This is a genomic window from Nonomuraea mangrovi (assembly GCF_042681425.1).
In the GTDB taxonomy this organism is placed as follows: domain Bacteria; phylum Actinomycetota; class Actinomycetes; order Streptosporangiales; family Streptosporangiaceae; genus Nonomuraea; species Nonomuraea mangrovi.
Window position 1 is genome coordinate 1 of sequence record NZ_JBHUFV010000058.1, and the last position, 42,812, is coordinate 42,812.

Sequence of the window (42,812 nt, forward strand, 5' to 3'; positions counted from 1 at the left end):
CCTCGACTATGCTGCCGCGTAGTCGCAAGCCCTGATGTGTCTACTGAACCGGGGCAACTCCAAACCTCCGCCACGCCGAGCTGTTCAGACGACGCAACCGCGGTGTGAGTCAACGAGGTTCAGTCTGACGTACGGGCTGATTGCGACGGCCGCCATCCCGGCCAGAATGCTCCGTGGTTTCTCGGCCATTTATCGCCGGAACTTACAACCACAGCCGCCTCCAGCTACAAGGCGGCCAGCGAACGGCTACCGCGACCCCACGTCCTGAACTGGTGCACCGGGGGCTCCGGCTCGGTCCCGTCGGTCAGTCGAGCTCGCCGCGGCCGGCCAGTGACCTCGGGCCCGGGCGGCCGCGACCGAAGTCCACGCCGACCCCTGGATGGATCTTCGGATCAGGGGTGCGCGGTCATCGCGCTCTTCCAGCAGGCTTGAACCGCACGGATCGGGGTAGATGCCATGGCTGCGCGGCCTTCACTGCGTCCACCTTGGCCTGGGCATCGTCGGATCCCCACCACAGGTGGAATCACCTTGAGAAGGCCGCGTCGATGCATGCCGTAGCCGAAGCTGCAGGCAGCCCGGGGCGGCGCCGAGGCTCGAGGTGCAGGAGAGCCTGCGGCCGGTCGGTCCAAGGAGAGGTGATCACCTCTCCTTGACGATGGCCTCGGCGAACGGCAGACGGTAGGCCTCGGGGTCGAACACGCTCTCGTCGTCCATGGAGAACGTCTCGTACCGGTCCGAGCTCATGATGCGCGGGGTGGCTCCGGTGCCGGCTATTGAGCAGTGCAGAGCTGGGCGATCTCCAGGGACGTGTCCGCCCAGCGGGCGCTCCGCCGTACCGGAGTTCATCCGGAGTTCATCGCGGCAGGATGAGGGGCACGGTGCCCAGATCGGCGTGCAACCAGGCGGCCTGCTCGGTTTCGCCCAGCGCTTCGAGCGATCTGGCCTCGTCGAAGACGATCCCGAACCGGCGAGCGGCGGCCAGCGCCCGAGTGGCGGTTCGTCTCGCCGCTGGACGCCGACCGGTGAGGTCGAGCAGCAGCGCCGCGGCCCAGCCCATCCTGGCGGCGGCCGAAGGGGTCCGCCTGGCCAACTCGCCCATGTGGCGCAGCAGTCTCGGAATCGTCGCATCAGCCATCCGCAGCGTCCACAGCACCTCCGCCACCCCCGCCCACGCCTCAAGGGTTCCCCGCAGCGGCATGTCCGGTCGGTCCGCGGCCCTCAACGCGTCATGTACGGCCAGCCGTCCGGCGGTCACGTCACCGTCGAGCAGGCAGAGCCGGGCCTGTATCGTGCCGAGCCGCAGCCGCTGGATCGCCTGTATCTTGCCGCCGGCCCGCGCGAAGTGGTCCTCGTCGAGCGTGGGCAGCGCGAGGGTCGCCTCCTGCGCGGCCTTCAGTACCGTGGCCACCTCGGCCGGCTCACGGTCGGCCAGCCGTAACATCGCCTCGACCTGACCGGTCAGGCACCAGTAGCCGGACAGCTCATCGCCCATCCGCGCCACCGAGATCTCGGCCACCGCCGCCAGCATCGGCGCGGCGTCCGCGTAGCGGCCACGCTGGACCTCCAGCTCGGCGAGCAGTCCCTGGCAGTGCTCGGCGAGGCGAGGATCGGCGGGATGCCCGCAGGCCAGCGTCAGGGTCCGCTCGGCCGCGCCGAACCGGCCCTCTGCGACGAGCCGCAGCCCCCGGGCCAGGCGGGCGCGGGAGACGGCGACGGGGTCGGGCACCGCCGCGACGGCCTCGTCGGCGAGGCGGCCGTAGTGGCGCGAGACCCTCTCGAACCCGGCGAGGCCGGCGACGACCGCGAAGTTCGCGTAGGCTTCCGCGCGTTCGGCGGCCCCGCCCGCCCGCTCCGCCGCGTCCAGGTGACGCAGGACCGCAAGCAACATGGTGCTCTGGTCCTGCCGGTGGTAGCCGAGTTCGGCGAGAATCGACAGCGTCCGCGCGGCCTCGGCGGCAAGCGCGCGTTCAGGTGCCCTCCAGGCCGCTCCGTCAAGGGGCGTCATGCGGTAGGCCACCTGGCGGGTCACCGTCCCGGCCAGCGCCCCGAGCCTACCGAGCCGGGTCGCCGGCAGCGGCCGATCGGCCACGGCCAACGCATCGGTCAACGACACCAGACTGTCGCCGCCTCGCTCGAACTGGAAGTGAGCGATCCCCGCCAGCCGGTGCCACAGCGCCGACTCCATCCGCCCCGCCCCTGCACCCGCAACCTGCCCGCTCGCGATCATGTCGGATGCGATCGACAGCGCCTCGGCGTAATAGTGCCTGCGCAGGCACAGCGTCCAGTAGTTCTCCGCGAACGCCGCCCGACCGAGGCCGATGTGCCGCCAGGCCAGACGGATGTCGTCCATTTCCGGGTCGATCTCGTCGAGCACGGCCCGATCGGCGTGGTCGCCCAGCCGGGCGGCCCGTTCGCTGAGGAAGCGCGCGTACCAGGCGGCATGCCGGGCCCGCGGGGCGTCGTCGGCGAGCCGGGCGACCGCGCACTGCCGTACGAGCTCGTGCACCCGGTGGCGGCCGTCGCGGTCGCGGCGCACCAGGGAATGATCCGCGAGTCTGGCGATGACCACGGCGGTGGTGGCCGCGACCTCCAGCGCGGCGGCGAGCGTGAACCCGCCGGCGAACACCGAGACGCCCGCCAGGACCTGCTGCTCCGGCACGGTGAGAAGTCGCCATGAAGCGTCGAAGACCTGCTTCATGCTCGCGTGCCTGCCCACCGCGGGCACCGGATGTTCCAGCAGGTCCGCGGGCGATGACTGCCTGCAGGGATCGCCGGGTGGCGCCAGCCGATCCGCGATCTCCTCGCACGTCAGCGCACGCGTCAGGGACGCGGCCAGTTCGACCGCCAGGGGCAGCCCGCCAACGGCCGAGCAGATGCGGGCCAGCGCGTGAGGTTCGGGGTCGAAGTTCGGATCGAGCCGTCTGGACCGTTCCACGAACAGTGCTCGCGCCGAGGTGCCGGGCAGAGCCGGCACCTCGTGGACGTGTTCCGCGCAGATGCCCAGCCTGCGCCGCGAGGTGGCCAGGATCCGCACGTCGGGCGCCGCCGCCAGGATCGCCTCGGCGAGGCTCGCCATGGTGGGCAGATGCTCCAGGTTGTCCAGGATGAGGAGCATGCGCCGGTGGCGTACGGCGGCGAGCAGCAGGTCGCGCGGGGGCCTTGGCGGCGTGAGGTCGACACCGATCCCCTTGGCCAGCGTGATCACGACAGCGTCCGCCTCAGCCGCGGGCGTCTCCGTCGCGGTGGCGCGGTCTTCGGGTGGGCGCAAACCGGCGAACGAGACGAAGAGCGCATCGGTGTCGAAGCGCTCGCTGATGGCGATGGCCAGCCTGGTCTTGCCTACACCGCCCGGACCGGTCAGTGTCAGCAGCCGGACCCGGTGATCGCGCAGTCGCGCCACCGCAAGCTCGATCTCGTCGGCACGGCCGATCAACCCGGTCAGCGGGCAGGGCAGGCGACGCCTCGCGGGCGCACCCGCCTTTGCCACCGGCACGCGCACTCCAGACCCGGCGGGCGCATCCGCCTTTGCCACCGGCACGCGCACTCCAGACCCGGCGGGCGCATCCGCCTTTGCCACCGGCACGCGCACTCCAGACCCGGCGGGCGCATCCGCCTTTGCCACCACGCGCGCTCCGGACCCCGCGGGCGCGATCCGCCGCAGCAGCGCCTGCGTGCTCTGGTCGGGTGGCACGCCGAGCTCCTGGTCCAGCACCCGGCGGCACGTCTCGTAGTGGGCGAGCGCGCCCGCGCGGTCGCCCATCGCGGACAGGGCCTCGATGACCAGCCGATGGGCGCACTCGTCCAGCGGGTCGATCTCCAGCAGACTGCGCGCCAGTCGTACCGCGTCCTCACAGTCGCCCCGCTCGCGCGCAGCGCGCGCCCGCTCACGCAGCACTCGCGCCGCCGCGTGCGCCGCCTGCCGGCGGCGCTGGGCCATCCAGTCGTCGAACCGGGGCACATCGGGGATCGTCAAGTCGTCGAGGAAGCCGCCTCGGTAGGCTTCCGGCACCGAGCCGCCCCCGACCAGGTCGTCCCAGTCGAGGGAGTACGGACGGCCGCGATCGAAGGCGACCTGGGCAGGGGTGATCGCCAGGTGATCGCCCACGGCCCGGCGCAGCTCCATCAGAGCGAGCCGCAGGCTCCCACGCGCTTTCGCCTCTGCGCGCTCACCCCACAGCAGGCAGGCCAGGGCCGACCTGGTGTGCGGCGTGCCCTCGACCATCAGGTAGAACAGCACCGCCCGTGCCTTGGCCGACCTCACCGGCACGACGTGACCGTCTCCCCTGGCTATCGAGGACATCCCCAGTACGCGCACGCGCAACTCGTCCATCCGGCGCCCCCTGTCGGCACGGCCCCCGTGACAACGCCACGATCGTAAGCTTCCGCAGGGGTTACGAAGAGGTAATTGTCCGCATATAGGGAGTCCGGTCGGGGCCGGGCTCCGCGGGTCAACCCAGCAGCTGGGGGTTCAGGCCGGTGGAACATTCGCAGGCGAGGGCTTGCGCCGGGGTAGACGATCTGGATGCCGACGGGGACGGCCGTCCCGTCGCCGGGGCTGACTCGTGCTCGGCTGGCTCGGCACCGCCGGCTCGCCGTGGGGGCACGGTTGGCGCGTGTTGTTCGGCGGCCAGGTGAGCGTGGCCGCCGAAGGCCCCGCCGATTCCTTCGGCGGGGCCTTCGGCCGGGTCGACTACAGCCCGGTCAGCTTGAGCTTGACCTTGTAGGAGTAAAAGGTTCCGTTCATTCCTTCGATGAAGTCCTCCTCGTAGCCGACAGCGCCGACGCCGAGCGGGGCGCACGTGGAGCCGTGGGCGATCACGGAGCCGAGGCTGTCACCAGAGTTGACCCACGGCGGGGTGACCTCGCGCAGGTTGAAGGACGCGGTCCCGGTGCTCGTGACGACCGTGGACGGGTGCCCGAAGTCGGCGGGGTCTCCGTCGTCTCCGGTATCCATGGTGAACCAACCGTTGTTGGGGAACAGGTTCCCGCCGACCAGGAAGCGGAGCTCGTCATGCCCGTCCCGTTCTCCCACGTTGAGTGCGTCGATGTCGTACAGCTCCACGCGGCACGACCCGGCCGTCGCGGCGGCTGGGCTCGCGGCCAGTGCCACCGGTGCGACCAGGCCCGCGGCCAGGGCCAGTGCGGTGATCAGTTTGTGAGAGTGCATGTGTCCTTCTTGGTGTCGGAACGCTCTGCGGCCTTCGCCGAACGTGGCCTCAGAATGGGGCGGGCACCGTGAGCGCACCGTGAGCGCACCGTGAGAGCCCAGGTCAGCGACGGTGCTACGCCGTCAGGTCGCACAGCCACCCGACCTGGTCGCCCGCCGGCGCACCGAACGACCGGCGAGCCGGTGTCGCGGATGGCTGCGGCGGGGCCTCACTACACCCGAGCCCCTGCCCCCGGTGCGTTCCACCTCATCGAGCAGCGCGTCCCCATCCCGCTGTCAACGTCTCCGCACTCAACACCATGTCAGTCCACCCGGCCCCAGATGCCCAGCAGGTCCTTGCCCGGGCGGAAGCCGTGCGCCTCCGCCATGTGCGCCGCTTCCTCGAACCCGTGGGCCACAGCCGACGGCAGGTGCGCGTCGCTCCCGAACGTCACCGCCTGCCCGCCCTCCTCGCGCCACCAGCGCAGGATGGTCGAGTGCAGCGGCAGGCGCGTGTTGATCTCCAGAGCCCTGCCCGACTCCGCCGTCACCCGCAGCGCGTGCCGGAACTCCTCCTCGAACTCCAGCAGATCGAACGCCCCCGCTTGCTGCGTCGGCCAGTAGCGGATCGGATAGTCGATGTGCGCCAGTACGGTGAACACCTCGCTCTGCGCGATCAGTCGGGGAATCTCCGCCAGGTAGTCACGCATGACCGCCGCCGCCGGCCGCCGCGCGAACTGCCCTGGAGGCTCGGTGAACCTGTCCCCGATCGGGAGGCAGTGCAGCGACCCGATCAGCCGATCGAACGGCCCTACCGAGAGCAGCTTCGCGATCTCCTCGGCATGCCGGTGCGGCTCGCCCAGTTCCATGCCACTCAGGATCCGCAACTCCGGGAAGCGCTCTCGGCACCTCTCGATCGCCTCCAGGTATCCGGCCGCGTCGAACCTCGGCGGAGTCAGTTCACCATCAGGTGAGCACACGGTCGCCAGGTGGTCATCCGGGGGCAACCCGTCGAGGTTGACCATCCACACGGTGTGGTCGACATGCTCCGTGAAGGCGATCGCGGGCAGGCCGAGCTCCACCGCCTTTTCGCAGGTGCGCTCCATCGATCCCAGCGGCGCGTCCCAGGACCATTCGCTGTGCACATGACTGTCCGCGGGCAACATCACGACCCTCACCTCTCACCGATCGGAAGATCACCGCACAGCGTACCGAGCGGTCACGAGGGCGAGGTGCCGGACGACGTCGAACCCCTCTGTGGTCCCGACATGGAAGCCCGATCCGCCTAGCCCCCAGTTCGACCAGCGGGGCCCCTACCGCCGAGGCGCCAGAACGTCGGGCGGCTGCGAAAGCGACCGTCGGATCGGGAACGTCATTCTCACGGTTGCATCAGCGCCACAGGCTGGGCAATCAGCAAGCGCTCGGGCCTGGCCGTCAGCGGCGCCGGGCCCGGCGCAGCTCCTGCACGCCGGTGACGATGCCGAAGGCGATCAACCCGGCGAGGTAGGCGATGACGCCGAAGACCACGCCGTTGCCGTCGACGTGCTCCCACTGGGTGATCAGCAGCACACCGATGCCAACGCCGAGCACCGGCTGCAATGGCAGCAGCGTCACGGCCAGCAGGAGGCGGTGCCGCGCCAGGAAGGTGCGGCCCCGCACGGCGATGATCCGGGCGGTGACGGCCACCGCTGCGGCGGCGAAGAGGACGGCGAGCATCGAGGGGAAGTCCATGCTCAGCTCCGTCTCGCCAGCAGGTGCAGCACCAGCGCGATCGCGCCGCCCGCGGCCAGGCCGGTCAGGGTCACGGGCCAGAACGACAGGCCGTCCGTTCCGGGAACGGGGATGTCCGGCCACTGCCGGGAGTCAAGCTCCGCGGCGATCAGGAAGACCACCGCGGCGGCGAGGGTCGTGACGATCTGCGCCGCGAAGGCCAGGCCCCAGGGCCGCTCGCCGGCCGGGTCGGGCTCCTGGACCCGGGTCACGGCCTGCGATCTGGGCGGCGCGGCCTCCTCGCCGACGATGAGCCGCACCAGCCCGCTCGCGTCCGGCCGGTGGTGCGGCTCCTTGGCCAGGCACGCGTCCAGCAGGCCGCGTAACTCCGGCGGGACGCCGGCAAGGTCGGGCTCGTGGTTGAGGATGCGGTTGAACACCGCCGGGATGCTGTCCTGGCCGAACGCCGGCCGCCCGGTCGCGGCGAACACCATGGTGACCGCCCAGGAGAACACGTCCGACTCCGGCCCCACGGCCGCGCCGCGCAGTTGCTCGGGCGACATGTACGGCGGCGTGCCGACCACGGCGCTGGACTGCATGGTCGTGCCCTCCAGCGCGCGGGAGATCCCGAAGTCGATGACGCGCGGCCCGTCCGGCCCGAGCAGTACGTTGCTCGGCTTGAAGTCGCGGTGCACGATCCCGGCCTCGTGGATGGCCTTCAGCGCCGCCGCGGTGGCGAGCATGAGGCGGCGTGTGCCGCCGGCGGCGCGCGGCCCCTCGCGGGCGATCAGCTGCTGGAGCGATTCGCCGGGGATGTATTCGCTGACGATGTAGGGCTGGTTGCCCTGGACGTCGACGTCCAGGATCTGGGCGGTGCCGAAGGGCCCGACCCGGCGGGCCGCCTCCACCTCGCGCAGGAAGCGGCGGCGGTTGCCGGCGTCGTGGGCCAGCCTGGCGTGCAGGAGCTTGATCGCCACCCGGCCGCCTGAAGGGTCGACGCCGAGGTAGACCGCGCCCTGCCCGCCTTCGCCCAGCAGCCCCTCCAAACGGTAGGGGCCGACGTGGGAGGGTTCGGCGATCATGCACCTTCTTATATCAGGCGCTGGTAGTCCGGGGTTGAGGAACATCGGTACCAGCCGTTGGCGCCGGGAATGATCTTGACGAAAGTGGGCTACCGACCGGTCACGCCCGCCACCATGGCCAGGCGGCGGGCCGGCTCTCTCTCACGGCGTGGTCGGCATCGACCGGGCGCCAGGGCCCGCCTGTGCCGCCGGCGGGCCCCGGCGGGGGCTGGGAGGGTCAGCTGGGCTGGCGAGTGGGCATGATCGTGACCTGCTGCAGGTTCGCGCGCGGCGGCAGCGTGGCGATGAAGCCGACGGTCTCGGCGATGTCCTGCGGCGTGAGCCACTCCATCGTCTCCTTGGAGCCCTCCAGCCACTGAAGCGCGCCGTCGTCGGTGACGTGGCTCTGCAGCTCAGTACCGACGATGCCCGGCTCGAGCGCCGACACCCTCACGTTCTTGGCGCCCAGCTCGGCACGCAGATGACGCGATAGGTGGGTGACGTACGCCTTGGTGCCGGAGTAGACGGCGAAGTTCGGGAAGATGTTCTGCGCCGCGATCGACGAGGTGTTGATCAAGTCGGCCACGCCACGCTCGCCGGCGGTCTCGACCAGCTGCGGGATGAACGCGCCGATGACGTTCATCAGCCCGGTGATGTTGAGGTCGATCTGACGCTGCCACTGATCGGCGGCCAGCTCCTCGATCGGGGCGGGCAGCATGACGCCCGCGTTGTTGAGCAGCAGGTCTGCGCCGCCCAGTTCGGCCGCCACCCGGCCGGCAGCCGATCGCACCGCCGCGGCATCGGTCACGTCGACGCCGATCGCCAGGGCGGTGCCACCGTGCTTCTCGATCCGGGAGACCAGCTCGTCCAGCCGGTCCGCGCGCCGGGCCAGGACGGCGACGCGCGCGCCCAGCCCCGCCAGGTGTTCGGCTGCGGCCTCGCCGATGCCACTGGAGGCGCCGGTGACGACTGCCACGCGGCCGGTCAGGGGCTTGGTAAGGGTTTGCGTGGACATGGGTGCACACCTTCCGAAGGGTGAGGAATCACGGGGTGGGACCGTGGCCGACAGTCGTCGGCCGCATCTCCAGCACACCACCCCTGAGCTCCGGTTACGGGGCTTGAGCAGGCCCTGAGCAGGCAGGTACCGGAAAGGCAGGTACTGGCAGGGCCACCCCGGAAGGAGTGCGCCATACATGGCCGCGCCACACTGGGAGCATGGACCGTAGTAGCGAGCTCGCCGACTTTCTGCGCTCCCGTCGCGCCCGGATCACCCCCGATCGCGCGGGGCTGGCCGAGGACGGCCGCGCCCGGCGGGTGCCCGGACTGCGCCGCGACGAGGTCGCCCGCCTCGCAGGCGTGAGCACCGAGTACTACACCCGTCTCGAACAGGGCCGCGCAGGAAACCCCTCCCCGGAGGTCGTCGAGGCCCTCGCACGCACCCTCCAGCTCGATCTCGCGGAGCGGGAGCACCTCACCGACCTGCTGGCACGGCCCACACCCGCCCGCCGTGCCCCTGCCGATCCGCAGCGGGTCCGCCCAGGCCTGCACCTCATGCTCCAGACCTTGGAGAACGTCCCCGCCTTCATCCTCGGCCGGCGCACTGACGTGCTGGCCACCAACCGCCTGGCGCGCGCGGTGCTGACCGACTTCGACGCCCTCCCCGTCCCGCAGCGCAACCTCGCCCGCTACTACCTCCTGGACCCGGAGGCCCGTGACCGCGTTGGAGACTGGGCACAGATCGCCGCCGAGACCGTCGCCATCCTCCGCCTCGAGGCGGGCCGCCACCCGCACGACCGGCGGCTCGCCGACCTCGTGGGCGAGCTCATCCTGCGGTCACCCGAATTCACCGTCTGGTGGAACGACCACCGCGTCCTGCGCCGCACCCACGGCACCAAGCACTACCACCATCCCGTCGTGGGCGATCTCCACTTCGCCTACGAGTCCTTCCAGCCTCCTGGCGACCCCGACCAGACCCTGTGCGTCTACAACCCCGAACCCGGCTCCGCCACCGCCGAGGCCCTGCGGCTGCTGAGCAGCTGGACCACCCCCAGCCCCCAGGCGCACACCCCGTCCGCGGACGCGCGGTGAGCGCCGAAAGCCCCTGCAGAGTCCGCGAGCACCGGGCAACGGCGCGACGTGAACTACCGCGCGCTCGGTTTGTCCGGGGGAGGGCCCCAGCGTTCCGAGTGACCGCAGGCCCTCCAACAGGCGGTCCCGGTCGTGCCGTCCTGGTGGCTGTCTCCGGCCGCCGGTAGGAGGGCGACGGAGGAGAGTGCGCATCCCGCCGTTCACGGCGTCAGCTTGAGCCTTTTCCTCGACGCACCCGGGAACACGGCGACCAGGTGCTGTTCTTCCCCTGCATCGTCGACTCGCACGTAGACACGGAGCCGGTAGCGGCCCTTGCCCGCGATCGCCAGGTTCGGCATCGGGGCACCCGCGCCGACCTCTCCGCCCTCGCCCATCTCCGGCACGGTAAGCCGGCCGCTGCGGCTGACGATCGGCACCTCGTTGACCTGATCCCACCCGGCCGGCCGCCGTGGCGGCGCGGTGCGGAAGGACTTCACGGTAAGGCACAGATCAACGACGTCTTCGATGTGCCCGATGAGCACCGCGCTGCCGGCCACCCCGATGAGGGCGCTGTCGTCGTAGACCTTGTCCATCGCCTGCTCCGCCGCCTCCTCAGCCGCTTCGTCTCCGGGGTCGTGGACCAGATAGCCGGGATCGCCATCGACGAACAGGAAGTATGTGGCCGTGGCCTGGACGACACCCTTCGTCCGGGGCCACGGGTCGCGGCACTTGGCGTTCTCCTCAGCGATGTGGGCGGTGTTCGCCGCTTCCTCCTCCGTCGTCGACCGCAGCAGCTCGGGATGGGCTGCGCCGACGATCTCCGGGCAGACGTAGACGAGGTCCCTCGGGTCCGCGCCCCACGCGGGCCGCGCGCTCCCGGCCCGCGTCAGGATCGCCTCCTGCTCGTCGCCGTCCTTCGTACGGCAGAGCGCCCGCCCGTACGCGAGGATCTCCTGGTCCGACAGGCTGTCCGGGAACATGGGCGGGGCTCCGCCCTCTGTGCTCCGCGCCAGGCACAGGAACGCGGCGTCGCGTTCCGCAGGCTTCAGGTCACCGAAGTTGGGCCGGTCGTAGCAGTCCGTCGACCAGCCGGTGTAGGCGAGGCGCGGGGTCTGCTCCGGGTGGATCAGTGCGATGATCGGCAATACGGCCACGGCCGCCACCGCGACGCGGATCACGCGCCGCCGCGCGGGCGGAAGGTCCGCCGGGCGGCCCTCGGCGGGCAGTTCACGGGCGGTCGCCGCGATCCACACGGTGTTGACGAGCCCCACCGCGTCCATCATGACCAGCATCGCCAGATTGCCGCTGGAGAACCTTCCGAAGAGAACGTTGAACGGGATCACCAGCGCGTAGACGCCCACCGACAACCACCCTACGGTCTGCGTTCCGCGGCTCCACCGGCCGTCGCGCCGCTGCCCGACGACCGTGATGACGGTCGCCGCCACTCCGCCCAGCACCAAGCCCGGTCCGACGATGCCGCCCGATCCGAGCTCTGGGAGGTCGAGTTCGTCGAGCAGTTCGTCGGCCATCCCGGCCAGCTCGACCGCGAACATCGCTCCGGCCGCCGCGCGCAGCATGCGGGACCGCCAGCGGATAACGAGCAGGTAGAGGACATCGATCGCGGTCCACAGCGCGAGCCCGAGTGCCGAGTCGACCGCGTCGGAGAGCAGCGCGATCGGGTACCACAGCACGAGGGTGTACGCCACCGCCAGATACAGCAGTCGGCGCAGCGCCCTCGCCCGGCGGTCCAGCGGTCCAGGCGCGGGGGCACGCAGGATCAGCCACAGGAACGCGGCCTTCACCAGGGCGGCCACGAGCAGCGTCACAGTCGTCAGGGCGTCAAACCCGCCGCGTGCGTAGTCCTCCGCATAGTCCGGCGGCGACCATTCGACGGCCACCCAGAGCCAGGCGTCGCCGAGCATCAGGCCCGCGACCGCCGCCGCAAGAACCAGACCTACTAATCCAGTCCTGATAATCCGCCAGAAACCATCCGATAGCACGGGACGCGATCTTAACGCTGCGAGGTCGGCGCCGGCATGCCGCTCGACTCGGGCCGGCACGGCGCCCACAGCTGACCATTCCAGCTGATCGTGAAGGGGCAAGCGCCATCCCTCGCACGCGGCTCTGGCTGGAGCCCGCAGGGGGATCAGCCAGAGCCTGACAGCAGCCGCCATCGATCAAGGCGGGAATCGGGAGGAAGGGCACGGCGCCCCGCATCCCGGCGGTCATCGTCGTCCCGGCCGGGCCGGTCTGAAGACCGACCCTCTGCTGATCGGGAGAAGGTCAACGCCTGGAGGCGATCGGCGGCGAGCAGGACCGACTGCCTTGCAGCGGCCGGCATGTTCGGGGCGACCCCGCACAGGCGCTGTTGGCGCACGGGTCCTGCTCCTGCCCGCGATGGCCTGGTCGCTGACGCGACCGCGGGCAGGAGAGGAGGCATGGCCGCGCCGTCGCGCTCGCGGCGAGACCACGGACGCCAAGCGACAGCGCCGCAGACCCGGGGCCTGCGGCGCCGCACCACGATCAGCCGGTGTAGGCCGGCCTGGCGACGACGGGCTCAGGGCCCGCCGTCGTCTTGACCGCCGGCCGCTGGTCGGCCGGCGCAGGGGCGGGCGAGGCGGACGGCTTCGTGGGATCGGCCGTGGCCGTGCCCGAGAAGCCTGCGAGGCCCGCGGTCAGCGCCAGCACAGCGCCGATGCCGAAGAGCGTGGCTTTGATCTTCATATGATTCCCCTGTTCATTCACGTCGGGCCTCAGCCCTGAACGACGACCGGAGTACCGATCGCCAGGTTGTTCGCCATCCAGGTGATGTCGTCGTTGCTGATCCGGACGCAGCCGTGGCTGGCCCGCGTGCCGATGGCGGAGGGCTTGTTCGTCCCGTGGATCGCCAGCTGGCCTGGGCCGCCGGCGAAGCTCTTCAGCACCGGTGAGAAGCCGCTCAGCCCGAAGGCGTAGGCGCCGTAGGCCCCGCCCGGGTCGGCGGGCTTCACCAGCTCGGTGAAGAAGTAACGACCTGGAGGCGTCGGTGTGCCCGCTTCGCCCGTCGCGACCCTGCCCGTCCTGACGGGCTTGTCGCCGTCATAGACCGTGAACCTGAACGCCCCGCGATCGATCTCCACCCGGTAGGAGGTCTCCGCTAGCGTTACGTCGGTGGCCTTGATCCAGCCCTTGCCGCCGTTCGGCCGGACCGGCAGCAGCACCTGGAGCCACTCGCCCTCGTCACGTTCCACCAGGAAGACACGCGCCGCGCCGTAGTCATTGGGACTCGTGATCGTCCTCTGTGCCAGCCCCTCCTTGTTTCCATAGACACTGATCCGAGATCCCTTGACGGTCGCGATCTTCGAACCGGCGCCGGTCGCCGGCTCAGGCCGTACGGCGCTGCTCGCGGAAGCGGCGCCGGCAGCCGGCTCGTGCCGTACAGCGCTGCCGGCGCTGCTCACACAGCCGGTCAGCAGGAAGGCGAGCGTCGCCGCAGCAGCCGTACGAAGCAGGTTGGTTCTCACCTGCCGCAGCCTGGCGACAGAATGTGTGAAACCTGTTTGGTTGTCATGCGGATCCCATGTGCACCCCTGACATGGGCATAGCCTCGGCTCATGTGCGCGTACGTGCTGGTCGCCGAGGACGATCCCAAGCAGGCCGAACTGCTCAGGCGGTATCTGGAGCGGGAGGGCCATGAGGTCCTCGTCGTGCACGACGGGCGTTCCGCGATCGACGAGGCACGGCGCGCGGATCCCGACCTCGTCGTGCTCGACGTGATGATGCCGAAGGTCGACGGGTTGGACGTCTGCCGGGTGCTGCGTGCCGAGTCCGACCTGCCGATCCTGATGCTGACCGCCAGGTCCACCGAGGACGATCTGCTGTTGGGGCTCGACCTCGGCGCTGACGACTATGTCGCCAAGCCGTACAGCCCGCGTGAGCTGATGGCCCGCGTGCGGACCCTGCTGCGCCGTACCAGGAGGTCACAGGACGCCGATCGGCAGGTGTTCCAGGCGGGCGATCTCCTCGTGGACCCGGTCAGGCACACCGTCACCGCGGCGGACACGCTGGTGGACTGCACACTCGCGGAGTTCCGGATCATCGAGACGCTGGCCGCCGAGCCGGAGCGGGTGTTCACCAGGAAGCAGTTGCTGGAGCGCATCCACGGCTTCGACAGGTTCATCACCGAACGCACGGTCGACGTGCACGTGATGAACCTGCGCAAGAAGATCGAGCCTGATCCGCGCCGCCCGGTCCGGCTGCTGACCGTGTACGGCGTCGGCTACAAACTGACCCACGCATGAGGTCGTTGTTCGTCAGGTTGCTCACGAGTTCGGCTGTCGTGGCGGTCTGCTCGATCACGGCGACCGCGTGGCTGGCCGCCAGCAGCACCTCCGGCGCCATCCAGCGCGAGCAGGGCCAGACGCTGGCCAGCGACGCCCGGATCAACAACAGCCTGCTCGGCTACGCCTCCCGCCATTCGGACTGGTCGGGCGTCGCCGCCACCCTGCGCGACCTCGCCGCCCAGAACAGCCGCCGCATCGCCCTGGCCACCGAGAACGGCACCCTCATCGCGGACTCGGCGACCGCCGGGACACCACTGCCCGCCAAGGTGTCGGCCGTCGTCGACCCGCTGGCCGTGGACGTGACCCTGGTGCCGGGAGCGGCCAGGGACCGTATCGATCCCCGCGCGGTGGGTCCTTTCCTGCTGTCCGACCGCGATCGCGCCCGGCTGAGGAAGGCCGCCGACACCTACGCGGTCTGCGCGGGCCGCACCGGGCAGGCCGTACAGGTGACCGTCTCGAACACCGGCAGGCCGCTCGTCAGGCCGCTCGTCACGACGCTCAGCCAGGGGGCCCGTCAGGAGCCGAGCCCGATGCCGAGCCCGATGCCGACCGCGGCCCCCGTCGTGATGGGCGGCTGCGACGACACCGCCTTCAGCACGCCGACGCGCACCGAGAAAGCCGCGTTGAGACAACTCAACCTCCGGGTCAGCAGGTGCCTCAAGGGGAAGGGCGCGGGAAGGGGCTCGGTCGGCCTCGACCTCACCTGGGTCCCCAAGGAGAAACAGCCGGTGCAGCCGGCCGCCGAACCCGATCAGGTCATCTCCTCCTGCATCGTCACGGCACGCAAAGAACAACTCGATCCCTACGTCGCCCCCGCGGCGTACCTGTACATCGGCTCGCCCGTCGAGGCCACCGGCCAGCGCATCCCGCTGCCCTCGATCGCCGGTGCCGCCCTCCTCGTGCTCGTACTGACCGTGGGCGTGAGCGTCATGGCGGCCAGGCGCCTGGTCAGGCCCGTCAACGCGCTCACCCACGCCGCGCAGCGGATGCGCGACGGGGACAGCTCCGCCCGCGTCACAGTCAGGACCACCGGCGAGATCAGCGAGCTCGCCACGGCGTTCAACGAGATGTCGGAACATCTCCAGCGCATGGAGGAGCAGCGCAAGGCCATGGTCAGCGACGTCTCCCACGAGCTGCGCACACCGCTGAGCAACCTCAGGGGCTGGCTGGAGGCCGCCCAGGACGGCGTCGCCGAGTTGGACCCAGCGCTGATCGCCTCGCTGGTCGAGGAGATCCTGCTGCTGCAACACATCGTCGACGACCTTCAGCAGCTCGCCCTCGCCGACGCCGGCATGCTCCGCCTGCATGTCGAACCCGTCCACCTCGGCGACCTTCTCGAGCAGGTGACCACCGCTCACCGCGGCCGGGCCGAAGCCGCAGGGCTCACGCTGACCACCGTGGTCACCGACGACCCCCGGCTGACCGCGGATCCGGTACGGCTCCGCCAGGCCGTCGGCAATCTGGTGACCAACTCCCTGCGTTACACGCCACGCGGCGGGCACATCACGCTGGGCGCCCGCCAGGATGGCGACCAGGTCGTCGTCGAAGTGACCGACACGGGGATCGGGATCCGCGCCGAGTACCTCCCCCACGTCTTCGACCGCTTCTGGCGGGCGGAGAAGTCCCGCAACCGCCAGACCGGCGGCAGCGGGCTCGGGCTCGCCATCGTGCGCAACCTGGCCGAGGCGCACGGCGGCACGGCCACGGTCGCCAGCGTGCCAGGGGTCCGCACGACGTTCGCCCTGCGCCTGCCGTCGTAGTGGCCTGCGGGTGCCCGACCGCCCTCATGCGGTCCTTCGAGCCGGGCGAGAACCGGCGGTGCCGCTTCGTCGACAACCTGATGGGCTGATCCGGCATCTAACCTCGCATGAACGGGGAGCCGTCAAGGCTGGGGAGATACTGGCTGGCCGGCAGGCTGGGCGCAGGGGGACAGGGCGTCGTCTACGAGGCCTACGACGAGGCGGCCAACCGCGTCGCGGTCAAAGTGCTGCACGCCTACCTTTCGGGAGACTCGACGTTGCGGCGGCGCTTCCTGCGGGAAGTGACCGCCGCGCAGCGCGTCGCGTCGTTCTGCACGGCCAGGATCATCGGCCACGACCTGGAGGGCGAGCGGCCCTACCTGGTCAGCGAGTTCGTCTCCGGCCCGAGCCTGCGCAGGGCAGCGCCCTTCTCCGGCGACGACCTGCACCGGCTCGCGCTCGGCGTGGCCACCGCCCTGGCCGCCATCCACCAGGCCGGGGTGGTCCACCGCGACCTGAAGCCGGAGAACGTCCTGCTGGGCCCCGACGGCCCGCGCGTCATCGACTTCGGCATCGCCAGGGCCGCCGGGTTGTCCATGACCTCGACGGGGGAGCTGACGGGCACGCCGATGTACATGGCGCCCGAGGTCTTCGACGGCGGCCGGGCAGAGCCGCCCGCCGACGTGTTCGCCTGGGGCGCGCTGGTCTGCTTCGCCGCCACAGGCCGCGACCTGTTCCACGCGCCGACCACCGTCGCGGTGATCCACCGGCTCCTCACCGACGAGCCCGACCTGTCCGCGCTGCCCCCGGCGCTGCGCGAGCCGGTGGCCGCCGCGCTGGACAAGGACCCGGCCAACCGGCCCACCGCGCACGCCCTGCTGACCACCCTGCTCAGCGGCGGCCGGCCGCTGGATCACGGCGGTGAGCAGGCTCCGATGGCCGCGGCCGCGCACGCGGCGGCGGCGATGCGGACGCCCGAGTCGCTGGCGGGACGGCCCGCGCTCGGCCAGGTCGCCGAGCACTTCTACGCCTCGCTCCCGCCGCACGAGCGCGACCTGGCCAGGCAGCTTCTGCTGCGCCTGGTCGACGTGCGCGAGGGCGAGGACTCCATCCGCCACGCCGCCACGGAGGAACTGGTCGAAGGCCGCCCGGAGGCCGAACGGCTGCTGGCCGAACTGGAGCGGGCCAGCCTGGTCGAGCGCGGCGCCGGCACCGTATCGATGGGCCGCGCCGCGCTGCTACGCGCCTGGCCACGCCTGCACGAGTGGGTCAGCGGCGACCGCGAGGCCCTCTCGCGCCACCGCAGGCTCGGCGAGGCCGCGCGCCGATGGGCGGCGCACGGGCGCCTGCCGGAGGACCTGCTCCAAGGTACGGCTCTGCGCGAGGTCATGACCTGGGCGCCGCAGACCCCCGAGCACCTGACGCTGAACCCCACCGAGCGGGCCTTCGTCGAGGCCAGCACCGCCCAGGCGGCCGGCCGGGCCAGGCGGCGCAGGCTGGTCGGCGGCGGCGTCTCCGTCCTGCTGGTCACCGCGTTGATCGCCGGGATCGTGGCCTGGCAGCAGACCCGCCTGAGCCAGGCCAGCGGCCGGCAACTGGCCGACAAGCAGACCCAGGAACGCGCCAGGCTGCTGGCCTTCCAGGCCGACGCTCTGCGCAAGAGCGATCCGGCCAGGGCGATGACGCTGAGCGTGGCCGCGTACCGGACGGCCGACGTGCCGGAGACGAGGGCGGCGGTGCTGAGCTCGCTGGCCCAGCCGGAACAGCGCATGTTCAAGGATCCGAACCTGAACAACAACGGACGCGCCCTGAGCGCCGACGGCTCGCTGCTGGTGAGCGCGGGCGAGAACGAGGTCAGGGTCTACGAGGTGCGCACCGGACGCCAGACCGCGCGACTGACCGGCGTCGGCTTCGGTCCCTTCCGCGCGGCGCTGAGCCCGGACGGCGACACGCTCGCGCTGGCCGCCGACTCCAAGCTGCGGCTGTGGAGCCTGCGGACGGGAAAGCAGATCGCCACCGGAACCGACAAGGCGTGGGGATCGGCTTTCCACGCCAACTGCACGATGCGTTTCTCGCCGGGCGGCCGCTACCTGGAGGTGTCGGCCAACCTCGGCGGCCCGTTCAGCGGGCTCTGGGACACCAAGGCGGGCAAGTTCCTGTACGCGGGCACCGGCGACCTGGAAGTGGGCCCGGGAGACCGCTACGTAGTGGTGGGCCCGACCTACGAGGGCGACGGGAAGACGACCCTGGTCCGCGACCTGCCCGGCGGGCAGGCCAGGCCGATGCGCGCGTCCCTGCCCACTCTGGTGTCCGGGGCCTCACCGGTCGGCCGGCGCGTGCTCGTGCAGGAGGGCGGCGAGGCGCGGCTCTGGAACCTGGACACGGCCCGCCCTGACCCTCTCGGATTCAAGGGCACCGCGGCCACCGCCGACTTCTCCGCCGACGGGAAGTACATGGTCACGCTCAGCGGCCTGAGCGGCTCGGGCAGCATCGCCCCGCCGCCCACGGTCACGCTCTGGCGCGTGGCCGACCGCGCCATGCTGCTGCGCTTCACCGCCGCGTCGATAGCCGCCCAGCGTCCGGCGCTCAGCCCCGACGCGCGGCGCCTGACCCTGCTTGACGACACCGGCCAGGCCACCGTCTACGACCTGGACCGCCTCACCGCTCCGGGACCGGGCGCGCCCGCGGGCTCGGGCAGCCTGTGGCTGGCCCCCGACGGCCGCACCGCCTTCTCCGTCCTGGCGGGGCGGGTGCGCTCCTGGCAGGTGCCGGCCTTCACGCCGTCGGGCCGGATGATCACACCGAAGGTCTCGGTCGACGCCGGGCTGCCCAAGTACATGATCGCCGCCACGGTCAGCCCGGACGGCAAGACCATGGTCACCACCGAGCCGACCTGGGTCGGCGGCCCCTACACGCTGTGGGACACGGCCACCGGGCGCAGGCTGGCGAAGATCGACATCACCGCGGCGACCCCGAGGGCCGACAACATGGAGCGCATGGTCATCAGCCCGGACGGGCGCCGGCTGGCCATCGCCTTCTCGATGTCCAACGACGGCCACGGCGCGGGCAGCGTCCTGCTCGTCGACCTCTCCCGCCGCGCGGTGACCAAGGTCTTCAACGACATCTCGGCGGGCGAGATGTCGTTCAGCCCCGACGGCAGGTGGCTGACCACCGGCGACCCGGCCGGGGTGGACGTCATCGACCTGGCCGGCATGACGACACTGCCGGTCTCGGCCGCGCCGGGGACGATGGCGCACGACTGGATGACCTACGACGGCACCGGCCGGCGGGCGGTCTCGCCGTACGGCAGCCGGGGGGTGGCCCTGTGGGACGCCACCACGTGGGAGCCGACCGGGCAGCTGTTCAAGGTGGCGGGCGATGTGCTCGGGGCGGTCTTCTCTCCCGACGGTAAGACGCTCGCGGTCGCCCACGACGACAGGGTGACGCTGTTCGACCTGGTCAGCGGCAGGCAGCTGGGCAGCCCGCAGCCGGTGTCGGCCACGATGGACGACGTGGACCTCCGCGACCAGATGCCGAAGCTGGTCTTCATGCCCAGCGGCGACCTGCGGGTGCTCGCGCACGACGGAAGGGTCCGCGACCTGCCGGTCAGCGGGGAGCGCGCCGCGCCCCTGGTGTGCGAGCGGGCGGGCGGCACGCTGTCGCGGGCCGACTGGAACAGCCTGGTCGGCAAGGACGTGCCCTACTCCGATCCGTGCCCCAAGGGCTAGCCTCCAGGATCACCTCGTCGAAGTCGCCGCCTACCGCACCAGCGAGTCGCGCTCCTACGACACCTCGATCGGCTTCGGCCGCGTCAACCCGGCGGGCGTCCGCTGGACCCGCCTGTTGACGGTGTCGGGGGAGGTCGCCCCGACCTCGGCCGCGCGGCGAACCGAGGTCTCCAACGTCGCCTCGGTTCGCCGGGTTCAGGGGATCACGATGATCAAAGAAGGTGAACGCGGCGCCGCGGTGCGGGTTGACACCTAAGCTCCTCATCGCCTGGACCCGGGTGGAGCACCATCGAGGCGTTTCACCACCAGTGGACAGATCTTGGTGCAATCGCACCGCCGGCGGCCCCTGACTTCATGTTCCCGCACGATGCACTCCCGCGTGACGTGATGGAGGGTTGCCGGAACGTTGATCCGAAAGCTCCGGAGGCCTGTGAATGGGACTCGTCGAAGACACCCCCACGCTGTCGCCCGCGCGAATACGCAGAACGGCGACCGTCACCGTCGGCCTGCTCATGGGCGTCTGGGTGATCGACTACGTCGATCGGGTGATGATGGCCGTCGCGTTGCCGTTCATCGGCGAGGAGTTCGCGCTCACCAAGACCGAGCAAGGCTGGCTGATCACCGCCTTCTCCCTGGTCTATCTGCTGTGCCAGGTGCCGGGTGGCATCCTCGCGGACAAGTTCGGCGCCCGCCGCCAACTCATGGTCTCTCTGCTGCTCTGGTCGGTCTTCACCGCCCTCACCGGTGTCGCCTGGGGTCTGGCATCCCTCCTCGTCATCCGTGCTCTCTTCGGCGTCGGCCAGGGACTCTTCCCCGGCGCATCCTTCAAGGCCATCGCGGAACGCACGACCCCCACCGTCCGCGCCACCGCCGCCGGTGCCATGCTCGCCTCCAACCAGCTCGGTGCCGGCGTCGCCCCGCTCATCGTCGCGCCGCTCATCCTCGTGCTCGGCTGGCGCCACACCTTCTGGGTCACCGCCGCCGCCGGCGTCGCCATCGGCGTTCTGCTCTGGAAGCTGCTGCCCAAGGCGCTGCCCGCCCACCTCAACGGCTCCGACGTCGTTCAGGACAAGGGGACCAGCCTCGGCGCCGTCATGCGCTCGGCATCGGTCTGGAAGTTCGCCGCCCTCTTCTGCACCACCAACATGCTCGGCTACGGCTTGATCACTTGGGTGCCCAGCTACCTGCTGGAGGAGCGCGGCATCTCCCTCATCAACACCGGCGTCATGTCCGCCATCCCTGGCCTGGTCGCGTGCACGACCGTCTTCCTCGGCGGCTGGCTGTTCGACCGCTTCTTCCACGACAGAGCCCGGCTCTACGTCATCCCCCTGCTCCTGGTCACCGCCGTGCTCCTGGTGCTCATGCTGATGGCCGACTCCGCTGTCGGGTTCACCATCTACCAGACCCTCGCCATGGGCGTGGCGGGTCTTTCCGCGATGGGCATCCTCGGCATGCCCGTGCGCGCCCTGCCGCCCGCCGTCATCGGATCCGGCATGAGCGTCGTCAACGTCGGCGGTCAGATCGCCGGCGTCCTCGCCCCCGTCCTCATGGGCTTCCTGGTCGACACGTTCTCCTACACCGCTGCTTTCGGCCTGCTCATCGCCACCACCGTCCTCGGCGCGCTGATCGCGTTGATCGTGCCCCAGCGCCCTGAGCAGTTCAACCTCGGAACGGAGGAACTCGCGTGACGACATACGATCTGGTCCTCGCCCGCGGCCGGGTCATCGACCCCGAGACCGGTCTGGACGCCGTACGCGACGTCGGCGTCAACGGCGGGGTCATCCAGGCAGTCTCCGACCAGCCGCTCGACGGCCTCACCAGCGTCGACGCGACCGGCCTGGTCGTCAGTCCGGGCTTCATCGACCTGCACAGCCACAGTATGGACGTCGCGGGCCATCGCCTGCAGGCGCTCGACGGCGTCACCACCGTCCTGGAACTCGAGGCCGGCGCCTACCCGGTCGCCGCCGCCTACCGCAGGGCCGAGATCGAGGGCAGGCCCCTCAACTACGGCTTCGCGACCTCCTGGGCCGTGGCCCGTATGGCCGTCCTCCTCGGCCTCGACACCAGCGGCGACCTGAGGAACGACTTCCTCGCCAACATCGGCCGCGAGGAATGGCAGCGCGCCGCTCCGCGAAATGTCGTCGACCGCATCGTCGGCATGCTGGAGCGCGACCTCGGCGACGGCGCGCTCGGCATCGGCATCCTCGTCGGCTACGCGCCCCACATCGATCCCGCCGAGTATCTCTCTGTGGCCGCCCTCGCCGCCCGCGTCGGGCTGCCCACCTACACCCACGCCCGCGAACTTGTCGAGATGGACCCCACCACTCCCGTCGACGGCGCCGAGGAGATCGTCCGCGCCGCCGCCTCGACCGGCGCGCACATGCACTACTGCCACGTCAACAGCACCTCCATCCGCCATGTCGACCGCGTGCTCGGCCTGGTGGAGAAGGTGCGCGCCGAAGGCTCGCGAGTCACCACCGAGGCCTACCCCTACGGCGCGGGCATGACCGGCGTCGGCGCGGCCTTCCTCGCCCCTGAACTCCTCCACCGGCGCGGGCTGACCCCGCACTCCATCGGCCTGCTCGGCGCCGAGGGGCGTATCCCCGACGCCGACACCCTGCGCCGGGTCCGCGAGAGCGAACCCGGCTCGGCGGCTTTCGTCCACCTGCTCGACGAGGATGACCCCTCCCAGTTCGACTACATCCAGCGGGCCCTCACCTTCACCGACGCCGCTGTCGCCACCGACGCCGTACCCCTCCTGTGGCGCTCAGGGGCGCCCGACCCGTTCTCTTGGCCGCTCGGGCCCGACGCCGTCACCCACCCCCGTACGGCAGGCACCTACGGCCGGACGCTGCGCAGGCTCGTCCGGCAGAACGGCGTCCTGTCGCTGCCCGAGGCTGTGCGCCGGTGCACGCTCGTCCCCGCCGACGTGGTGGGCTCGGGTGTCCCGGCGATGCGGCGCAAGGGCCGGGTTCAGGTGGGCTGCGACGCCGACCTGACCGTCTTCGACCCCGAGACCGTCAGCGACCGTGCCACCTACACCGAGACGGTCAGGCATTCCTCCGGTTTCGTCCACGTCCTTGTCGGCGGCCAGTTCGTGGTCCGCGACGAGTGTCTGTTGCCGACCGCCCTGCCCGGGCGCGCTGTCAGAGCCTGATGCCTGCTCAGGGTCGCTCGCGTGTATCCGGATACTGACAGCCCTGCCGGCACCCGGATTCACGCAGGGCGCTCACCTCCACGGCCGGGGAGCATCAGCGGGTCGGGACCGGACACCAGGGCCATGGCCGGCCGTACCCGCTGCTTCCGGCCACGCGCCCGGACCGGCATCAGCGCCGCCGCACTCCTGATGGTGCGGGTCATCGAGCTTACGCACCTGGACGGGCCGGCATGGGGAAGGGCTGGCGGCAACGTTGAGCCGCAGGTACATCCGCGGGCATCATGGTCGTCATGCCAGGGCTCATCGATCCAGCGGCCGAGTTGCGGAAGTCCTTTCTGTCCGCGGTGGCTGAGTTCCGGACCGACCCTGACTATCCGGTTCCCTGGTTCGTCGACGATGTCGACCCACAAGCCCTGGCAGACTCGTGGGCTTTCGACGCGTATGTCGCGCGTGTGCTCGGCGAGCGGACCCAGGCGGGCGTACGAAGCGGATTCGTGCCGATGACCACGCTGTGGTGGGTCGACGCCGAGCGATTTCTGGGCAGACTGGCCATCCGCCATCGGCTCACCCCGGCGTTGATGGAGTTCGGTGGTCATATCGGCTACGACGTGCGCCCCAGCGCACGTCGTCAGGGACACGCGACGGCGATGCTCGCGGCCGCGCTGCCGATCGCGCGGTTGTTGGGCATCTCCCGGGCGTTGGTGATGTGCGACCGGACGAATACCGCTTCGCAGCGAGTTATCGAAGCCAACGGTGGCGAACTTCTCGACATCACCGCACAGAAGCGTCGCTACTGGGTGTCGACCGCGGAGGGCGGCACGGGTTTCGGGTAGCCCCCGGGTGCGGGGCGCTCGTTCGGGCACTCAGGCCCGACGCCATCGCTTACCGCGCGGCCTACTACCGCCGATGAGCGCATTGAGTTCTTCCGGCGAGCCGGCCCCTACTCGACCTCGGTGTCCTCGGGAACGCTTCTGGCCAGCGCCGCGAGAGTCGCCAGCGCCGTGGCGAGGGTGCCGAGCGGTGGTGCCGACAGGGCGAGACGGACGGCGTTGGGCGCGTGGGCAGCCACGATGGTGAAGGCTGCGCCGGGGGTGACCGCGATGCCACGACGGGCGGCGGCCGCGACGAAGGTGTCGGCCCGCCAGGAGTCGGGCAGCCGCCACCAGCAGTGGTAGGCATGCGGATCGGCCTCGACGGCGAACCCGGCGAGGTGCTCGCGTACGAGTTGCTGGCGTGCCGCCGCGTCGCGGCGTTTGATCTCTTGGAGGGCCGCGACCGTGCCGTCGGTGAGCCATCGCGTCGCGGCCTCGACCGCGAAGCGCGGAGCGGTCCACCCGCCTGAGCGCAGCGCCGAGGCGACCCGGTCGCCGATCGCCCGCGGTGTCACCGCGAACCCTACGGTCAGACCCGGGGCGACTCGCTTCGACAGGCTGTCGGCGACGATGACGTGCTCCGGCGCGAACGCGGCCAGCGGCGGCGGGTCGTCGCGAAGGAACGCGTAGATGCCGTCCTCGACCGCGTAGATCCCGAGATCTCGTAGAGTGTCCGCGATGTCGGAACGCCGCTGTTCGGGCATGGTGACACCGAGCGGGTTGTGCAGCGTCGGCTGGAGGTAGACGGCACGCAGCGGCCCGGCCGACCGGATGGCCTCCGGGAGCACCCCGCACTCGTCCATGGTGAGCGGGACCAGCGTGATGCCGAGACGGGCGGCGATGCCCTTGACCAGAGGGTAGGTCAGCTCTTCGACGCCGACGCGGTCACCCGCAGGGACGAGGGCCGCGAGCGCGGCGGCGATCGCTTGCCGTCCGTTGCCCGCGAGCAGCAGGCGTCCGGGATCGGGGACCCAGCCCGGACGGGACAGCATCGCGGCCGCCGCCTCCCGCACCGCCGGCGTGCCCGCCGCACGCATGGGGGTGAGCGCACCCGCCAGCACGTCGGGACGCAGCATTCCGCTCAGGCTCTCCGCGAGGAGTGCGGGCTGCTCTGGGGGCATGGGGAAGTTCAGCTCCAGGTCCACCCGCGCGTGGGCCGGCTCGGCGAGTGCGGGCTCGCTCGGCGGTACGGCGGCGCGGACGAACGTGCCGCGCCCCACCTCGCCGACCGCAAGGCCGCGGCGGATCAGCTCGCCGTACACCCGAGCCGCCGTGGAGCCGGCGATGCCGTGCCTGCGGGCGAACTGCCGCTGCGGTGGCAGCCGGTCCCCGGGCCTGAGCCGACCGGAGGCGATCTCCGCCGCGAGCGCGTCCGCGATCCGCCGGTAGTCGTCCATCCCATCTCCAATCGACATTGCTCCGAGTGCAATTTTTCTATTGCACCGAGATATTCCTCTCAATAGCATCGAACTGTCAAGCCGGGCCGAACAGGAGAGGTTCACGGTGGGCACTTTCATCACCGGGCAGATCGCCATCGAATATGAAGACCACAACCCCGAGGGCACCAAGCCGCCGCTGGTGCTCGTCCACGGTCACCCCTTCGACCGCTCGATGTGGACACCCCAGGTCCAGCACGTCGGCCGGGACGGGCGCCGGGTGATCGTCTCGGATCTGCGCGGCTACGGCCGGAGCACCGTCGTCCCGGGCAAGACGCCGCTTCGGACCTTCGCCCAGGACATCGCCGAGCTTCTCGACGACCTCGGCGTCGCAGAGATCGTCCTCGGCGGCCTGTCCATGGGCGGACAGATCGTCATGGAGTTCCATCGCTTGTTCCCGGACCGGCTGCGCGGACTCGTGCTTGCCGACACCGCCCCCCAGGCGGAGACCGAAGAGGGCAGGCGTACCCGCAACGCCATGGCCGACCGGCTGCTCCGGGAGGGCATGGGCCCCCACGCGGACGAGGTCCTGTCCAAGATGGTGGCGCCGGCCAACATCCGGCGGTTCCCCGCGGTGGCCGAGCACGTCCTCGGCATGATGCGGGGGACGCCGCCAGAGGGCGCGGCCGCCGCGCTGCGCGGCCGCGCCGAGCGCCCCGACTATGTCGCGTCACTGTCTCGCGTCCGTGTGCCTACGCTCATCGTCGTCGGCAGCGATGACGAGTTCACCCCGATCGCCGACGCCCGGCTCATGCACCGGATCATCCCGGGATCCACGCTTGCCGTCGTCGAGGGGGCCGGGCACATGCCCAACCTCGAGCGGCCGGCTGAATTCAACGAGACGCTGCAGAAGTTCCTCGACTCGATTCCCCAGGAGCAGTGAGTCCCATGACCATGACCGCGTTCGTCACCGGCGCCAGCACCGGCTTCGGCGCCGCGATCACCCGCCGCCTCGCGGCCGACGGCGCCCGCGTCGTCGCGTCGGCGCGGAGAGCGGACCTGCTCGTCAAGGTGGCGGCCGACCACCCGGGCACCGTCCACCCGCTCGAACTGGACGTTCGGGACAGGACCGCAGTCGAGCACGCGATCGCCACCCTGCCCGCCGAGTTCGCCGAGATCGACCTGCTGGTCAACAACGCAGGCGTCGCCAAGGGACTGCAACCCGCCCACGACGCCGACCTCGACGATTGGGACCAGATGCTCGACACCAACTGCAGGGGCCTCATGTACTGCACCCGAGCCGTCCTCCCTGGCATGGTGGCACGCGGCCATGGCCATGTGGTCAACGTGGGCTCGGTCGCCGGCACCTATCCCTACCCCGGCGGCAACGTCTACGGCGCGACCAAGGCTTTCGTCCACCAGTTCAGCCAGAACCTGCGGAGTGACCTGCACGGCACAGGCGTCCGCGTCACCTGCGTCGAACCCGGCATGTGCGGGGACACGGAGTTCTCCACCGTACGGTTCAACGGGGATCGGGAGAAGGCCCAGGCCGTCTACGCCGGAATGCGGCCGCTCGGCCCCGCCGACATCGCCGAGGCCGTGTCCTGGGCGGCGTCGCTGCCGGCGCACGTCAACATCAACGTCATCGAGCTCATGCCCGTCGCCCAGAGCTTTGCGCCGTTCCAAGTGCACCGGAACCTGCCGGCCCCGTCTTGATCCGGGCAGGACCGGCGCGTGAGACTCCGCGGCGGGGATATCGACGTATCCAGGGCGAACTTCTCGGCCCCGGGCACCACCGTCCGCGGGTCCTGGCTGTAGCCGGTTTGGGCCCCCGCCCCACGCCGCGCTTCACCGACCTGGCGCTGATTCCTCGTCTCCCATGCGTCCGGCATCGTGGCATGCGACTTCCTCCGCGCGGACACCGTGTTCCTCACACGCCTGTACGTGCTGCTCGTCATGGAGATCGAGACACGACGTTCGACCCTCGCGACGTGGCCGATCTGACGGCCCGGATCCGGCGGACCACGACCGGCCGCCTGATCAATTCGCGGAACCGCGGCTCAGGCCGTACATGCAGGATTCGGCACCTCACGCGGCGTACCGGGAGGACTCGCCGTGGGTGGAGCGGCTTCAGGCGTCGCGGCCCCAGTCGGCCACCAACGGCTGTCCGCTGGGTTCGACTTTCGTCGGTGACGAGAAGCAGCGGTTGCCGGTCAGTTCGGACAGCGTTGGATTCCAGTACCCGCCAGTGATGTCGGTGGGAAATGACAGCGCATCAGGGATGTGAATCGGCTGAGCTGTCGTAGGTTCGGCGGGCTGCGGTGATGGCAGGGGCGGCGAGACGGGCCCAGTCCGTGAGCGCTTCCAGGGGCTCGCGTATGTCTTCGATCAACGATGTGGTGGCGTACTCGACTCGTGGCGGGGAATCCGGGTACACGGTTCGGGTGATGAGCCCGTTGCGTTCGAGATCGCGCAAGCTCACGGTCAGCATGCGACGGCTGATGCCCGTGATCGCGCGTTCCAGTTGGGTGAAGCGGCGTGGGCCTTCGCCGAGTTCGACCAGTACCTGAGCGCTCCACTTGCCGCCGATCAAGGCCAGGACCTCGGGGAGCGGGCAATCGTCAGGGGCATGCGCCCAGCCGCCTGACCTGCCTGGTGGCCGGCGGGTTCGATCCCATCGACGGCTTCCGCTCGGCGGTCGGTCCTACGCTGCGCCTGCTCGGCCTGCCCGCCGACACCGACGCGTAACAGCTGATGAAGCAAGGCGCCGCTGCCGATCCGTATCAGGCCGCCCTGATTGAGGCGGGTGATCCTGCCGGTTTCCGCGCCAATTATGAGGCGTTCTCTCGTGAGCCTGGGCTCCACCAGGAACTCGCCGATTCCGGCGTGCCGACGCTGCTGTACGCGGGCACGGCCGACCCTTGGCACGAGCCGATGCGGGCCTTCGCCGAGCGCTCAGGCGCGAACTTCTTGTCCATCTCCGACGCGGATCACAAGGGCTGCTGGGACAGATCGACCGACGTGCTGCCGACGGTGCTGTCGTTCCTGGCGACAGCTGGTATGCCTTGAGCAAGGCCACGCCTCTGGCGACGCTCAGCTGATCTGCGGCTGGGCTCGCCTGTCCACCGTGCTGCCGTTCTTTCTCGGCACGGGGGATTGGCCACTGCGCGTCTCGCGTTAAGATCGTTCGTCCTCGGCTTCGCCTGCGGGCGCTGCACCGCGCCCATGGAGATTCGCTCGACGTCCCCCTCGTGGTTGCCCGCGGTGATGCGTGGCGCGTAGAACTCCAGGAAATAGCGCAGGTCCATGGTCTTCACCGCGTGCGGCAGGAAATCCTGCGCCGATTTCCGCGGCATTTCGACGTGCTCGGCGGGACGTCGGTCACGGTGACCGCGCCCGAGTTCGACCTGGTGCTCACGGGGCCGAACGGGTTCCGCCGGGGACTGCGCGGCTCGTCCTGAGACCTCCGCGGCTGCAGAACGGCGGACCCGCGGGCGGTCACGCTCGAGACCGAGAACCTCACCGGACACATCGTTCACGTGCGCATCGCCGGCGACCCACTCACCGTTCACCCGGACCGGCCCGAAACCGTCACGATCCGCTGCGAGGATGCGCACGGCTGGTAGGAGGTGTCGACCACCTGCCCTGAGGATCCCACTTCCTCCGCCGGCTCATGGGCCACATCGAGAACGGCGCTTCCAGCATCTCCGAATGAAGCACTCCAGGAAGGTATCCCCCATGTGCCGCAATGCCGCTCACTCCCATGAGCATGCCCACGTTCCCGAAGGCACGGCCGCGTTCGCGGACTTGTCGGTGCCGGAGAACGAGCTGTCGCCCGGCGACCTCAGCCGACGCCGCTTCCTGCTGAACAGCGGCCTGCTCGGCGCCGCCACCCTGGGGGTGACCGCCCTGGGTGGGCTCGCCGCCGCGCGCCCCGCCGCCGCCACCACCGGGGGCTCGCGCTACTACCAGTGGCTCGCCGGCGACCACCACGTGCACACGCAGTACAGCTACGACGGCATGTACACCATCGAGCAGCAGGCCGCGGGCGCCATCAAGCACGGTCGCGTGGACTGGCTGGTCATCACCGACCACGGGCACGCCGCGCATGAGAAGTTCGCGGTCGAGTCCACCTACGCCGACATCGTCGCCTCCCGCGCCAGGCACCCGGAGCTGCTGCTGTGGCAGGGGCTGGAGTGGAACGTCCCCGGAGGCGAGCACGCCACGGTGTTCTTCGACGGCGCCCGCGACGAGATCCAACTGCTGCGCGCTTTCGAGCGGCTCTTCGACTCCAGGATCAACGGCACCGGCGCGAGCACCCCGGCCAACGAGGCCAAGGCCCTGGAGGCGCTCGGCTGGCTCGAGACCGCCCTACAGACGGGCTCGGCCGACTCCGCCCTGTTCCTGATCAACCACGTGATGCGGCGCGGCCGGTTCTCGCCGCGCGACCTACGGGCCTTCCGCGACGCGGCCCCGGGCATCGCTGTCGGCATGGAGGGCGCGCCCGGCGCCCAGAACGAGCCCAGGGCCCGCGGTGACTTCAACAACACGGCGGACGCGAACTCGTGGACCGGCTGGCGGCCCGAGCACTATCCCACCTACGGCGGCTTCGACTCGATGACCGGCATCCTGGGCGGCATGTGGGACTCGATGCTCGCCGAGGGCAAGGGCTGGTGGATCACCGCCAACTCCGACGGCCACTTCTACAACAACGACACGACCGTCGAGCCCCAGCGGCCCGGCGACTGGTACGACCAGCACGGGAAGTACCCGGACCCGATCGACGGAGGCGTCCCGATCAGGCACGCCGACTTCTGGCCAGGCCAGTTCAGCAGGACCGTCGTCGGCGCGGCCTCGCGCAGCCACGGCGCGGTCATGGAGGCACTCAAGGCCGGTCGTGTCTGGGTGTCGATGGGCGGACTGATCGACGGCCTGCACGTCGACGCGCACGCCCCCGGCAACGCCCCGGCCACCCTCGGCGGCCGGTTGTCGGTGCGCCGCGGCGACGACGTCACCGTCACCATCTCCGTCGACCTGGCGGGTCGCCCCAACGCCAACGACGACGTGCCCCGTCTGGCCAGACTGGACCTGATCCGGGGAGCCGTCACGGGTTCCGCCGCGGACCCCGACACCTTCACCGCCCCGGACGTGCGGATAGTCGAGTCGTTCACGCCGCGCGGCAGAGGCCGGGTCGCCGAGTTCCACTACAGGTTCCGCGACGTCCGTGAGCCGTTCTACTTCCGGCTGCGCGGCACCGACGGCAAGCGCAGCGCGGCCGGGGATCTTGAGCCGGCCGCCGACACGGGTCCCAACGAGAACCCCTGGAACGACCTGTGGTTCTATGCCAACCCGGTCTTCGTGGACGTGCTGTGACCGCTCGACCGGTGCCCGCCTGGTTCACCGCCGCCAAGCTCGGGATCTTCCTCGGGGTGCCGGTAAGAGCTGATCCACAGTAACCAGGAGCTCCTGGGAGAGTCGACACAGAAGCTGTTAACGAGCAACCCGACCTGCGCGAACGCGCCTCTCACTCGTTATCACCCAGCGAACGTCTGGCTCATCCCTCGCTGCCCAGACCGAAACCCGGCGCCGCCGCGGGCGCGCCGCCGCCGCCATTCCGCCGCTGACTGCGATCCCGGCCAACCGCACAGCACATCGCCGGCCACAAGGTCACGCACGCCTGGCGACCGGTCCGTGATGCACCCGTAGTGGCCCATCTCCACGGCCGCCGCACATGCTCGGATTCCGAGCATGTGCGGCGCCCCCGAGCCTGTGTTCGGTGATCTTGGCGATGGCCGCGCTGCCGGGTTGCCGTGGCGCAGGCGGTGCGGGTGTTCTTGTGCCGGGTCTTGTCCATGATCAGCTGCAAGGGGGCTTCTGGGTCGCCGAGACGGGTGGCCCCTGAGTGGCGCCGTTGGTGGAGGCCGAGCCCGGCGTAGGCGTTGAGCAGGACGTGGGCGCGGTCGTGGCCGAGGCCCGGGCCGGCGTGGGGCAGATGTCGGGGGCCGGAGGACTGCGGGTTCCGGTCGTCTTTGTTCATCGGTGCGCCCTCGCTCCGTCCGCCTCGGGGTAGCGGCCGCAGTGCCCGCACTGGCCGGCCGGTGCCGCCCTGGTGGGCGTGCTCGTTGCTGCGGGCCTCGCGCTCGATCAGGCGGGCAAGCCATCGCACCTGTCCGGGCTGTGGCCACACCGCGTTGGCACGGCCGGTGTCGGCCTGTTGACAAGGTCGGCTCCACCAGCCGCCATCTGCGGCGTTCCTGCAGGTAGGCGGAGGTGTGCTCGGTAAAGGCGGGCTGTTGGTCGACTAACTGAGCAAACCTCGTCGATAACCCTCGCCGACGGCGGCGGCGCGGTCGCGGACGCCGAGTTTGTCGTAGATGTGCAGCAGGTGGGTCTTGATGCTGGCCTCGCTGATGAAGAGCTTGGCGGCCGCCTGGCGATTGGAGGCGCCGTCGGCGACGAGGGCGAGGACCTGGAGTTCGCGGTCGGTAAGGGCAGCCTTGACTGGTCTGCGAACCTGGCCCATCAGGCGGCCGGCGACGGAGGGGGACAGGACCGGCTCGCCGGCAGCTGCGGCGCGGACGGCGCGCAGGAGTTCGTCGGTGGGGGCGTCTTTGAGGAGGTAGCCGGTGGCGCCGGCTTCGATGGCGGGCAGGACGTCGGAGTCGCCGTCGAAGGTGGTCAGGACGAGGGTCTTGATGTGGGGATGGGAGTGGCGCAGCGCGGTGATGGCGGTGACGCCGTCCATTTCGGGCATGCGCAGGTCCATGAGGACGATGTCGACCTCGAGTGCGGCGGCGCGGTCGATGCCTTCGCGGCCGTTGGCGGCTTCGCCGGCGACGTGGATGTCGGGTTCGGCTTCGAAGGCGGCGCGCAGGCCGTCGCGGACGATGGGGTGGTCGTCGACGATGAGGAGGCGGATCACCGGGGGTTTCCTTGGAGCGCGGGGACGGTGGCGCTGACGGCGGTGCCCTCGCCGGGCGTGCTCTCGATTTCGAGGGAGCCGCCGACGCCGCGTACGCGTTGTCTCATGCTGCTGAGCCCGAATCCTTTGCTGTCGGGGTTGTGGATGCCGGTGCCGTCATCGCGGATGTCGAGGAGGACGACAGCGCCGGTGTAGGAGAGGGTGAGGCCGGCGCGGGTGGCGCCCGCGTGTTTGGCGACGTTGGCGAGGGCTTCCTGGGCGACGCGGAAGAGGGTGACCTCGATGGCGGGGCTGAGGGGGACGCGGTCGCCGGTCACTTCGACGTGCAGGTCGACGCCGGTGGTCTGGGTCCAGTTGCGGGCCAGGGTGGCCATGGCTTCGGGGAGGTGGGCGTCCTCGAGCTGGTGGGGCTGGAGAGCGGAGACGGAGCGGCGGGCTTCGGTGAGGCTGTCCTGGGCGAGGTTGAGCGCGAGCTCGAGGTGGGTGTGGGAGTCCTCGACGCGTTGGGCGGCGCGTAGCTGGGTGATGATGCCGGTGAGGCCTTGGGCGAGGGTGTCGTGGATCTCGCGTGCCATGCGCTGGCGTTCGTCGAGGATGCCGGCCTGGTGGGCTTGGGTGAGGAGCTGGGCGTGGAGGTCGGCGTTCTCCTCCAGGGCGGTCTGAAGGTCGCTGACTGCTTTCCGGTATTTGCGCTGCCGGTCCTCGATCCTGATGCCGGCGATGTGGCCGCCGCCGATGGCGATGGTCTGCACGGCGACGATCGCCAGGTGGAAGGCGATGAGCTGGATGGTGGCCTGAGCCCAGTCGAGCGCCGAGCCGTACAGGACGAAGGAGGTGGCGGCGACGGCGGCGAAGGTCCACCTGGAGGGAGCGAAGTTGGCGGCGAGGAAGAAGCCGGAGATGCAGTAGATGATGAAGATGGGGTCGTGGAAGGTCAGCAGCGCGGCGGTGGCCAGGACGCCGGCGAAGTGAACGGTGACGGCGACCCTCCGTCGGCGCACGGCGGCGGGAAGGAGGGTGTGGGCGCCGAGAATCCAGGCGAGGGCCAGGGCGGTGAGCGCGAGGGTGCGGGGGATCCCGCCTTCGGGCTGGTCGGGTGAGGCCAGGCTGATGGCGAGGGAAGCGGCGAGGGTGATGTAGGGGACGATCTCGACGACGCGCTCGAAGCGTCGTTCCCAGGTGGAAAGCGGGAAGGGGTCGTTCATCCGGGGCGTGCCCCTCCTCTCGGGTACGGACGGGTTTCACCTGGTGATGGCCGACGAGGATGAGGATAGGCGCATGGGGATCAGGATGGCGTAGCCGTACATGAGCAGCCCAAGGGCGATCATGAAGATGATGGTGGGCCATTGCCAGATCGGCGGGAGATGAAGGGCGAGGAACCATACGCGGTCCTCGATGCCGACGATCTTCATGACCATGGGCGCGACTCCCTGAGGGAACAGGGGAAGCCAGGCGATGGTGTAGGTGATCGTGACGCCGATGCGGTGCCGGATGGGGAGGTCCGCGGTGGTGGGTTTGTCGGCCTGTGGTGCCGGGCCGTGCTTCATGAGGTTGAGCAGATCGATCCCGTGGTTCTCGAGTGCGCGGTAGGCGATCTTGCCGAGTCCCCAGGCACTGAGGGCGCCGGTCAGCACACCGGTGGCGATGCCGGCCCAGGGGTGAAGGAGGACGGCGCCGGCCGCGGGCAGGGCGGTGGCGGGGACCGCGACGAGCACGAGCCAGGCGAGGCTGGTTTCGGCGGTTTCGTCGGCGCCGGTGCTGAGCGGGTTGCCGCCGCGCTTGTGGGGGTCGGTGCCGGGGACGAGCGAGGTGACGGCGAGCAGGACGATGACCCCGGCGCCGCCGCCGAGGAGGGCGGGGAGCAGGCCGAGTACCCACGGCCAGGCCCAGGCCTGGCCGCTGACGAGGGTGCCGGCCAGGGAGAGGACCACTGCGGCTGGGCCGACGATGAGGAGCCAGGCCAGTTGGCGTCCGCGGACGTCGGCGCGTTCCGCGCCGGGGCTCATGAGGGTGAGCCAGAGGGCGGTTCCGTCGGCGCCGTAGAGGTTGGCCGAGGACGCGGCGGCCATCACGATCGCGATGAGTCCCGCGAAGGGGACCATGATCCAAGCGTCGATGGTGACGAGCAGGAGGGGGGTGACGATGGCGTAGGAGAAGGCGGTAGCGAGGAGCTGGATGCGGACGAGGTCGCGCCACCAGGCGCGCAGTTCCTTGGCGGCGGCGATGCGGGCACCGCTGGTGCTGGGGAAGGGGCGGGGCGTGCCGCGGCGGGGCGGCACACCGCCGCGTGCGGCCGAGACGACGCGCCGCGACAGCAGGCCGGCCCAGGCGGCCAGGAGGAGGGCGATCACGCCGGCGTTGGCGGCGAGGATGGCGAGGGCGAGGGGCCAGGGGGCTTCGACGGCGGCCACGCCCCATCCGGAGGGCAGGACGCGGACGAGGACCTGGGACCAGGCGGCGGTGTCGGTGCCGCCCAGAGCTGCGACGGGTGCCCAGCCGTTGCTGCACAGGGCGATGGCGGTGCCGGTCACGATGCCGACGGCGGCCGCGGTGGCGCGGGATCTGACGAACAGCCCGATGAGCGCCACGATGACGCGAGAGATCATCACCATGGTGATGAGCGTGGTGACGGCCGCTGCCAGGCCGATGAGCACTCCGGCCGGGCCGAAGCGCCAGCCGTACACGGGCAGGGACAGCAGGGCGATGAGATTGACCGCGGGCGCGGGGCCCGCGAAAGCTCCGGCGAGCAGTGCCGCCGCGATCCGGCCTGGCTTGGCCGGGAGCATGGAGAAGTACTCGGGGCGGAGGGCCTCGCTGCCGCCCCCGATGAAGATGGGGCCGAAGATCCAGCCGGTGAGCCATACGGCCAGGGTGAGGGGCAGGTAGGCGGGCCACAGGACGGCGACGGCGATCGTTCCGAAGGCCAGGATCAGCCCGAGCGAGACGCCGGTGTAGAGGTTGGAGGCGTTGTCGCCGCGCAGGGAGTGGCGCATGAGTGCCAGCCGCATGCGGATCATGTGCTGTGCCAGGGCGGCCGGGCCGGGGGTCAGGAGGTGAGCCATGCCAGCCCCTCCGTTCCTCCGGCGCGGGCGCCGACGAGGTCGACGAAGGCGTCCTCCAGGGTTCCGGCGCCGCGAACGTCGGCCAGCGGTCCGGCGGCCACGACGCGGCCGTCGGAGATGACGCCCACGTGATCGCAGAGTTGCTCGACGAGGGCCATGACGTGGCTGGAGATGATCACGGAGCCGCCGTTGCCTGCGAACCTGCGCAGGATGGTCCTGATCGTGGCTGCGGAGACGGGGTCGACGGCCTCGAAGGGCTCGTCCAGGACGAGCAGGCGGGGCGCGTGCAGGAGAGCGACGGCCAGACCGATCTTCTTGCGCATGCCGGTGGAGTATTCGATGACCAGGGTCCGCTCGGCGGAGTCGAGTTCGAGGATCTGGAGGAGTTCGTCGGTGCGCTCGGCGACGACGGCGGGGGGCAGGCCACGCAGCAGGCCGAGGTAGGCGAGGACCTCGCGGCCGGTGAGCCGTTCCGGCATGGCGTTGCCGTCGGGCAGCACGCCGATCAGTCCCTTGGCCTGGACGGTGTCGCGCCAGACGTCCACGCCGAAGATCTCGGCGCTGCCGGCGTCGGGGCGGAGCAGGCCGACGGCCATGGCCAGGGTGGTGGTCTTGCCGGCGCCGTTGGGGCCGACCAGGCCGTAGAAGGATCCGGCGGGGACGGTGAGGTGGATGTCGTCGACGGCCAGGTGGTCGCCGAAGGCTTTGCGGAGTCCGGTGGCGCGGAGGGCGGGCTCCCGGTGTGTTGACATGCCTTGAGAATCGCGCGGGGGTGGAGGGCGGCGGATCGTCCGACCGGGGAGCGGGATGGTGGATTCCGGCATCAACCGATCGGTTGATGCCGGGAGGGGCGGCTGGTGCGTGTGACGGATCACAGCACGACTGTCCACTGTCGCCACGCTTCACACATGTGAAACCGTCAAGGGCTGGGCCTCAGTTCTTCTGCTTCTGTGTGTTCCGCCCCGGGAAGTTCCGGCCCGTCGCAACGGCCACGTCCGTCCCCGTATGGCCACGGTCAGGCGGCCTCTAGCTCTCTGTACACGCCGCCGCCGACGCGTTTGATGTCATCGCCGAGACGAAACATACAGTGATGGCATGGAAGCATTATGTAACTATCGGAGGTGTTGGCATGAATGAATTCATTGTCGTGACGGTCCCCGCGAAGGTGGAGGGCGGGGTGAAGTCCGGCATTACAGTGCAGCGCGACGAGGTCATCACCGTCTCGGCGAGCGGGCGGGCGTCCTACAACGGGGGTGTGACGTATCCCGACGGGACCCGGTTCATCGAGGGCAAGTACTCCGGGGCGTACATGGCGCCGGGACTCCTCCTGCCGGGAGCCCCGGCCGGCGCGCTGATCGCCCGTGTCGGTTCGGGTCCGTGGCTTGCGGTCGGCTCCTGCCAGACCTTCCGTGCGCAGGACGCCGGCGAGGTGACCGTCGCGTACAACGACAAGCCCGGACAGTACGGTGACAACGCAGGCGAGTACGTCGCGACGATCGAAAACCACGGCAAGATCTAGCCGGCCATGGCCGAGCGGCAGGTCCCGGACCACTCCGCGTGATCCGGGATCTTGTCGCTGAATGGGCGCTTCAGGCGGTCATTTCCTCGCGCGTTGGACGGGCACCAGTACTACTACTCCGTCGACCTGCTCAACGGCATCCGCACCGAGATCGCCCCCGCCGACCACTCGGCGGTGTTGCGCTTCACCTTCCCCGACGGCCAGTCAACCGCTCGCGGGGGGAAGGCATGATCTACACGAGTCGTGGTGAGGGAACGTTCGCAGGCCCGCGCGAGATACAGCGTGAAGCACGTGAAGGCTGGCGCTCCCATCCTGACACCGATGCTTGATCGCCCGAGTGGCAGCCGCCCGACAGTCACGCCGCCGCAGCTCACCGCTGGCGTGCGCTTGTCTCGGCCTTGGTGGACAGTGCACAGTGGCCGGCCGCAGCCTGGAAGCGTGGACGAAGTCGAGTGGGATCGGCTCGTCGCCAAGGCCACCGCCGATGCCGCCGAGTTGCTGGCGTACGCGCGCCGCGAGCGCGTTCGGCGTGCGCGGGCCGGTGAGGATGTCGCGTGGCTGGATGAGGTGGTCCAGGCGCTGGAGCCGCTGGGCGACTTGGCGACCTTGCGGGCGATCGGCGTGGTCGCCATTCGGCACGGCGGTGGGCCGTATCCGGCTGAGGATCTGGCCGCCATCGCGGGTGCGGACGTCGACAGCGTCAGGCGGGTGCTGGCGTGGATGGTCGCGGACGGTTTCGCTTTCCCGGCAGAGCGGCCGCCGTGAAACGCCGTGTGATAGGTGAACCCGGGCCAGGCCGACGCACCGCGACCTGAGAGATCAGGGGATTCTGTACGCGCCTGTGGGGCCGTACATGACCAACAGGCCTGCGCATCCAGGTGATGCGCAGGCCTGTGATGTGATCGGTAGAGGCGTGTCCGGGGCTGAGTTGAGCAGTCCCGGGCACGCTTACAGCGGCTCGATGCGTCCGCCGACCACCTCCTCACGGGCGGCGATGGCGTGGCCGTCGCAGACCGGCGCCTGGGTTCCTTCGGCGTCGGCGAGGCGGTGGGTGACGGGCTCGGCGCACGGGCTGTGTCGCGGTTGTAGCCCCAGGTGCGGCCGCACCCGGCGGCCTTGCATCGGGTGGTGCCGCCGCTGGAGGTGAGGGTGTTGCCGTGCTCGGGGCACATGTCACCACGACGGCGGAGCGGCGGTGATCTTTCACCTCAGCACGGACAGGTCAGCGCTTCGTGGCGCACCGGGGGTGGTGCCACGTTCGTCAATGGCACCCGTGTTCCCGGTGACCGCGTTGAATGGCAGATGCAGCGCATCCGTCAGACCATGCACCCCCGATGGCTAGCGTGTCCGGTAGGCGTCCGCCGCGGCGCGTCAGTCTTCGAGATCGCCCAGCCAGCGCAGGGCGCTCAGCCCTGGCATGAAGCAGTACTCGCCGCCGCGCGTGACGACGAACCGCGGCAGCGGTGGCAGGCGTCGCGGTACCGGCCGCCGGGGGATCGTGAACTCGCCGGTACCGTCGCCGGCCCCGACTATCGGATCTCTGGCGTCCCCGGCGCCGAAGAAGACGCCGTCGTTCATCCACTGGGACTGGACGAACTCGAACTGTCGCCCGAGGTGTGCTCCGATGAAGGTGAACATCAGACCGCGGTCGGACCCGTCGTCCTCCAGGACCCCCTCGGGCAGCGGCGGGCCGTACACGGTGCCGCGTCTGATCATCCGGTGCAGCCTCGGCGCCCCCGCGACCGCGGCGTCGCGGGGGTTGGCCCGGCGGATGTGGCAGCCGGGAGGGGTCGTGAATCCCGCCGGATCGTCCTGTTCATAGAGGAAACGGTTGTTGCGGTGTGGGTCGGCGCCGAGGACGGGGTCGTCGCGCAGCGGGCTGAGCGCCAACGGAGCGCCGCTGCGCCAGCGTCCTATGAGCTTGGCCGCGAGCAGCTCCTCGTCCTCGGGGCCGGCGGAGCTGTCTTTGAGGTACCGCCGGAAGGCGGCGACCCGCTGGTGGAGCTTGCGGAAGGCCACGTAGGTGCCGTTGCGTCCCAGCACCTCGGGCTGCGGGGTCTGGACGCCGCCGAGCTCGTCGCGGTAGCCGAGCACGAACTCTCCGGCCTTGAGCGGCGCTTCCAGGGGGTTCGACCCGGCGATGCCGCTGCCTTCGACGGCCGGGTGGCTGATGCCGTCACGGTAGCCGAAGGGCTCGGTCTCGGTCGGCAGCGCGTAGCAGTCCTGCCGCCAGATCTGGACCACACCGTGGAGGTGCCGGAACGCCGGGCGGGCACGATCGACGGCCGCTTCGAGTTGGGCGCCGTCCGGCGCGAGCGCCACCAGCACCACGTGGACGTCGGGCGTGCCCAGCGGTGGTTCCCAGTTGTCGGGGCCGCTCTGTCCAGAGTCGCCCAGCGTGTTCGCCCGTGCGGCCATTCCCTGCCGGAACTCCCAGGCGAACGTGTCAAGCGACTCCTGCGGCACGCCCAGCGCTCTGAGGCCCTGATAGGTGAGCGCGATGCTCACCCAGGTCTCGCCCAGGGGACTCATCGAGTCGGTGGCCGCGGTCACCACCTCGCTCGCGCGCCGCATCAGCTCCCGCCCGTGCGCGCGGTCGTCGATCCGGAACAGGATGTAGGTCGCCGCGTACGGGGTCGGCCGAGGGCTGAGGACCCCGCGCTGGATGTCGTCGAGTTCGAGCGTGGCATAGGTCTGCTCGATCACGGATGACCACCTTTCTGCGGCACTACTTGGACGTGACGATGTTTCTCCAGAAGTTGCGCAGGCTCTCGTCACCTCCGAACAGCGAGCTGAAGATCGTGGAGTCCGCCAGGAGTACGTCGCCGCCCCGCTCACCGGCCGGGGGCATCCACAGGAACATGTTGAACTCGGTGTTCCCTGCCTCGGTGAAGGGGTGCGGCCTGGACATGTCGATCGGTTGCCTGCCCAGGACTTGGATGACGTTCGGATCGTCGGTGGTCACCGCGTAGTGGGGGAGGTGCATGTGGAAGTTGAAGCTGGTCACGCCTTCCAGCCATCCCTTGGTGTCCAGATCCCGGGCGATGGACAGCGGGGCGATCTTGCCCGGGCTCTGTGTCGCGGGGCGCAGCCCGTAGCGGTTCTCCACCGGCACGCCGAGCCCCTGCATCAAGGAGCGGGTGTACCTGCCGAACTGCTGCTGGCGCGGGACCAGGAGGTCGCCGTGATGGCGGTACTCCATATCGCGCACGGCGAGGTCGTCAGAGGCCCCGACGTCGTGATGCGGCCCCAGGACCAGGCAGGTTCCCTCCCGGTCGACGAACTGCCGCAACGCCTCGATCTCCTCGGGCGCGGCCTCCTGCCCGGTGATCAGGTGATCCAGCCCGAACACGAACAAGGTGTCGGTGTCCGCCAGCACCCGCTCATCAAGCGGGGTGCGGAAACCGGCCTGATCGATGCGCTGGTACACGGGTACCGGGTGTCCGGTGGTCTCCTCGACGAACTGCTGGAACGGCACCCAGGCCCAGAAGAACAGCTCCAGCGTCCCGGCGATGCCCTGCTGGAACCGCATCGGGTCGGACCACTTCGGGTCCTCGTACGCGGGCCAGGCCACGCGCCGGACCTCGGTCATGGTGGAGAACCGGTTGTCGAGCTCGGCCGGGTTCCGGCCGGCCTCGGCCGGGTAGCTCCACGCGACGTAGATGCTCACGCGTCGGCGTCCGGGGGTGTACTCGCGCGGCACATGGTTCTGGTTGTAGGTACGTGCGGTTCTGAACTCGCTCATCTCGTCTCCATTGACGGGGCGGCGGGCGGGTGGTGGCCCGGCCTCACTGCAGTTGGTCGAGCATCTCCGACAGGGCGCGCTTGATCCGGAGCGCTTTCTTGATCTCGTCCGAGGTGACGTACGGATACTCTCCGTACTCGATGAAGCTCGGGCACTGGTGCTCGCGGACGAACCTGATGAACGCCTCGGGGTTCGTCCTCCAGTCCTCGGGGAACCCTTCGAGGTTCTCGAAGGCGGTGCTCACGCCCGACTTGGTGAACAGCGCGATGGCGTCTTCGGTGTACTTGTCGAAGTCGGTGTCGAAGATGCCCTGGTACATGAAACGGGTGTCGTCGTCGAAGAGCACCCAGCGCAGGTAGTGCAGTTTCAGCGGCGCGAGCAGATCCGGGTCGGCTTCCAGCGCCTTGGCCAGCGCGTGGCCGTAGTTGCGGATCGCCTCGGCCCGGCCGGGCTTGACCTTGGCGATGACGGTGAACCCGTAACAGGCCGGGGTCCTCGGAAAGACGGGGCCGTATTTCCCCTGTTCGAGGTGGTCGGCTTCCTTGGGAATGACGACTGCCTGTGGCTTGATCTCCATGCTTCTTCTCCCTCCGTTACCAGTCAGTGGGGGGGAATGCGCCAGAGCAGCTAATTGAAAATTACCCCAGACGGTCATAAATCGGACATAAGTGCGTCGGGGTCGCCGCGTCCGGTGCGTCGCGTCCACGCGGTGAACGACATCAGTCCGCGAGGACGTCGACCAGGAACTCGTCGGCGATCCAGCGGTTGTCTGCCGCCGCTGACGACGACCTGGCCGCGGAGTGTTCCTCCTCATCGCGCGGCGTCGCCGTACAGGAGGTCCGCCGGTGGAAGGCGCTCAGCCAGGCGGCCGAACGCGAGGAGGGCGACGCACTCTCCCGCGTCGCGGCGAGCGGCCTGACGCGCACGCCGGCGGGGGCGCTGACCGGACTCAGGCGCGAGAAGCCCGACGTCGTCCTGCTGGGTGCGCTGGGCGGCCTCGGCATCCCGGTGGGGACGGTCGCGTCCCGGCTTACGGGTACCTCGTCGTCGACACCACCGAGGACGGCCAGGTCGGGTTCGACGGCGCCACCATCGTCGGAAATCTGTTCGCGCTCTGGACGGGCGAGGGCTCCCCGACCCGCCAGGGCTGCACCGCCCTCAGCTCCACCAAGGGCGAGACTCGCATCAACACAGCCAGGGGCCGGCTGATTTGCCTGGAGACCTCCGAGGCGCGGACCGCCCTGCTCAAGGTCAAGTCGTTCCTCGACGGCACCGTGGCCGCCCGTGCCGTCGTCTGGGAAACGCAGCCATGACGGCTCTGACCTGTGGTTTGACGGAGTCCGTCTCCGCAGGCAAGATCGCGTCGTGTATTTGTCCGCCTGCTCTATCTGATCGCGCTTCGAGTGTTCGGCTGGCTGTGGACGGTGCGGCAGGCCCGCGACCTCGCCGACGCCGCGGCGTGGGGCCTGTCCGTGCGCGCCGGCATGCGCACCGGCACCGGGCTGACCCTGGACGGCGGCGCCTCCGCCATCCAGGCCGGGGCGCTGCTCAGGCCGGGTCCGCGTGCGGCTCTCGGCCTCCCGCCCCTGGACGGCTGACCATGCCGGTCCGTCGACTGACCGCCGATGTGGCGTTCGCGGCCGAGGCCGAGCTCGGGGAAGGGCCCTGCTGGGACGCCCGGCGCGGCGCTGATCTGGCTCGAGCTCACCACGGGGCTGGTCCACCGGTGGAACCCCGTCAGCGGTGACGACGCGCCGGTCGGCTCGACGGTCCCGGTCGGCGCCGCCGTACCGCGTTCTGGCGGTGGTCCGGTCGCGGCCACAGCCGAAGGCTTCGCCGACCAGGGCCGGCGGCCCTTGCCGAGCCCCGTCCTGGCCGCGGGCGAGCGCTGCAACGACGGCAAGTGCGACCCGCAGGGCCGGTTCTGGGCCGGCACCGCGACACCCGGCCGTCCCGGCGCGGCCACGCTGTACCTGCTGGACCATGACCACACGATCACCTCGGTGATCACGGATGTCACGGTCTCGAACGGGCTCGGCTGGAGCCCCGACGGATCCCTGCTGTTCTACGTGGACACCACGGCCGGACGGACGTCTGCGCTCTCGACCCGTCCGGCCGCCCCCGAAGGCGGCGAGCCCTCATCGCGATCAGCGCGGGCAGGCCGGATGGCCTGACGGTCGACGACTCGGGCGCGATCTGGGTCGCCCTGTGGGACGGCGCAGCCGTGCACCGCTACACGCCGGACGGCCGCCTCGACACGGTTGTGGACGTCCCGGCCAACAACGTGCGCCGACGAGACCGGCTTTGCGGAGTCCTCCACGAATCGCGGTCGGGCTCGGCGAGCAGACCGCGCTCGTGATAGTGGCGGATGGCTTTGATGGTCACG

The 42,812-nt window shown here is 70.3% G+C and carries 36 protein-coding genes and 1 pseudogene; 17 read left to right on the forward strand and 20 right to left on the reverse strand.

Features of this window, described 5'->3' with window-relative positions:
• Nucleotides 1–853: 853 nt before the first annotated feature.
• The 6 genes from ACFSKW_RS38115 to ACFSKW_RS38140 form a co-directional block, all read right to left on the reverse strand.
• A complete protein-coding gene (locus ACFSKW_RS38115) occupies nt 854–4,330 on the reverse strand; it encodes an AfsR/SARP family transcriptional regulator (RefSeq protein WP_379578355.1) in 3,477 nt (1,158 codons plus the stop codon).
• 360 nt (nt 4,331–4,690) lie between these two features.
• Nucleotides 4,691–5,167 carry a hypothetical protein gene (locus ACFSKW_RS38120; RefSeq protein WP_379578357.1) on the reverse strand — a complete coding sequence of 159 codons (477 nt, stop codon included), beginning with the start codon at nt 5,165–5,167 and terminating at the stop codon, nt 4,691–4,693.
• 302 nt (nt 5,168–5,469) lie between these two features.
• Nucleotides 5,470–6,312 (reverse strand): PHP domain-containing protein, encoded by an 843-nt coding sequence (locus ACFSKW_RS38125; RefSeq protein ID WP_379578422.1) that lies wholly within the window; start codon nt 6,310–6,312, stop codon nt 5,470–5,472.
• 268 nt (nt 6,313–6,580) lie between these two features.
• Nucleotides 6,581–6,877 (reverse strand): hypothetical protein, encoded by a 297-nt coding sequence (locus tag ACFSKW_RS38130; RefSeq protein ID WP_379578359.1) that lies wholly within the window; start codon nt 6,875–6,877, stop codon nt 6,581–6,583.
• 2 nt (nt 6,878–6,879) lie between these two features.
• Entirely contained in the window at nt 6,880–7,938 is a 1,059-nt protein-coding gene (locus ACFSKW_RS38135; protein ID WP_379578360.1) for a serine/threonine-protein kinase, read from the reverse strand.
• Nucleotides 7,939–8,155: 217 nt separating this feature from the next.
• Nucleotides 8,156–8,932: an SDR family oxidoreductase gene (locus tag ACFSKW_RS38140; RefSeq protein ID WP_379578362.1), complete on the reverse strand. Its 777-nt coding sequence runs from the start codon at nt 8,930–8,932 to the stop codon at nt 8,156–8,158.
• A gap of 200 nt (nt 8,933–9,132) precedes the next feature.
• Between ACFSKW_RS38140 and ACFSKW_RS38145 the strand changes: the two genes are divergently transcribed.
• On the forward strand, nt 9,133–10,005 hold the full coding sequence (locus ACFSKW_RS38145) for a helix-turn-helix transcriptional regulator (protein ID WP_379578364.1): 873 nt from the start codon (nt 9,133–9,135) through the stop codon (nt 10,003–10,005).
• Between the two features lie 200 nt (nt 10,006–10,205).
• Here ACFSKW_RS38145 and ACFSKW_RS38150 read toward each other — a convergent pair whose 3' ends face one another.
• From ACFSKW_RS38150 to ACFSKW_RS38160, 3 genes are all read right to left on the reverse strand, one after another.
• Nucleotides 10,206–11,906, reverse strand: a complete 1,701-nt coding sequence (locus ACFSKW_RS38150) for a hypothetical protein (protein WP_379578366.1) — start codon at nt 11,904–11,906, stop codon at nt 10,206–10,208.
• Between the two features lie 601 nt (nt 11,907–12,507).
• Nucleotides 12,508–12,708: a hypothetical protein gene (locus tag ACFSKW_RS38155; RefSeq protein ID WP_379578368.1), complete on the reverse strand. Its 201-nt coding sequence runs from the start codon at nt 12,706–12,708 to the stop codon at nt 12,508–12,510.
• 29 nt (nt 12,709–12,737) lie between these two features.
• On the reverse strand, nt 12,738–13,487 hold the full coding sequence (locus tag ACFSKW_RS38160) for a L,D-transpeptidase (protein WP_379578370.1): 750 nt from the start codon (nt 13,485–13,487) through the stop codon (nt 12,738–12,740).
• A 90-nt stretch (nt 13,488–13,577) separates the two neighbouring features.
• Between ACFSKW_RS38160 and ACFSKW_RS38165 the strand changes: the two genes are divergently transcribed.
• The 6 genes from ACFSKW_RS38165 (at nt 13,578) to ACFSKW_RS38190 (ending at nt 23,763) form a co-directional block, all read left to right on the forward strand.
• Complete coding sequence (locus ACFSKW_RS38165; protein ID WP_379578373.1) at nt 13,578–14,264, forward strand: response regulator transcription factor; 687 nt, start codon at nt 13,578–13,580, stop codon at nt 14,262–14,264.
• Complete coding sequence (locus tag ACFSKW_RS38170) at nt 14,261–16,066, forward strand: sensor histidine kinase (RefSeq protein WP_379578375.1); 1,806 nt, start codon at nt 14,261–14,263, stop codon at nt 16,064–16,066. The genes ACFSKW_RS38165 and ACFSKW_RS38170 overlap by 4 nt, the downstream gene beginning before the upstream one ends.
• Before the next feature lie 107 nt (nt 16,067–16,173).
• Nucleotides 16,174–19,773 carry a WD40 repeat domain-containing serine/threonine protein kinase gene (locus tag ACFSKW_RS38175; protein ID WP_379578377.1) on the forward strand — a complete coding sequence of 1,200 codons (3,600 nt, stop codon included), beginning with the start codon at nt 16,174–16,176 and terminating at the stop codon, nt 19,771–19,773.
• A 434-nt stretch (nt 19,774–20,207) separates the two neighbouring features.
• Nucleotides 20,208–21,461, forward strand: coding sequence for an MFS transporter (locus ACFSKW_RS38180; protein WP_379578379.1), 1,254 nt, complete (start codon nt 20,208–20,210; stop codon nt 21,459–21,461).
• Nucleotides 21,458–22,930 (forward strand): amidohydrolase family protein, encoded by a 1,473-nt coding sequence (locus tag ACFSKW_RS38185; RefSeq protein ID WP_379578381.1) that lies wholly within the window; start codon nt 21,458–21,460, stop codon nt 22,928–22,930. Before ACFSKW_RS38180 ends, ACFSKW_RS38185 begins: the two co-directional genes overlap by 4 nt.
• A 290-nt stretch (nt 22,931–23,220) precedes the next feature.
• Nucleotides 23,221–23,763, forward strand: a complete 543-nt coding sequence (locus ACFSKW_RS38190) for a GNAT family N-acetyltransferase (protein WP_379578383.1) — start codon at nt 23,221–23,223, stop codon at nt 23,761–23,763.
• Nucleotides 23,764–23,870: 107 nt separating this feature from the next.
• On the opposite strand, the gene ACFSKW_RS38195 is transcribed toward ACFSKW_RS38190, so the two are convergent.
• A complete protein-coding gene (locus tag ACFSKW_RS38195) occupies nt 23,871–25,217 on the reverse strand; it encodes an aminotransferase-like domain-containing protein (protein ID WP_379578385.1) in 1,347 nt (448 codons plus the stop codon).
• An 88-nt stretch (nt 25,218–25,305) separates the two neighbouring features.
• On the opposite strand from ACFSKW_RS38195, the gene ACFSKW_RS38200 reads away from it, so the two are divergent.
• A complete protein-coding gene (locus ACFSKW_RS38200) occupies nt 25,306–26,121 on the forward strand; it encodes an alpha/beta fold hydrolase (protein WP_379578387.1) in 816 nt (271 codons plus the stop codon).
• Nucleotides 26,122–26,126: 5 nt separating this feature from the next.
• Nucleotides 26,127–26,894, forward strand: a complete 768-nt coding sequence (locus ACFSKW_RS38205; RefSeq protein ID WP_379578389.1) for an SDR family oxidoreductase — start codon at nt 26,127–26,129, stop codon at nt 26,892–26,894.
• Between the two features lie 559 nt (nt 26,895–27,453).
• Here ACFSKW_RS38205 and ACFSKW_RS38210 read toward each other — a convergent pair.
• Nucleotides 27,454–27,771 carry a winged helix-turn-helix transcriptional regulator gene (locus tag ACFSKW_RS38210; protein WP_379578390.1) on the reverse strand — a complete coding sequence of 106 codons (318 nt, stop codon included), beginning with the start codon at nt 27,769–27,771 and terminating at the stop codon, nt 27,454–27,456.
• Nucleotides 27,772–27,932: 161 nt separating this feature from the next.
• On the opposite strand from ACFSKW_RS38210, the gene ACFSKW_RS38215 reads away from it, so the two are divergent.
• The 3 genes from ACFSKW_RS38215 to ACFSKW_RS38225 all read left to right on the forward strand — a co-directional run bounded on the left by ACFSKW_RS38215 (nt 27,933) and on the right by ACFSKW_RS38225 (nt 30,551).
• Complete coding sequence (locus ACFSKW_RS38215; RefSeq protein ID WP_379578392.1) at nt 27,933–28,247, forward strand: alpha/beta fold hydrolase; 315 nt, start codon at nt 27,933–27,935, stop codon at nt 28,245–28,247.
• Between the two features lie 251 nt (nt 28,248–28,498).
• On the forward strand, nt 28,499–28,639 hold the full coding sequence (locus ACFSKW_RS38220) for a hypothetical protein (protein WP_379578393.1): 141 nt from the start codon (nt 28,499–28,501) through the stop codon (nt 28,637–28,639).
• 277 nt (nt 28,640–28,916) lie between these two features.
• Nucleotides 28,917–30,551, forward strand: coding sequence for a PHP domain-containing protein (locus tag ACFSKW_RS38225; RefSeq protein WP_379578395.1), 1,635 nt, complete (start codon nt 28,917–28,919; stop codon nt 30,549–30,551).
• Between the two features lie 928 nt (nt 30,552–31,479).
• Here ACFSKW_RS38225 and ACFSKW_RS38230 read toward each other — a convergent pair.
• Genes ACFSKW_RS38230 through ACFSKW_RS38245 form a run of 4 tightly spaced genes read right to left on the reverse strand, consistent with a single transcriptional unit; the run spans nt 31,480 to nt 35,914 of the window.
• Nucleotides 31,480–32,100 carry a response regulator gene (locus ACFSKW_RS38230; RefSeq protein WP_379578397.1) on the reverse strand — a complete coding sequence of 207 codons (621 nt, stop codon included), beginning with the start codon at nt 32,098–32,100 and terminating at the stop codon, nt 31,480–31,482.
• Nucleotides 32,097–33,305, reverse strand: coding sequence for a sensor histidine kinase (locus tag ACFSKW_RS38235; protein WP_379578399.1), 1,209 nt, complete (start codon nt 33,303–33,305; stop codon nt 32,097–32,099). The genes ACFSKW_RS38230 and ACFSKW_RS38235 overlap by 4 nt, the downstream gene beginning before the upstream one ends.
• Before the next feature lie 36 nt (nt 33,306–33,341).
• Nucleotides 33,342–35,162, reverse strand: a complete 1,821-nt coding sequence (locus ACFSKW_RS38240; RefSeq protein WP_379578401.1) for a hypothetical protein — start codon at nt 35,160–35,162, stop codon at nt 33,342–33,344.
• Complete coding sequence (locus tag ACFSKW_RS38245; RefSeq protein ID WP_379578403.1) at nt 35,147–35,914, reverse strand: ABC transporter ATP-binding protein; 768 nt, start codon at nt 35,912–35,914, stop codon at nt 35,147–35,149. Before ACFSKW_RS38245 ends, ACFSKW_RS38240 begins: the two co-directional genes overlap by 16 nt.
• 377 nt (nt 35,915–36,291) lie before the next feature.
• On the opposite strand from ACFSKW_RS38245, the gene ACFSKW_RS38250 reads away from it, so the two are divergent.
• The 3 genes from ACFSKW_RS38250 to ACFSKW_RS38260 all read left to right on the forward strand — a co-directional run bounded on the left by ACFSKW_RS38250 (nt 36,292) and on the right by ACFSKW_RS38260 (nt 37,446).
• Nucleotides 36,292–36,681, forward strand: a complete 390-nt coding sequence (locus tag ACFSKW_RS38250) for a LecA/PA-IL family lectin (RefSeq protein ID WP_379578404.1) — start codon at nt 36,292–36,294, stop codon at nt 36,679–36,681.
• A gap of 93 nt (nt 36,682–36,774) precedes the next feature.
• Nucleotides 36,775–36,912, forward strand: coding sequence for a hypothetical protein (locus ACFSKW_RS38255; RefSeq protein ID WP_379578406.1), 138 nt, complete (start codon nt 36,775–36,777; stop codon nt 36,910–36,912).
• Between the two features lie 207 nt (nt 36,913–37,119).
• Complete coding sequence (locus ACFSKW_RS38260) at nt 37,120–37,446, forward strand: hypothetical protein (protein ID WP_379578408.1); 327 nt, start codon at nt 37,120–37,122, stop codon at nt 37,444–37,446.
• A gap of 183 nt (nt 37,447–37,629) precedes the next feature.
• On the opposite strand, the gene ACFSKW_RS38265 is transcribed toward ACFSKW_RS38260, so the two are convergent.
• The 5 genes from ACFSKW_RS38265 to ACFSKW_RS38285 all read right to left on the reverse strand — a co-directional run bounded on the left by ACFSKW_RS38265 (nt 37,630) and on the right by ACFSKW_RS38285 (nt 41,430).
• Nucleotides 37,630–37,788: a hypothetical protein gene (locus ACFSKW_RS38265; protein ID WP_379578410.1), complete on the reverse strand. Its 159-nt coding sequence runs from the start codon at nt 37,786–37,788 to the stop codon at nt 37,630–37,632.
• A gap of 264 nt (nt 37,789–38,052) precedes the next feature.
• The gene (locus ACFSKW_RS38270) at nt 38,053–39,387 is read right to left on the reverse strand and encodes a Dyp-type peroxidase (protein ID WP_379578412.1); all 1,335 of its coding nucleotides are present in this window, start codon (nt 39,385–39,387) and stop codon (nt 38,053–38,055) included.
• 22 nt (nt 39,388–39,409) lie between these two features.
• On the reverse strand, nt 39,410–40,426 hold the full coding sequence (locus tag ACFSKW_RS38275; protein WP_379578414.1) for a hypothetical protein: 1,017 nt from the start codon (nt 40,424–40,426) through the stop codon (nt 39,410–39,412).
• A 43-nt stretch (nt 40,427–40,469) separates the two neighbouring features.
• The gene (locus ACFSKW_RS38280) at nt 40,470–41,003 is read right to left on the reverse strand and encodes a hypothetical protein (protein WP_379578416.1); all 534 of its coding nucleotides are present in this window, start codon (nt 41,001–41,003) and stop codon (nt 40,470–40,472) included.
• A 142-nt stretch (nt 41,004–41,145) separates the two neighbouring features.
• Nucleotides 41,146–41,430, reverse strand: coding sequence for a hypothetical protein (locus ACFSKW_RS38285; RefSeq protein WP_379578418.1), 285 nt, complete (start codon nt 41,428–41,430; stop codon nt 41,146–41,148).
• A 399-nt stretch (nt 41,431–41,829) separates the two neighbouring features.
• On the opposite strand from ACFSKW_RS38285, the gene ACFSKW_RS38290 reads away from it, so the two are divergent.
• Together ACFSKW_RS38290 and ACFSKW_RS38295 are read left to right on the forward strand one after the other, a co-directional pair.
• Nucleotides 41,830–42,024, forward strand: a complete 195-nt coding sequence (locus ACFSKW_RS38290) for a hypothetical protein (protein WP_379578420.1) — start codon at nt 41,830–41,832, stop codon at nt 42,022–42,024.
• A 27-nt stretch (nt 42,025–42,051) separates the two neighbouring features.
• Nucleotides 42,052–42,785: pseudogene (locus ACFSKW_RS38295) on the forward strand (SMP-30/gluconolactonase/LRE family protein).
• The last annotated feature ends 27 nt before the right edge of the window (nt 42,786–42,812 follow it).

Excerpts from the sequence above, each read along its gene's own strand:
- ACFSKW_RS38175 (WP_379578377.1), top strand. The coding sequence starts at position 16,174 with ATGAACGGGGAGCCGTCAAGGCTGGGGAGATACTGGCTGGCCGGCAGG.
- ACFSKW_RS38285 (WP_379578418.1), bottom strand. The coding sequence starts at position 41,430 with ATGCCGAGGCCGCCCAGCGCACCCAGCAGGACGACGTCGGGCTTCTCG.
- ACFSKW_RS38280 (WP_379578416.1), bottom strand. The coding sequence starts at position 41,003 with ATGGAGATCAAGCCACAGGCAGTCGTCATTCCCAAGGAAGCCGACCAC.
- ACFSKW_RS38205 (WP_379578389.1), top strand. The coding sequence starts at position 26,127 with ATGACCATGACCGCGTTCGTCACCGGCGCCAGCACCGGCTTCGGCGCC.
- ACFSKW_RS38130 (WP_379578359.1), bottom strand. The coding sequence starts at position 6,877 with ATGGACTTCCCCTCGATGCTCGCCGTCCTCTTCGCCGCCGCAGCGGTG.
- ACFSKW_RS38235 (WP_379578399.1), bottom strand. The coding sequence starts at position 33,305 with ATGAACGACCCCTTCCCGCTTTCCACCTGGGAACGACGCTTCGAGCGC.
- ACFSKW_RS38180 (WP_379578379.1), top strand. The coding sequence starts at position 20,208 with ATGGGACTCGTCGAAGACACCCCCACGCTGTCGCCCGCGCGAATACGC.
- ACFSKW_RS38245 (WP_379578403.1), bottom strand. The coding sequence starts at position 35,914 with ATGTCAACACACCGGGAGCCCGCCCTCCGCGCCACCGGACTCCGCAAA.
- ACFSKW_RS38190 (WP_379578383.1), top strand. The coding sequence starts at position 23,221 with ATGCCAGGGCTCATCGATCCAGCGGCCGAGTTGCGGAAGTCCTTTCTG.
- ACFSKW_RS38155 (WP_379578368.1), bottom strand. The coding sequence starts at position 12,708 with ATGAAGATCAAAGCCACGCTCTTCGGCATCGGCGCTGTGCTGGCGCTG.
- ACFSKW_RS38150 (WP_379578366.1), bottom strand. The coding sequence starts at position 11,906 with ATGCTCGGCGACGCCTGGCTCTGGGTGGCCGTCGAATGGTCGCCGCCG.
- ACFSKW_RS38125 (WP_379578422.1), bottom strand. The coding sequence starts at position 6,312 with ATGTTGCCCGCGGACAGTCATGTGCACAGCGAATGGTCCTGGGACGCG.
- ACFSKW_RS38240 (WP_379578401.1), bottom strand. The coding sequence starts at position 35,162 with ATGGCTCACCTCCTGACCCCCGGCCCGGCCGCCCTGGCACAGCACATG.
- ACFSKW_RS38115 (WP_379578355.1), bottom strand. The coding sequence starts at position 4,330 with ATGGACGAGTTGCGCGTGCGCGTACTGGGGATGTCCTCGATAGCCAGG.
- ACFSKW_RS38145 (WP_379578364.1), top strand. The coding sequence starts at position 9,133 with ATGGACCGTAGTAGCGAGCTCGCCGACTTTCTGCGCTCCCGTCGCGCC.
- ACFSKW_RS38140 (WP_379578362.1), bottom strand. The coding sequence starts at position 8,932 with ATGTCCACGCAAACCCTTACCAAGCCCCTGACCGGCCGCGTGGCAGTC.
- ACFSKW_RS38250 (WP_379578404.1), top strand. The coding sequence starts at position 36,292 with ATGAATGAATTCATTGTCGTGACGGTCCCCGCGAAGGTGGAGGGCGGG.
- ACFSKW_RS38225 (WP_379578395.1), top strand. The coding sequence starts at position 28,917 with ATGTGCCGCAATGCCGCTCACTCCCATGAGCATGCCCACGTTCCCGAA.
- ACFSKW_RS38165 (WP_379578373.1), top strand. The coding sequence starts at position 13,578 with ATGTGCGCGTACGTGCTGGTCGCCGAGGACGATCCCAAGCAGGCCGAA.
- ACFSKW_RS38195 (WP_379578385.1), bottom strand. The coding sequence starts at position 25,217 with ATGTCGATTGGAGATGGGATGGACGACTACCGGCGGATCGCGGACGCG.
- ACFSKW_RS38275 (WP_379578414.1), bottom strand. The coding sequence starts at position 40,426 with ATGAGCGAGTTCAGAACCGCACGTACCTACAACCAGAACCATGTGCCG.
- ACFSKW_RS38170 (WP_379578375.1), top strand. The coding sequence starts at position 14,261 with ATGAGGTCGTTGTTCGTCAGGTTGCTCACGAGTTCGGCTGTCGTGGCG.
- ACFSKW_RS38215 (WP_379578392.1), top strand. The coding sequence starts at position 27,933 with ATGAAGCAAGGCGCCGCTGCCGATCCGTATCAGGCCGCCCTGATTGAG.
- ACFSKW_RS38135 (WP_379578360.1), bottom strand. The coding sequence starts at position 7,938 with ATGATCGCCGAACCCTCCCACGTCGGCCCCTACCGTTTGGAGGGGCTG.
- ACFSKW_RS38120 (WP_379578357.1), bottom strand. The coding sequence starts at position 5,167 with ATGCACTCTCACAAACTGATCACCGCACTGGCCCTGGCCGCGGGCCTG.